Here is a 44,737-nt window from a genome sequence, read left to right as displayed (position 1 = left end):
CCCCTGCCCTCTGCCCCCTGCCCCCTGCCCTCTGCCCCCTGCCTCTTCATCCTCGACCTTTGGCGAATAGGCTTAAACCTTCTGTGCCGATATCTTTGAAGATATCCATGTAACAGCTGTCTAAGTGCCAGATATGGTTTATGGTCGTCAACGAGCCTATTTGGGAACAGGTTGGGCTTATCCACTGCATTTAAGTGTGCAAGGTGGGATACAACTTAGCCATGAAGATCAAAAAGTTAAAGAATCTATTTGGATTATCCTCCGCACGGGTGTCGGTGAGCGGGTTTATCGACCTACGTTTGGTTCACGCTTGTCAGAACTGGCGTTTGCACCTTTAAATAGCGATACCCTACTGCGAATCCGTCTTTATGTCTTGGAAGCTTTAGAAGTTTGGGAACCACGCATTATTATCGATGAAGTTGTCACTGATCCTGACCCTGTGCGTGGCAGAGTAGACATCATCATTAATTATCGACTTAAAGACAGTCCCGATATTTATAGTTTTGTTTATCCTTATTATTTGGTTTCAGCTGGGGAGGAATCGTGATACCAATTCGCAATTCGCAATGACGCTTGAAGACTCGCTAACGCTGCGCTAACGCAATTCGCAATTAAGAAAGCTGAACTTTCTCTGGGTTTCTAGGCTTGTATCTGGCACATTCTTTTTTTAAATTGGTATGAACTTTGACTTTTTACCGAAACTACCTTCTTCTAACTTAGACGATCGCGCCTTTGATGATTTGGTGCAAGAATGTATTATGCGTATTCCTCGCTACTGTCCAGAATGGACAGACCACAATCTCAGCGATCCAGGAATTACGCTAATTGAGTTATTTGCTTGGTTAACTGACCAAATGTTGCTCAGATTTAACCAAGTACCTCGCAAAAATTATGTTGCTTTTCTAGAATTACTCGGTATTCGTCTCCAGCCTCCCGCCCCAGCCCGCACAGAATTAACTTTTTATTTAAGCGCTCCACTACCTGAAGCCTATACTATCCCAGCCGGATTAGAAGCCTCAACTATCCGCACTGAAACTACAGAAGCTATTACCTTCAGCACCGATTCTGCTCTAATTATCGGGAATCCCCGCATCCAACATTTCTTAACTGCCCAAACCACCGAAGATATTCCCCAATCTCTGCGTGAAAGAGTGACAGCTTCATGGACTCGTCAATCTGACGGTTACTGGACAGGTAATGAACAATCGATTTTTGAAGAGGAACCCCAACCTGGTAACTGCTTTTATTTAGCGATCGCTTCTGATGATCCAATAGAAGCTAATGTTTTAGAAATTATTTTTCAAGGAGCTGCGGCTACTCCTACTGGTATTAATCCCAATCAACCACCCCGCAAGTGGGAAGCCTGGGATGGGGAAAATTGGCAACCAGTTTTATTGCAAGAGTCAGATGATAATACTCGCGGGTTCAGTTTTTATGAAATCGCCCAACAAGGTGGGAACCCGTCTCAAGGAGCAGAAGTACGGCTACATCTACCTCAAGTTTGGCCTGTAACTAATTTTACCTCTTACCGAGGTCGTTGGTTGCGCTGTAGTTTTATTAATACAGAAGCCAATGAATCTGGTTACAATCGTCCACCACGAATTTCTGGTTTAGCAGTGCGGTCAATTGGCGGTACTGTTAGGGCTAGTCACAGTACGCTGATTCTAGATGAGCGCTTGGGAATTAGTGATGGTACACCCGGCCAAAGTTTCCAGTTGCAAACAGCACCAATTTTAGAACGTCGAGAAAATGAGTATATTTTAGTTACTCCCAGTGGTGGATTGCCTCAGAAGTGGACTGAGGTGAGAGATTTTGCTGATTCTGGCCCCCATCACTTTCATTACACCATTGATTCACTCACCGGTACAATCCAATTTGGGCCGCTGATTCGGGAACCTAGCCAACTTAAACAGCAAACCCAGGTGCGAGCGCGAATCCAGCAACCGTTACTAGATGACACATCTGTACAAGTTCTTGACAATAACCAGTCGGAACACCAATACGGCGCGATTCCTCCCCGTGGTTCAGAGATTAAAATGGTTGCTTATCGTACAGGCGGTGGTAGAGAAGGCAATGTGCAAACTGGGGCAATTCAGTTTTTGAAGTCTGCATATCCTTATGTTGCTAGTGTGATAAATCGTGTACCAGCAATCAATGGCGCGGACGCTGAATCGCTGGAGCAAGCTGTAATGAAGGCTCCCCGCATCCTCCGCACGCGCGATCGCGCCGTCACTGCTGAAGATTTTGAAGTTTTAACTCAACAGGCGGGTGCTGGTGCGATCGCTCGTGTCCGTTGTTTGCCAGCGAATTCTCGTAGACAGGCTGGTATAGTTACTTTACTGGTAGTTCCATTTGCAAATACAGATGCGATCGCTCAAGGCAATGGCATGACACCAGAAAATTTTGCTCTTAGTAATGCCCTCCAAGAGCAAATTTTGAGTTACTTAGATGAAAGACGTTTATTAGGGGTACAAATAGAATTACAAGAACCAAATTACGTAGGTGTTTCTGTACAGACAGAAGTTGCTTTAGAGCCAGCATACAACAACCCTTTTGCCAGCGAAGAAATTCGTCAGAATTTAAGGCGATCGTTATATAAATATTTAAATCCATTAACTGGAGGAATCGACGGCAAAGGTTGGCCCTTTGGGCGACCCGTTTATACATCGGATATTGTGGCACTATTGCAACAAACCCCTGGTGTGCGTCATTTAGGCCCCGTCCTGCTGTTTCCCATCCGCAAGCAAGGAGAAAATTGGCGACGACAACCATCGCCAGAACAGTTAATTGACCCAGGTTCAGAAGGGTTGATATGTTCTTGGGCTGATACCAATCTGCGTTCAAATCATGACATCCAAATAATTCGTAATTCGTAATTTGTCATTTGTCATTTGTCATTCGTCATTCTCGTCCCCAATCCCCATTCCCCAGTCCCCAATCCTATGGTTCAAAGTCGCTCTAGCCCATCTGTACGTATTCAATTAACGCCAATGCAAATTCCTGAAGCTTTACCTGTGGCAGGTTTAGCATTTGCAAATGCGGATAATATGGATGTGGCTGGGCGTAGTTTACTCTTGCATCCTGGGCATCCCAGCGAGATGATTGTGCAAGTGCAAAACTTAGAACAGCGTTCTTTGCGGGTGAGTTTAAGCGTTGAGGGAAACTTTCCGTCTCAGTGGTGTCAGATTGGCACAGAAGGCAGTGAGATCCCGCCTCGTGGACAAATGGATGCTGTCCTTTACTTTTCAATTCCCGACACATTTTTTGAAGACCAAGAAGCGATTTCTTCTGGAAAAAAAGACAAACTTACGCTCAATTTTCGTAGTTTAGTTACTCTACATATAGACCCAGGCACTGAGAACGAACAAATAGAGAGAAGCGAGTATTTCGATTTATACATTCGTCCCTACACTGCCTACATGGAATTCTTGCCAATTTTGTATCGGGAAGTGGATTTTATTGGTCGCTTCATGAAAATATTTGAGCAAGCTTTTCAACCAATAGTTAATAGTTACAATGTCATGTGGGCAAACCTCGATCCCTTGACAGCACCGCAAGCACTACTACCTTTTATGGCTCATTGGATTGCTTGGCAAGTAGATTCTGTTTGGGATCTCCAGCAACAAAGACGTTTAATTCGCCGGGCTGTAGAACTTTATCGCTGGCGGGGAACTCGTAAAGGATTACGCCTCTATTTACATCTTTATACTGGTTTACCTTTAGACGAACATTTACCTAATGAAGCTGATAAACATATTAGTATTATAGAACCTTTTGGTCCAAGTTTTATTATAGGAGATGCACAATTAGGAAATGCAGTTTTAGCAGGTGGACAACCGTATCACTTTATAGTGCGTTTGCGTTCAAATATTTCTAGTGGCATCATCAACGAACAGCTGATCGAAAGAATCATAGAACAAGAGAAACCTGCCTTCTGCACCTATGAATTATCTATCGAAAATCCCTCTAATTAAATAATTCGTAATTACTAAGTAAAATATAAAATCCAAAATTATTTATGTCCCATCCTTTCCCACCACCACCAATCAAATCTTTTGAACGCCTTCAAGCCGCAGACGGTTTACTAATCAATGCGGAACGCTGGCGTACAGCCCATGATTACCACCGAAATCGGCAAAATGCCCAATATCAAAGTTTAAACCAACCAGGGATTGTCTGCGGTTTAGGTGTTCGAGATGTGGCTGCCCCAAGTCAAGTAGAAGCTAGATATAGAGATGGGCGTTGGGTGCAAATTCAACCTGGTATTGCAATTGATTTAGCAGGTAATCTAATTGTTGTACCGACTTCTTATGATTTTCCTATTGATCTAGAAGTAGCAAGTTCAGAACCACTTATGATCTACTTAGTAGTTAGCTATGTAGATCCTGATGAATTGCGGCGTGGGCAGCAAAGAGATATTGTTCAAGAAACCTATCGAATTGATCAAAGAAACTCCATACCAGCCAGTTCAGAAATAGAGATATGTCGCATACTTCTGCAACCAGGACATACTGAAATTACCCAACCTGCGGATGCTTTCTTTCCTGGATATAACAATGTTGATTTGCGTTATCGCCGTCAGGCACAAATGCGTCCCCAAGCCCTTGTGTGTATGGCGCAAGCGATTCATAGCGATCCTGAATGTGCGCGTAATTTTTTCAGCCTTTCGTACTTGTTGCAAGCAGTAGAACCTCTGTACCCCAGTTTGCGAGGAGCTGATGAACCAGGTCAGGTTTCTTTAGGGGAAAATATTCAAGATTATGATCTACTTTATCTAACAGGTGGACAGGCCATATCTTTCAATAGTCTCGAATTTGAATCCCTTAAAAATTACTTAAATTTAGGTGGTGTGCTTCTAGTTGATGCACCAGCAAATGCTAACCTTTTGATTGAGAGTACTCAAGCATTAGCGCAACAGTTAGAGAGTCCTTTAAGACCTTTAGAAGAATTGCAACGAAGTCATCCTTTAAGGACAAAACCTTTTTTATTTGCTGCTTTGCCAATGGTTAATCAACAGCAAATTAAAATGTTAATGGGTGGAGGGATTATTTTAGTAATTGGTGATTTAGCGACTGCTTGGGGACTGGATAGAGATTTGAGTTTACCCAGATTGACTATTCGTACAGCCCAGGAACTCGGAATTAATATTCTTCACTATGCTTGGAAACGGCGACAGTTAATTGGTTTGCAACAGGAAGATAATTCAGGGCAATGGTAGCAGTAGTAGGGTGGACATTACTTTAAGTAATATTGCATCTATTCCACATTTTTTTGGCAATGCCTACCCGATAATATCGAGCGATCGCTTTCACCTCAATTTAATCTCTATTTTTATCAAAAAGTGAAAGTTCAAAACCTCGCCCCTGGTGTACGGCTTAGTTTAATTGCGAATTGCGAATTGCGAATTGCGAATTGCGAATTGCGAATTGCGAATTGGTTTTATCAATCTTCTGCCCGCAACAACCAAAAGCCGCTATAAGTCATCCCGGAATCATCGGGTTGAACTAACAAAAAATGTAATCCCCGGCTTTGCTGTTTCCGTTGTTCAAATACCTGGGCTGCTGTTGTAACTTCTGGATCTTCAAAAGTGGCAACAATCCACCTGTCTACTAAGCCAGCCTCAAATACTAAGCCGTCTGGTGCGCCAGATATATAGTTCAAGGCTACGGGACGGGCTTGCTGCAACCACCGGGCTAGGCGCATCGATTGCCGTCCACCATAAATTACTACACCAGGGACGGGGGCTGTTGACGCTAAACCCAAATTGATGGGTTTAAGATGTTCTGCGATGTGCAAAATGGGAATAGGGCGATCGCTAAATATCGTTTCCACATCACTAGCAGCTAAACTTGCAAAACGCCATTGTTCTCCCCAGAGGTTTTCTGGTAATGGTGCTGGAGGTGGTTTATCCAGCGTTGAGGGATACTGCTTTTCTTGTAACCACTGCTTTAACGCCAAAGTGTGGCGGGTAGGTTCGACATTTATACTTAAATTGCGTCCCGCCGCCTCAATTAAACTTAGAGACTGAGGACGAAACACCTGAATCACATCTGGCAGTTTTTCACCTGCGGCTAGTTCAAGTTGAGCAACAACCCAACTAGAATTAGCTGCTGACTGAAGACAGGTAGCTTCATACTCAAAACTGCGAGTTCCGTCACAAATCAACAACTCCCATAAAATTTGTCCAGATGCATCTTGTGAGGGACGGCGATAAAAATCAACTTGCCAAATTTTCATAATTTATGTAGGCATGGGGTATGGGGAATGGGGCATTGGGCATGGGAGAGATCGGTGAGACTTAAAACTGAAAGTTTTAAGTTCAAAGGTTCAACGTTTATGCTCAAAGGCTCAACGTTTATGCTCAAAGGTTCAACGCTCATGCTCAAAGGCTCAACGCTCATGCTCAAAGGTTCAACGCTCATGCTCAAAGGTTCAACGCTCATGCTCAAAGGCTCAACGCTCATGCTCAAAGGTTCAACGCTCATGCTCAAAGGCTCAACGCTCATGCTCAAAGGTTCAACGCTCATGCTCAAAGGTTCAACGCTCATGCCCCATGCTCCATGCCCAATAACAATTTAAAAAGCCTGAATCCATTCTTTGACAGAATATTCAGTCCAGATGCCATTTTTCCAGTAGGGGTCATTTTCAATTAACTGCCGTACAGTGGCTTCGTCTTCGGCTTCGTAAATCCCAAAAACTTTTGTAACATCCTTGGTAGGGCCAATAGTAATTAGCACACCGGATTCTTTCTGTTTTGCTAATCCGTCTAAATGAGCTTGACGGTAGGGGGTACGTTTTTCAAGAACGTCTTCGCAGTAAGTTCCCCAGAGTACATATTTAGTCATAACTTTACCAATTTTGGATTTTAGATTTTAGAGCCGATAGATTTAAGAGTGAGGAATTATTAACTCCTAACTCTTAACAAATGACAAATGACTAACTTCTCAGGTTTACGCCGAATTTTTCCACCAAGGCTTCGCGGACTTTATTGTGTACTGGTTCCACTTCTGCCTCAGTAAGAGTGCGATCGCTAGCCCGATAAACTAAGCGAAATGCTAAACTCCTCTGCCCTTGGGGGACATTTTCACCCCGATATTCATCAAATAATTCCACCGATTCGAGCAAATCTTTAGCCGCTTTGGTGATTACTTTTTGAATGTCGGCAACTGAGATTTTCACAGGTGCGAAAAAGGCGATGTCGCGATCGCTAGCTGGATAGGTAGAATAAGGCTGGAATGTTGGAACCAGAATTTCATCTTGCCCTACAGCTTCTAAAAGCACATCTAGATCCAACTGGAAAACATAAACGGAATCTGGTAAACCTTTTTCTCGTCGCAATTGGGGATGAAGTTGCCCAAAAATACCCAGCCTGTTACCCCCAATCCACAGGGAAGCGGTGCGTCCTGGATGTAAGCGATCGTCGCGGCGATCGGGTTGAAATTCTACTTGCAAGGCAAGTTGCCGAAATACACTTTCTAAAATGCCTTTGGCTTCAAACCAAGTGATAGGTTCTTCGCGTCCACTTTTTGACCATTTGCCAAGTGAGCGATCGCCTCCCACGATTCCAGCCAGGGCTTCTGTTTCTTGCAAACCGTCTTCTTCTTGCCAGAAAATTTGCCCGATTTCAAAACCGTTAAGGGCACCATTACCCTGCTCTAAATTGTATTGAAAGGCATCAATTAACCCAGATAGCAAATCGGTTCGCAGTGCTGAATATTCGGCAAATAAAGGGTTTGACAGCACTATCGGTCTGTCTTCTCCTGGTTTGACTAGAGAATAGTGAATTAATTCTGTCAACCCTTCAGCCCGCAGAAAAGCTCGTAACTTGCGAATCAGCTCTTCATCTATGGGCAGATAACCAGCTTCTGCTTTTTCTGGTAAGGTATCACAAAATTTGTTGTAGCCATAAAGCCGGGCGATTTCTTCAATTAAATCAATTTCTCGCTCTAAGTCACGGTAACGATAGGGTGGCACAGAAACTGACCATTTAGGTTGATGCGTAGCGTCTTCTCCTGAAACATCGTCTGAAGGAGTCAACTTACATCCCAATGCAGTCAGGATGCGTTCAACATCTTGTTCTTGGAGTTCACCTGTGTCCTCTCCTAAATCGATTGGCCCCAATATCTGATTAACTCGGTCTAAACGCAGTGCGATAGAACGACTCCAGGTAGAAGGATCGGGGCGAGTGTCGGCAATTTCCTGCTGGACAAGAATTCCACTAGCCAATTCGCTAATTAAAGATAAGGCGCGGCGATTAGCTATTTCCAATTCAGCGCGGTTAACTCCCCGTTCATATCTGCCAGAAGCCTCACTTCTTAAGCCAACACTGCGGGAAGAACGGCGAATTGCCACGGAATCAAATAAAGCTGCTTCTAAAACTAGGCTTTGAGTCCCTTCATGGACTTCCGTTTCTTCTCCACCCATGACTCCCGCCAGTGCAACGGGTCTTTCGTTAGCAGTAATTAACAAATTTTGGGTTGATAGGGTGCGAGTTTGTCCATCCAGGGTTTTGAGGGATTCTCCAGCAGTGGCGAAGCGAACACCAATAGTTAAACTTTCGTTACCTGCAACAGATTTTAGGCGATCGCGGTCAAAAGCGTGCAGTGGTTGTCCCCATTCCAACAAAACGTAGTTAGTAATATCTACGACATTACTTATAGGACGTACCCCAGCAGCCCGTAAACGCTGCTGCAACCATTCGGGTGATGGAGCAATTTTTACCTGTTCAATTACCGTACCAATGTATGCAGGACAAGCTTGGGTATTGGCAATTTTTAAAGCTAAATTTCCGGCACTATTGTTAACAGAGACTTCACCAGGTTCAGGAATACTTAACTTTCCACCAGTTAAAGCTGCTACTTCTCGTGCTACGCCTACCATACTCAGAGCATCAGCGCGATTAGCAGTTGCGGTGAGGTCTAAAATTACATCATCTAGACCCAACAACGGACGCACATCACTACCCAATGGTAAATTTTCCTGAGAAAAAATATGGATTCCGTCTACATCCGTGGGCAAACCGAGTTCTTTTAAAGAACAAATCATGCCTTGAGATGGGACACCACGCAATTTTGCAGGCTTAATTTTTAAATCGATGTTGGGTAAGTAAGTACCTGTAGTTGCTACTGGCACATAGATATCTGCCTTCACATTGGCAGCGCCACAGACAATATTTAAAGTCTCACCTGCGCCGACATCCACTTGGCAAACACTCAATTTATCGGCGTTGGGATGAGGTTGACGCTCAAGCACTTTCCCTACAACCACGCCATTTGCCCAAGTGCGGCGATCTTCAATATCTTCAACCTCAAACCCTGCCATTGTCAGGGTTTCGGCTAATTCTTCTGGACTAAGTTTTATCTCTACTAGTTCGCGCAGCCAATTTAGAGAAATACGCATGGAGTGTGCTTGTTTTAGGAATCGTCTTTTGTTTTTATTTTAGAGTGACTACTAGCGATCGATGGCTACTCATCCCGCAAGGCGTACCCTTTCACTTGAACAATCCTACTACGTTAGACTGACAGAACAATCTTTGATGCTAAACAATATATAAAAATGCAATAATGACAATCCTATCAAACGAAAAATCAATTGTTCTTGTTTGTGCTGCTGATGATAACTACTCTATGCCTATAGCATCGGCTACCCGCTCAGTTATTGCCAATTTCCAAAGTCAGCATAAGTTGGTTCTATATATTATTGATGCTGGAATTAGTAAACTCAACAAACATAGAATTATCAAAAACTTAAAATCTGAGGAAGTCAGTATCAATTGGCTCAAGCCTAAAAAGCAGCACTTCAAAAATGTACAAACTTCATCCACTATTACAATTGCTGCTTACTATCGGCTTTTAATTCCTCAATTGTTACCAAAGCAATTTAATAAGGCAATTTACATTGATAGTGATGTGATTGTCCAAGGAAATATAGAGCAATTATGGAATATTGATATTGGAGAATATTATCTTTTGGCAGCACAGGATATGGGAGCGCCTTATGTATCTTCGCCAAGAGGACTCATCAATTATCAAGAGCTTGGCATTTACCCAGAATCTAAATACTTTAATTCTGGGGTTTTAGTAATGAATCTCAAAAAATGGCGGGAAGATAATATTTTTGAAAAAGTAATTGAGTATGTGAGAATAAATAAACAGTATGTGCGCTGGCATGACCAAGATGGTTTGAATGCTATTCTTGCAGGAAAATGGGGTGAACTTGAACCCAAATGGAATCAAATGCCATATTTATTTCAATATTCATCTTGGCAAGATAGTCCGTTTACAGAAGATGTATTCAATCAGCTAATTAATAATCCTGATATTATTCATTTTTCAACTAGGGATAAGCCTTGGCACAATAGTTGTAACCATCCTTACAAAGATTTATTTTTTAAATACCTTGATAATTCAATTTGGTCTAATTGGTCTGCTGAACAAGTTGTAAAAAAAGAAAGGCAAAAACAGATTGCGTTTTTTATTAACATTTATTATATGGCAAAGCACCGAATTAAGTCACTGTTAAAAGCATAATAAAAAACTAAATCTCTCTTTCAACCGAAAAAAGTAAGTACCGCAAGGCGGAAGTCAAAAATAAAAAGTTAAAAGTCAAAAGTTTTATGGAATAAACTCTTTATGGCTTTTCAATAATCTGTTTATTTCCGCCATGCTGTACTAGATAGACTAGTCCTCTTGTTCGCCACAAGTTTTGAAATTCTAGAAATAAATAAGTTAACAGCATCAGCGATCGCAAAACTTGAATCTTTAAAATTCGATAAAACTTCACAAATAATATTTTGTCATTCAACAGACTACAAAAATCAAGCTTCACTATTTTTGTAGCGTAATTACATTAAATTGTAATGCTCAACAGAGGAAAATTTTTCCTGTTTGAACCGAAAATCACTGCTAAAACTATCTCTAAAGTATTCACCATAAGGATTAGCGACAATTTTACTCAAATCTAATTGGACCATATCGAAAGAATGGACAATCCAAATCGAAAGAATGGACAATCCAATCTATATTTTGTTCATTTGAAATATAAATTTAATTTTGTATAGTTTTGCTAAGGGTAGTAATTGCTGTTTTTATTAGTATTTCTTTATTGAAGATGAAAGTAAAAAAATGCTTTCATTCCCGCCTTTGATCTTCCTTTAGATAGAGGAATTTCAGTTCAAGTAATAGGAGCTTAATTCTAATGGCAACTTCTGACAATAGCAATCAAACTGCTGGATCGCAAGGTACTAGCAACAATTTATCTGGTAACGGAAATTTTTCTTTCAGTGATGGCAAATGGCAGTCCACCGATGGCAGCAGTTTAGATGGTAGCAGTGGCTCCGGTAGCAGTGCCCCTCGTGGCGGTGGCTTCGGTGGCGGTGGCTTCGGTGGCAGTGCCCCCCGTGGCGGTGACTCCGGTGGCAGTGGCTTCGGTGGCGGTGGCTCCGGTAACAGTGGCTCCGGTGGCAGTGGCTTCGGTGGCGGTGGCTCCGGTAACAGTGGCTCCAGTGGCAGTGGCTTCGGTGGCAGTGGCTTCGGTGGCAGTGGCTTCGGTGGCGGTGGCTCCGGTAACAGTGGCTTCGGTGGCGGTGACTCCGGTAACAGTGGCTCCGGTAACGGTGGCTCCGGTAGCAGTGCCTCCGGTGGCAGTGGCTTCGGTGGCGCTGCTAGTGGTAGCGGTGGCTTCGCTTCCTTCATTGGTGGTGGTAACTCATCCACAATCAGCGAAGATGGAAAGTACGCCTACAATTACGAGCGACCACTCGACGAGCGGGCTTTAACTGATACTAATAATCCGTTCAATCAACTGGTCGGAGTCGTTGGCGGTGATCCCAGCGCATTAGGTGGTGGTGGCAACCCTTTTGCTAGTGGTAACGCATCCGGTGGTAACGCATCCGGTGGTAACGCATCCGGTGGTAACGCATCTGGTGGTGGTGGCAACCCCTTGGGTGGTGGTAACGCATCCGGTGGTGGTAGCAACCCCTTGGGTGGTGGTAACGCATCCGGTGGTGGTAGCAATCCCTTGGGTGGTGGTAACAACCCCTTCGGTGGTGGTAGGGGCTCTGGTGGTGGTAGCAACCCCTTCGGTGGTGGTAACGCATCTGGTGATAGTACCTCTAGTACTAACAATGCTCCTGCTAGTGGCAACCTCCCTGGTAACTTACCATTTGGCAGCACTCCCCCCTCCAGCGAGAGTGGTAACAACCTACCTGAAAGTGGCAACGGTCTACCTGTACCTTATAAGAGCGACAACTGGATATCTGATATTCAAAACTTAGATGGTGCAAATGCTACTGGTAACAGTGGTCAAGGTAACGGTAACTGGAGTTTTGGTAGTAACAACACAACCGACGGTAATGGTAACTGGAATTTTGGTGGTAGCAATACAACCGACGGTAACGGTAACTGGAACTACGGTGATGGCGCCAAAACCGAAGGTAATGGCAACTGGGGCTTTGGTAACGAGAATACAACCAACGGTAACGGTAACTGGAACTTAGGCAATAACAACGACATCCTTGGTAATGCCAATACACTACCTGGTAGTAGCAACGACATCCTTGGTAGTGGCAACACTGCCAGTGTAAATAACAGCAATCTCCTTGGAAACCGGATTGAAGCCAGTGGTGATAACAAAACACTCGTTGGTAATGAAGGCTGGAATTTCTCTGTTGGTGGCGAACTGATGTCGCTAGGTAGCACTACACCCAACCAAAATATAGGAACTGATGTCAAGAGTTTACTCAGCAGTTCTGACCTTATAATATCCGCCATGTCAAATCCAGGCTACAACAACCCGAATTATGATTTCTCTACCATATCCTAAAACTTTGTAGCAGACAGGGGCCAGTTTTTGCATCGGTAAGCCTGTCTATCGTAGCAATGAGTCTTTTTGTCAACCTGAGTTGATTACATTTTGAATATAATACTTCTCGGTTAAGCTTTGCAGTTGAAATTGCTCTAATTGATCGCTGCAAGAATCAACCTTCTAGCAGTTCAAAAATTTCAATCTGTAACTAACCCAGAAGTATTACTTTTTGCAATGCAGTAAGCCTTTTTGAACCGCTAAATTTTTTTAGTTAGCTATATAATTCAAAAAAATATTGATTAATTCCAACAAAGAAGGAGCATCTTCAAAAGCTAAAACTGTAGCCATGTTGATTTATCTTCACTAGCTCAATTTTGTTAGGTTTTATAGTGTGTTTACTTTAAGTTAAATTAAGTCAAATGCATAAAGATTATTTTCAGTAGCTCGGCGCGAGTAAAAGGTTTAGTGAGATATCCAGATGCGCCCACTAATTTCGCCTTTACTTTGTCTACAATCCCTTTGCTGCCAGTGACAAAGATGATAGGAGTCTTTTGAAACATTGAATTATTTCGTATAATGCGACACAACTCATAACCATCAATCCCTAGCATATTTAAATCTAGCAAAATTAAGTCTGGTTTGTGTCTTATAATTGACAAGACGGCTTTAACTGGGTCGTTGATCGTCACTACAGAAAAATTTTCATTTTCTAAGAAACGGCTAATTTCTTTGAGAATTGTAGGGCTATCATCTACAGAAACAATTTTGTGGACTTTTTGTGCCGTTACAGTAGCAGCCGTTACTATTTGGGAAGCAGGATTTGTGTTATTTAATATTGTTGGTTCCTGAAAGTTCTCTTTTGGAGGAGGAGAAAGCTGTGGTAATCGCTGAACAGGAGCTACATTCTCTTCAAAAATATCCGGGTAAGAGTTGACGGGAATATTTAGTTTTTCTTTTGTGTCAACTAATGGAACGAATTTTGTCAAAAGCGATTGCTCTTCAAATATCTTTGGTAATTTATCAAATGGTGGATCAGCTTCATGCAAGATAATCGCTCCCTTAACTATATAAGGGTATAAATTGCGAGCCAATTCGATTTCATCTTGATTCAAAATTGTAGCCAAATGACATAGGCTGAAACCCTTCATCCAATTAGTTAAATCTGGCTGAAGTTTTGGTAAATCTTTTTCCTGGATTTTGCTGTTAATCAACAGATATGGACGTTGAAATGCAGAAGAGATTTGGGGAACAAAAGCTTGCCAATTTTCTAATCTTACTTGGCAACGTTGTAGAATCTTTTCGACATCTAGCCTACAAATCCTTGGCATTTTCTCGAGTGGTTGGGCTAATTCATAAGTACCTTGTTTGATTAACAAAAATGATTCAATCACCTCTTTAACTAATTCTTGAATCAGCACTGCTGCTTGTGTAGAATGTAGATATTGCTGACTAAGAAGCCAGGATATAGCCTGATATTCAGGGGGGTGGTTTATCGAATTGTTGTCATTTTCAATTAACTGACTGTGTGAGTCAGGTTCAAACATCAAACGTAGTTGGACACGAACCTCACTTGTCAGCAGTGGAATTTGGTGGCTGAGGCGACGCAAATGACGTTCTAGCCTATCAAATGGTTCCACTGAATGGGTAGCGTAAGTTATTCTTCCCTGTTCTAGGTAAATCGACCAAGAAACTGAGTTACTCAATGCTTGTAAACAAGTACTGTCGGAGCAATTTGATAACTGTCTTAACAAATTTAGAGGACGTAGTTTGGTGAATGCACCAGAATTATTCATATTTTTTAAGTTTTTTTGCGGAATCAACAACCGAACATTTGTAAATTGAAGATATCAGCTATGAAGTATTTTCTTCTTTGTAATATTTCTCTCCGTAGAAATTATGCCTTTTAAAATATGTATATATATTAAAAGGATAAAAGGAATAGACTTAGAGCTTGTTTGTTACATTTAGCACGCTCTACTTATTTTATATTTTCCAAAAAAATTAGGTGGGTATGAATAAACGTAAACACTTATCATAGCTAGACTATTAGTAGATGTCGCTTATTTCTGGATTTTACTCACTACCGACAACCTTGGCTATAGACCTTAACTAATGACGTTTATTCATGCCTACTCACTTAAAGAAGCAAATTTTATCCCAAGTTTCCGCAGTTACACTGGTATAGTTTTACAGCTAATGATCTTAATTATGGTTAATTACTTTTATGTAAAAGAACGATTTTTCTACATAAAATCTTTAAAATTTTATCTAGGAAAGTTTACGTATTTATTGTACTGTAGGGTTAATGGATATAAATTTTGGTAGATACATTACAACAGGGAATGCTGGGTCTTGATAAACTCTTTTTTGCTAAACTAAACTGTTCTCAAGTTCTTCTTAAATATATCGAGAACTTCATGAAAAAAATTTGTTTAATAAAAATTAGAGCATCTACCACTAGATACTATATTCTGTAAGTCGCCTCGGCGGCTGTAATTATATACTCTCAAGAAAGGGAAATAAAGCTTTGAACTTTAACATAACACATAAAGTTATGGATGATACATTAAGACTTGATGAAGTAGTAGAATTTGCTGAGAATCCAGAACCGCGTTGTCCTTGTGTACTGTTGCTAGACACATCTGGCTCGATGCAAGGAGATCCGATTGAGGCTTTAAATCAGGGTTTACTAAGTTTAAAGGATGAATTAGTCAAAAATTCCTTAGCAGCAAGACGCGTGGAAGTGGCGATCGTAACTTTTGATAGTAATATCAATGTAGTACAAGACTTTGTCACTGCTGATCAATTCAATCCGCCAATTTTGACAGCCCAGGGGTTGACTACGATGGGTGCAGGAATTCATAAAGCTTTAGACATAATTCAAGAGCGGAAATCTCAGTATCGTGCCAATGGGATTGCTTACTATCGTCCTTGGGTATTCATGATTACCGATGGAGAACCGCAAGGTGAGTTAGAAAATGTTGTAGAGCAAGCATCCCAACGCCTACAGGGAGATGAGGCAAATAAGCGCGTAGCATTTTTTACAGTAGGTGTGGAGAATGCGAATATGACACGTTTAAATCAAATAGCTGTGCGTACCCCCCTAAAGCTTAAAGGATTAAATTTTATCGAGATGTTTGTCTGGCTGTCAACTAGTATGTCGGCTGTTTCTCATTCACAAGTAGACGAACAGGTAGCACTACCGCCGATTGGTTGGGGAACTGTTTAATTAAAAATTGCAGCTTGATGTTTACACAGCTAGCTGCTGGAAAAAAAATTTATGAACATATCAAAACAGATTGCTCAATGGCGGATTGTGGCTGCGTCTGTATGTGGTACGAGTCACTTAAAAAACAATCAGTTATGTCAGGATGCTCATCACTGGCAGATATTATCAGATAATGTTTTAGTGGCAGCCGCAGCAGATGGCGCGGGTTCTGCATTACTGGGGAAAGTGGGAGCGATGATTGCTGTGGAGACAGCCATAGAAAATCTTTCCACTAAAGGACTCACCCGGAAAATTTTCACTGATGATGCCTATGTGCGATCGCTCTTAAATGATGCCATACTAGCCGCCAAAAAAGCTGTGGAGGATGAGGCGGCTACTTGTGACAAACAGCCTCAAGATTTAGCAACTACCTTAATTGTGATGCTTGCCACACCAGAAGTTGTGGCTGTGGTACAGATAGGTGATGGTTTGGCAGTGGCAAAAGATAGTATGGGCAACTTGTTGGCACTGACTATGCCTGATAGCGGCGAATACATCAATGAAACCACTTTTTTAACTTCTCCTACTGCCTTAGATACAGCGCAGATGAAAATCTGGCGTACAGACATAGTAAATGTTGGCATCATCACCGACGGACTACAAATGCTGGCTTTGAATATGGTTGTTGGCGAACCTCACAAACCCTTCTTTTTTCCGTTATTTGAATTTGTAGCTAATGCTGAGGATAAGACAGAAGCAAAGGAGCAGTTAGTAACATTTTTACGCTCAGAACGGATTACACAACGCACTGATGATGATTTGACACTCATTATAGCTGCATTCAATAATTCATAAGCAATACATCTACAGGTTTCACATCTTACATAACTCCCGTTAGCGGTAATTTCATTATGCAGGTACTACGTTGTTCCCCTAGAAAAGAAATCCTCAGTCTCAATGTCAGTTTGGGACGTGGCGGTGAAGCTTGTGTTTATGCAGTGCCATCCGATAACAACTTGGTGGCAAAGATTTACCACAAGCCAACTACTGCCCATGCTGATAAACTCCAAGCAATGCTTGCCAACCCGCCGGAAAACCCTACGGCGAGTTTAGGGCATATCTCTATCGCTTGGCCAGAGGATTTATTACGGGCACCAGATGGCAAAAATATCATTCTCGGCTTTTTAATGCCACGGATTCAGGGGATGCGTCCAATCATCGACTTTTACAACCCCAGAACCCGCCGCCAACACTGCCCCCTCTTCAACTATCAGTACCTGCTCCGCACGGCTCGTAACTTGGCGGCGGCTTTTGCAGCTTTACACGCTAGTGGATATTGCATTGGTGATGTAAATGAGTCAAATATCCTCGTCAGTGACACAGCACTGGTGACTTTGATAGACACAGACTCCTTCCAAGTACTCGACCCAAGCAACAACGTTGTTTATCGCTGCCCAGTTGGTAAACCAGAGTTTACCCCACCAGAACTACAGAATAAAACTTTTGCCCAGCACGATCGCGAAATTTCTCACGATTTATTTGGGTTAGCGGTGCTGGTATTCCAACTCTTAATGGAAGGCACTCACCCATTTTCGGGGATTTTTCAAGGCGCTATTGAGCCACCGCCCTATGAAGCCCGTATTGCATCGGGTCATTTCACTTACAGCCAAAAGCGCTACGTACCCTACCTTCCTACGCCCATTGCACCCCCTTGGGAAATTCTACATCCCAGCTTACAAGAACTATTTGTCCGTTGTTTTGAAGAGGGTCACAACAACCCACTGCTGCGCCCCAGTGCCCAGACTTGGCTCTCAGCAATATCTGAAGCCGAAGATTCTTTGATTACCTGCACGACAAATCCGCAGCATCGCTACAACAACCACATGCGTAGCTGTCCCTGGTGTGAACGTACCGTTCGATTAGGCGGACGCGACCCCTTCCCATCACATCGGGCTATAGAAGCTAGAGAACATCTCCAACCGCGAATCAAAGCGAAAAAGCGCTACACCCAAACACCGCATTTTCCACAGCGAAGCCGAGCCATGTCTCCGCAGTTAAATTATTGGCAGCCAATAATTACCCCAAGCGGTGCATCTTATAAACCTTCCAAGAAGTCAAAGTTGTACCCGATTATTTGTTGCTTGCTGGGTTTTGGTTTATTGGGATATGCGGACGTAATGATTAAATTTACTCAGCCGTTGGTTTCTCAAAATGCTTATACCCAACAAACATTGAAGTCTCGCCAGGCAAATCAAAAACTCAGCTTCGCTGATTACTATCAGCAAGGTTATGTTGCTTACAAAGACCGAGATTATGAAAAAGCAATTGCCAGCTTTACCGAAGCAATTGAACAAGAACCGACACACGCTAGAGCTATTGTAAATCGTGGCAATGCCCGCTATAACCTCAAAGACTACGAAGGAGCAGTTGTAGATTATAGCCAAGCTCTCAAAATCAATCCCAATCAAATCAAAGCTCTTGTGAATCGGGGTAATGCCCGCTATATGCTTGCCGAATATAGTAACGATCCTGATCTAGAGTATAACCTAGCGATCGCCGACTATAATCGGGCAATTGGCCTCGATAATAATGAAATTGAAGCTTATATCAGACGGGGCATTGTCCGCACCCAAATGGCTAAATATAGCGGTGAATCTCAACAAGCTTACAAAAGAGCGATCGCAGATTTTACTCACGTAATACAACTTAATGTATCCAAAGCAGAAGCTTACTTTCACCGTGGTGTCGTCTATTATCAAATTGCTCAATATAGCAGCAATTATGAGCAAGAATATAATCAAGCGATCGCCGACTTTAACCAAGCATTAAGTATCAGCCCGAAACTAGCAAAAGTATATCTCAAACGAGGTATGGTTCGCTATGAACTGGCACAATATGGCGGTAGTGAATCTAACAAAAATCAGACGAAAGCTATCGAAGATATACAAGCGTCTGCCAAAATATTTCTTGAGCAAGATGATATGGATAATTATCAACAAGCACTCAGTAATATGTGTATAGTCATAGAAAACAAATGTGACCCTTTATTCCAAAGCTCAAGTAATTTGGAAAAAACTAACTAAAAACAAGTAAGTTTTTTTACTGGCAGATTATTGGTTTAAATTTCATAAGTCAAGCCTAACTAGGGTTAGCTTACGCTAACCCTAGTTATTTATTGGGTAGCATTTTTTATTTAAAAAAATAATTTATTTTCCTATTTTTATATATTCATATAGCTTTTATATAGAAAAGATTTTAATTTATGTTTCCTTCATAATTTTGCCGAAAATTATAGTTAGATTATTGACGGAGAAAAAGAAAACAGAAATCAGTTTTTTTCTATCTAAAGTGCATCCTCTTCATGTCGATAAAGTCAAATAATAATATCCCTACAAATCTCCGAGGTAATTGCATGAAAGCGGTGATTTTGGCTGGAGGACTTGGTACACGCCTCAGTGAAGAAACTAGTATCAGACCCAAGCCGATGGTTGAAATTGGTGGTAAGCCAATTCTCTGGCACATAATGAAAACTTACTCTGCTCACGGCATTAACGACTTCATTATTTGTTGCGGTTACAAAGGTTACATAATTAAGGAGTATTTTGCTAACTACTTCTTACACATGTCAGATGTTACCTTTGATATGCGATTTAACCAAATGAACGTGCATTCTGGTTATGCTGAACCCTGGCGTGTCACCTTAGTAAATACAGGTGATAATACAATGACAGGCGGACGTTTAAAGCGAATCAGCGAACATCTTGGTAATGAGACTTTTTGCTTTACTTATGGTGATGGTGTAAGTAATATTAATATCACCGAGCTAGTTAAGTTTCATAAAGAACAGAAGACATTAGGAACACTCACAGCTGTTCAACCAGCTGGGCGTTTTGGTGCCATTTCCTTAGGATATGAGCAAACTAAAATTACCAGTTTTCGGGAAAAACCCGAAGGTGATGGAGCTTGGATTAATGGCGGTTATTTTGTGCTAGAACCAGAAGTAATTAACTTAATTGCTGATGACTCTACCGTGTGGGAGCAAGAGCCATTAGAAAAGCTAGCTGATATGGAACAGCTATCTGCTTTTAAACATGATGGTTTTTGGCAACCGATGGATACTTTACGCGATAAAAACTACCTAGAGGGGCTATGGAAAAGCAATCAGGCCCCTTGGAAGGTATGGTAGAAAGAGCTGGGATGAGGGAGACAGGGGGACAAGGGGACAAGGGGAGTAACTTCTCACTCAACACTCCCAATGCCCACTTGCCCTGAGCGTATCGCTAAAGCGAAAGCTCCGCTAACGCGTAGCGTCTCGAAGAGAAACCGAAGGGATGCTCAATGACTTTATAGATTTACTGTAATTTCAAGTACAATAATACTAATGTATGATTTTGCAATTATAGGTGGGGGAATAGTTGGACTCTCTACAGCGTTGGCTTTAGGAAAACGCTATCCCAATGCTCGGATATTAGTAGTAGAAAAAGAGAGCCAATGGGCATTTCACCAAACCGGCAATAATAGTGGTGTGATTCATTCTGGTATTTATTACAAACCAGGGAGTTTTAAAGCTAAATTTTGTCGTGACGGTTCTCGCTCTATGGTAGAATTTTGCCAAGAGCATGGAATAGAGCATGAAGTTTGTGGTAAAGTAATTGTCGCAACTGAAGAACAAGAGCTACCACGCTTAGAAAATCTCTACAAACGTGGCTTAGAAAATGGCATAGAAGTTAAGAGAATAAGCCCCGAAGAAGTCAGGGAAATTGAACCTCACGTAAAATGTGTAGGTGGACTTCGGGTATTCTCAACTGGTATTGTTAATTACAAGCAAGTTTGTTTGAAATATGCCCAGCTAATTCAACAGCAGGGCGGGGATTTGCACCTCAATACAAAAGTTCTGAAAATCTCCCCAAGTGGTAAAAATCAGGTACTCCAAACAAACAAGTGTAGCTTTGAAACCCGCTTTGTAATTAATTGTACTGGATTGCATAGCGATCGCACCGCCAAACTAGGTCAAGTTGAACCCCAAGCAAAAATCGTCCCATTCCGGGGAGAATACTACGAACTCACCCCAGAAAAACGCTATCTGGTCAAGACACTAATTTACCCAGTTCCCAATCCAGATTTTCCCTTCCTCGGTGTTCACTTTACCCGGATGATTGATGGTAGCGTCCATGCAGGGCCAAACGCTGTTTTGTCGTTCAAACGCGAAGGTTACAAAAAAACCGACTTTGACCTGCGCGATTTTCTTGAAGTCATCACCTATCCTGGTTTCTGGAAATTGGCAACCAAACACGCTGATGAAGGCATCCAAGAAATCATTCGTTCCTTTAGCAAAGCAGCCTTTACCAGAAGTTTGCAAAAACTAATTCCCGAAGTCCAAGCAGAAGATTTAGTCCCTACCCATGCAGGAGTCCGCGCTCAAGCATTAATGAACGATGGCAAGCTTGTAGACGACTTTTTGATTGTTTCCGGTCAAAACTCCATCCATGTTTGCAATGCTCCTTCTCCTGCGGCTACATCTTCTTTAGAAATCGGCAAAGCACTGGTGGCAGAAATTCCTCAACTTTTGCATCTAGATATTGCAGTAACTGCATAGATAGCATACATAGTTAAGCTGATGCGCGCTAAAAAAGTATAAACACTCTTTACGGTCGTTAACTGTTGACGGTTAACGGTTATCAGTCATCACCCTTCATGTAAATGTTCAAGTTAAATGCGTAACAGCTTATTACTTCCGGGATGCTGAATAAAAGGATGAATCTTGTATAGTGGATATCTTTTCCAGCCTGGAAATATTAAGAGACGTGTAAGATACCCATCTCACAACATAAAAAGTGTAGTGCATCAATTAAGAACCGCTATAGAGTGCTGCTACCCAATGGGTTACTCGGCAAACTATGTAATGACTGTTAGTCGAGTCGAGTTATATATAGCCCTTCTGGGTTGAGTCCAATGACCGTAACCCCCAACCCCTTCCCTGCATTCGCGCAGCGTCTCGTTGGCGTTCGCGTTCGCGTCTCTGAAAGAGAAGCCTCTCGTAGAGAAGAGAGGGAAGGGGAGCAAGATTTAAAGCCTCTCTCCTAAGAGGAGACAGGTTTGGAGAGAGGTCAAGTTATTTGCATACAAACGAAAAATATAGCGGTTCCCTCTTGGATGCAACACCCTTTAGGGCGTAAATCTGTGCGCCCCTACTAAACGAAAATTTAACTCATCAATACAAAGGCATTAACCACAATGAAAATATTAGTAACTGGAACAGAAGGCTATCTTGGTTCATTATTACCCCCTCTGCTAATTGAACGGGGACATGAAGTTATCGGTTTAGATACCGGTTTCTATAAAGTTGGTTGGCTGTACAACGCTAATGGCGTAACACCCAAAACCCTCAACAAAGATATCCGTAACATCACCCCTGATGATTTGGAAGGTGTTGAAGCAATAGTTCACATGGCGGAACTCTCCAACGACCCAGCCGGACAATTAGCGCCTAACATTACTTACGAAATTAATCATGTAGGTTCAGTTCGTCTCGCTAGCCTAGCTAAAGCTATGGGTGTGCGCCGCTTTGTATATATGTCTTCGTGTAGCGTCTACGGTGTTGCTACCGCAGGTGATGTCACAGAAGAATCTCCAGTTAATCCCCAAACAGCCTACGCAGAATGCAAAACTCTTGTAGAAAGAGATGTCAAACCACTCGCTGACGATGATTTCTCTCCCACTTTTATGCGAAATGCCACTGCCTTTGGTGCTTCTCCCAGAATGCGCTTTGATATTGTTTTAAACAACTTAGCAGGGTTGGCATGGACTAGCAAACAAATCAAAATGACCAGTGATGGTACACCCTGGCGTCCATTAGTCCACGCACTAGATATTTGCAAAGCAATAGTCTGCGCTTTAGAAGCACCACGAGACATTGTACATAACCAAATCTTCAACGTGGGAGATACAGCAAACAACTATCGCGTCAGAGAAATCGCGGAAATTATTGCTGATATTTTCCCAGATTGCAAATTGTCTTTTGGTGACAACGGCTCAGATAACCGCAGCTATCGGGTATCCTTCGAGAAAATCAACACAATCCTACCTGGATTTAAGTGTGATTGGAATGCCCAACTTGGTGTCCAGCAGTTATTTGATTTATTCAGTCAAATACATATGGCTGAAGATACTTTCTTATTTAGAGGATTTACCCGCTTAAAGCAATTAGAATATCTAATTCGTACTGAACAAATTGACAAAGATTTTTTCTGGAATAAAAAGTAGTTAGAGTTTCCTAGCATTAGTGGACAAATAATCCAAGCTTCCGAATCAATAATATTTGATTCGGACTTGTTTACCTATCAAATTATTTGCAATTAGTGAGTTGAAGTTTATGGCGATCGCAAAATGCCGTTTCAGTGGTCAACCTCTGCACCAAACCTTTATTGATCTAGGAATGTCACCCTTAGCCAATGCTTATCTTAAAGCAGAACAGCTAAATAAGGCCGAGAAATTTTATCCTCTTCACGCTTATGTTTCCGAAGACACTCTTTTAGTTCAATTAGAACAGTTTGAAACTCCAGATCATATTTTTAGCGACTATGCTTATTTTTCTTCCTACTCGGTAAGTTGGCTAAAACACGCCAAAGCTTACACCGAAATGATGGTAGAAAAGTTTGGTTTTAATCATCATAATCAAATTATTGAAATCGCCAGTAATGATGGCTATTTGCTGCAATGTTTTTTAGAAAAGGGAATCCCGGTCTTAGGAATAGAACCAGCAGCAAATATAGCCAAAATAGCTCAAGGTAAAGGCATTCCTAGTATCAACAAGTTTTTTGGAGTTGAAACTGCTAAAGAACTTGTCATACAAGGAAAACTAGCTGACCTTTTGATAGGCAATAATGTTTTAGCTCATGTACCGGATCTAAACAATTTCATTGCTGGGATGAAACTCATCCTCAAGCCGGATGGCATTTTGACGATGGAATTTCCTCACATTTTGCAACTTATTCAACAAAATCAGTTTGATACTATTTATCACGAGCATTTCTCTTATTTCTCATTTATAACTATCGAAAAAATTTTTGCAGCACACAAATTGCAACTTTTTGACGTAGAAGAATTATCAACTCATGGCGGTTCATTAAGAATTTATGCTAAACATGACAATGCTGATAATCACCGTATTAGTGAACGAGTTAGCCATCTGAAAGCAAAAGAAATGGCTGCTGGACTACATCAGATAGAGACTTACATTACATTTGCAGAAAAAGTTAAAGAAACAAAGCACAAGCTATTAAATTTTATTTTGACGGCTAAAGCAGAGGGTAAATCAATCGCTGGTTATGGCGCACCTGCTAAAGGCAATACATTGCTCAATTACTGTGGGATTGGTAAAGATTTTATCGATTATACAGTAGATTGCAGTCCCTATAAACAAGGCTTATTTTTACCTGGAACTCATATTCCCATCTTTGAACCAGACAAAATCCGTGAAACTAAACCAAATTATGTTCTAATTTTGCCTTGGAATCTCAAGGAAGAAATTATGGAACAAATGGCATTTATTGGCGAGTGGGGTGGACAGTTTGTAGTGCCAATACCTGAAGTAAAGATTTATCCATGTTCTATTCCGGATAGGGTTTTAATAGCATCGTAATTACTAATTATAAATCAAAAAATTGCCTGTTATTAATATATTTTTTCTAGTTGCGATAATGGGCAATATTTAAGCACTTTTCAAATAGAAAACACCAAATAATTCGTTTTTAAAACCGTTAAAAACACAAAGAATTAGACTGAAAAATAGCTTATTAGTTACTAAGCTTGCTGTTAATAACTTCTTAACTACAGATTGGAGCTTAATATGAAACTGCTGACTATTGCTATTCCCACCTTTAATCGCGCCCAACTTTTAGATAAACAACTTACTTGGTTATCTCAAGCTATTAAAGGTTTTGAAGACTCCTGTGAAATTTTAGTTTCTGATAATTGTTCAACAGACAATACTCAAGAGGTAATTAAAAAATGGCAAGCAACACTTAGCAATCTCACATTTAAATCAAATAAAAATTTAAAGAACTTAGGCGTAGTGAAAAATATTATGTATTGCCTAAATTCTGCAACAACAAAATATGTTTGGACAATTGGTGATGATGATCCAATTCAAAATAGAGCCATTGCTTATGTGATTAGCAAACTCAAGCAACATGAAAATTTATCATTATTGTTCCTCAACTTTTCTGGCCGGAACCAAATTACTGGTGAACCAGTTCACCCACCAACAATTGTTGGTAATCGCTGGTTTGATATAGATAGTGAAGATGGTGATGGCGATGGTAAAGCTATATTTGAACATTGTTTCTCAAAAAGTGTTGGTGCAGTCATTTTTTTAACTGCTACAGTCTACCGCGCTGACCTAGTAAAACGCGCTCTACAAAATTGGCAAGATGCTGAAAATAACTGGATATCTTTAGCATATTTAGCCGGATATTGTGCTGCCAATGGTAGCGTAATCGTCACTAAAGAAACTTATTTAGAATGTATTGTTGGTGTGAGCTATTGGCAGAAGGAACCAAAATCTGCGCTGTTAATGCAATACAAACACATACCCGAAGTGATTTTGAAATTGGAGAAAAGTGGATATTCTAAGCAGTTTTGTAGACGGATGCTTTTGCAGAACGGTAAAGAAGTTAATTTGAAAGTTTTTTTAGGTGCTTTAAGAAGATGGCCTATGTCTGCCATCAAAACAGTAGTTCCATTTTTGGCTTTAGTCAGTTTGTGCGCTTTTGATGTGATGGTTTCTAAAGAATTCGGGTTAACAGAATCAAGTGAAACCCCTACTCAAGAAATACGTAACTATAAATCATAAACTACTAAATTCGTGTCAAATAAACATCGTGATTAAAAGGTATTTACGCTATGCTTGCTGCTATTAAACGTAAAATAAGTACGCTGCATTCTGATTTTAAATATTACGTAGCCCGTTGGAAGCATAGCAGAAATTTGCCAGCATTAGAAGGAAGCGATGTCTACGACGGGCTACGCCTACGCAACATCGTTAATGCTCTCAAAAAAGACGGTGTTTGCGTCACAACACTGGCAGATTTAGGGTTAAATTCTACCTCAGAACTGCTTAAAGCTGCTTACCATCAATTGTCTCAGATGGAAAATCCCAACAACGACCATCTAGATGAAAGGTTGCCACAAATTTACACAGTTACAGGTTTACCAGAATTTTATGCCTGGGGGATAGAGAAAAGACTGCTAAACATCATCGAAAATTACATTGGTCTTCCTGTTGCTTTTCATGGTGTACATTTACGCAAAGATTTCAAGAGTAAACATCAGTTTGGGACGCTCCTATGGCATAGCGATGCCGAAGACCGCCGCATTATCAAAATTTTCATCTACTTGAATGATGTAGAAGAAAAAACTGGGCCTTTTGAATATATTCCCCGCTCTTTAACTTCCTTATTTAGTTGGAATTATATTCAACTTTACTACAAACTTTGGAAGTCAAGCTATATGGGTATCGACGATGAACAAGTAAAATCAGTCATCCCTAAATCAGCTTGGAAATCCTGCCCAGGCCGAGCAGGTACAGTGATTATTGTAGATACGAAAAATGTTTTGCATCACGGCACAGTCCGCACAGAAGACAGGTCATCACTGTTCTTTTGTTACACCGCCAATCCCCCTGAACGTCCAGACCTCTGTACCCAATACTGGGATGATACTTATCCCAGAGTAGAGTTACCTTCTACATCAGATGGAGTTAAAGTTCCGACTTAGTTACCTTTTATAGGTTATTAAATCTCCATTCATTGCTGTTATTTTCTGTACTCAATATTCATCTTAAATAAATCACATGATTTTCACCGAAACCGCACTCCAAGACGCATTCATTATTGATTTAGAAGAAAAACCAGACCACCGTGGTTTTTTTGCTCGGTCTTTCTGCGCTCAAGAATTTGAAGCACACGGATTGAAGCCAACAGTAGCCCAATGTAACCTGTCTTTTAATTACAAAAAGGGCACTATCAGAGGAATGCACTATCAAATTTTGCCAGCAGCAGAAACGAAATTAATTCGCTGTACGAAAGGCGCAATTTATGACGTAATTATTGATATGCGTCCTGAATCCCCCACTTTTCTATCACATATCGGTGTAGAACTAACTCCAGAAAACCGCCGCGCCTTGTATGTTCCAGAAATGTTTGCTCATGGCTATCAAGCACTTACAGATGAAACCGAGGTTGTATATCAAGTGGGTGAATTTTACACGCCAGGATATGAGAGAGGGCTACGTTATGATGACCCATTTTTTGACATTAATTGGCCTCTAGATGTGACTGAAATTTCCGAGAAAGATTTAAATTGGCCTTTGTTGAGAATGATGACTGTTGGAGCAAAATAGCTGTTTTAAGCTAGTAACTACTCTCTGTTTAAATTCACAATTACAAGAGGTATATAATGCCAAATAATACTCTAACCCATCTAAGCAATTCTATCAATTCGTTGTTCAAAAAAGTAGCAACTCGCATTGATTATATCAAAGGCTTAAAAGTTGTTTCACTCAAACCAAATCAGCCTTCTAGAGGTAATGTACTTTTTTCTTATCGGATTGAGCCATTCCTGTTAAAAGCTGGTCAGCCTATACCCCATGACCACACTTCTTATTGGGAAGTTTGGCGGATGGTGCAAACATTTTTGAATCTTGGTTATAACGTTGATGCTATCCAGTTCTACAATGATGAATTCGTTCCTGAAAAAGATTACGCATTTTTCGTTGATGTTCGTCATCGGATGCAAGAATTAGCACCAAAACTCAATAAAGATTGTGTGAAAATTTTTCACGTTGACATTGCTAATATGGTGTTTCGGAATGCGGCTGAATGCAATAGACATTTAGAATTACAACAAAGGCGGGGTATTACTCTCTGTCCGCAGCGATATGAAGTGCCTAACTTGGGAATTGAATATGCAGACTATGGCATCGTTTTAGGCAATGAATTTACTATCAATACCTTCAAATACGCTAATAAACCGATTTATCGCGTACCCCTTTCTAATCCTACCGTCTATCCTTGGCCAGAACAAAAGGATTTTGAAGCCGTAAGAAAGAATTTCTTATGGTTTGCTAGTCATGGCTTTGTTCATAAAGGACTTGATTTAGTTCTAGAAGCCTTCGCACAAATGCCAGATTTCAATTTAACAGTTTGTGGGCCAATTAATAAAGAACCAGAATTTGAAAAAGCTTTTCATCAAGAGCTTTACGAAACACCCAACATACATACTTATGGTTGGATTGATGTTATGAGTCCTGAGTTTATAGAAGTTACCAATAATTGTATTGGTACTGTGTTTGTTTCAGCAGCAGAAGGTGGAGCAGGCAGCGTTATTACTTGTATGCATACAGGGTTAATCCCAATAGTCAATTACGAATCTAGTGTTGATGTACATCAGAAGTTTGGTGTGCTATTAAACAATTCTTCGATTGCAGAAATCCAATTGGCAGTTAGAAGAATTTCTAATTTGCCTGTAGAAGACCTGAAAAGTATGTCTCGCGAAGCATGGGAACATGTCAGAGCAAATCATACTAAAGAGAACTTTGCTAAAGTTTACCGAAATACTATAGAGCAAATTATCGAGAATCACAGCCAGAAAAAGCAGACATCTAGCAAACAACTGGTTAGTAGCGATCGCTAAACCAATTTACTATGAAAATGTACTTAGTATTTAGCTTTAAAAAACTATTAAGTGCAAGTTTATAGAAAATTTGTATCACAACCAACAGTTCCAAAAAGGAGTTTAGTTCATGATTATTATCGATCGCGCCTTACAAGCTCGTGCAGCAGCAGGAAATCCTATTAAAGTGGGAATGATCGGTGCTGGTTTCATGGGTCGAGGAATTGCCAACCAAATTGTTAATTCCGTGCCAGGAATGGAGTTAGTTGCTATCTCCAATCGCAAGATTGATGCAGCTAAACAAGCTTATTCGGAAGCCGGAATTGAAGATATTCAAGTTGTTGCAACTGTCAGCGAATTAGAAGATGCGATCGCAAACGGTAACTATGCAGTCACAGAAGACGCTAAGTTACTGTGTCGAGCTGAGGGCATCGAGGCCATAATCGAAGTCACAGGGGCAGTGGAATTTGGCGCTCACATAGTTATGGAAGCGATCGCCCATTGCAAACATGTGATTATGATGAATGCCGAACTCGACGGCACTATTGGCCCCATCCTAAAAGTCTATGCTGACAAAGCAGGTGTGATTCTCAGCGCCTGTGATGGCGATCAGCCAGGGGTGCAAATGAACCTCTACCGCTTTGTAAAAAGCATTGGTTTAACTCCGTTATTATGCGGTAACATTAAAGGACTCCAAGACCCCTATCGCAATCCCACCACCCAGGAAGGATTTGCTAAACGTTGGGGTCAAAAGCCCCACATGGTGGCTAGCTTCGCAGACGGAACCAAGATTTCCTTTGAACAAGCGATCGTTGCCAATGCCACAGGGATGAAAGTCGCCAAACGGGGAATGCTGGGATATGACTTCAACGGTTCTGTCGATGAAATGACCCAGTTATATGATGTTGAACAACTCAAAGAACTGGGCGGCATTGTCGATTATGTAGTTGGAGCAAAACCAGGCCCAGGCGTATATGTATTTGCCACTCACGACGACCCCAAGCAACAGCACTATCTCAACTTATACAAATTAGGCGAAGGCCCACTTTACAGCTTCTATACTCCTTATCACCTCTGTCATTTTGAAGTTCCCCTGTCTGTAGCGCGTGCTGTCCTGTTCGGTGATGCCGTTATGTCTCCACTAGCAGGCCCCCTAGTAGATGTTGTTACCACTGCCAAAATTGACCTGAAAGCTGGAGAAACACTAGATGGCATCGGTTACTACATGACCTACGGACAATGTGATAATTCCAATATCGTCCAACAGCAAAATCTTCTACCAATTGGTTTAGCCGAAGGATGTCGCCTGAAACGGGATATTTCTAAGGATCAAGTCCTCACTTATGAGGATGTAGAATTACCCGAAGGCAGACTTTGCGACCAACTAAGAACTGAGCAAAACACTTATTTCGCCCCAGAAAAAATCTTGGTAGCAGTTGGGTAATAGCGACAAATGAATTGGCTGTAGGGGCGTACAGCTGTACGCCCCTTACGTTTCGGAAAGATCCCCCCGCCTGTGGCGACCCCCTTAAAAAGGGGGTGAAAATTAAAAAAGCCCCCCTTTTTAAGGGGGGGTTGGGGGGATCTCCGAGGCCCCTACCAACGTATGTATTTGTCGCAAGAATTTCGTAAAGAGGATAGGAAGCTATACTGCGGGACACTAAAGTTGTTGATATTGACTTGCTGGGCAGCGTTGAAACAAACCTGATCGAAACTTTAGGTCAAATTCATGAAAATTGCTCTAGTCCACGATTATCTAACCCAGCGAGGTGGGGCAGAGCGTGTATTTGAACTGCTTTGTAAGCGTTATCCTGAAGCAGACATTTTCACATCTCTGTACGATCCACAAAAAACTATTGATCTAGGCGATCGCATAGTCAACACAACATTCTTGCAAAAAATTCCTGGTGCAGCAAAACATTTCAGGTCAATGGCTCCTCTATATTTTCCTGCCTTTCGTGCCTTGGATTTGCAAGATTACGATCTAATTATTAGCAGTAGCACCAGCTTCGCCAAAGCAGTGCGAAAAAAGCCAAATGCCCGCCACATTTGCTTTTGCCATAACGTCACCCGTTTCTTATGGGATACAGCAACTTATTTAAGAGAATACGGAGATTATAGATATTTTGCTCCTTTAATCGAACAGGTATTTCAACTAATGAGAAAGGTAGACCTGAAATATGCACAGGAACCTGATCTTTACATTGCTAATTCTAGTGTTGTTGCCCGCCGTATTGAAAGTATTTATGGCAAAAAGGCAATGATGGTAAACTATCCAATTGATACTAGTAAATTTCTTTTTTCTGATATAAAAGATGAATATTATCTGGCTTCAGCCCGGATGATCAGCTATAAACGCCTTGATATCATAGTCGAAGCTTTTAATTGGCTGGGATGGCGTTTATTAATATCAGGCGACGGGCCAGAACAAGCACGGTTAAAATCTAAAGCATTACAAAATATTGAATTCTTGGGACACGTAAGTGATAGAACTCGCAAAGACTTGTTTTCCAAAGCCAAGTCTATTATTGTCGCAGCCCTAGAAGATTACGGATTAGTTCCAGTAGAGGCTAATGCTAGCGGCACACCAGTCATCGCCTATGGAGCAGGTGGAGTTTTAGATACTCAAATACCAGGTGAAACAGGAGTCTTTTTCAAAAGACAAACACCCGAATCTCTACAAATTGCATTACTAGAAGCCAATGGCATCTCTTGGGATTACGATCGCATCCGTCATCATGCAGTAGCAAACTTTTCGGAGAATGCATTCTTTGGGAAAGTTGAGCAAATTATTAACCAAGCTTGTGGTCTGCATCAAATATTCATTTGATTTCTGAATCTCTTCCCACTATAAGATTACCTATTTATTTTTCTCTCCTGCTCGTTGGCGGAAGCCTCTGTCTGCGATACGCTACGCGAACGCAGAGAAGGCGGTTCGGAAAAAGAATAGGTATCGGAGAATCTCTTAGCGTAAGTCTTGAAGACAAGGATAATAAAAGTGGTTCAAACTAGTCTAAATACTCACATAACTACAGCTTCTGAAAACGAACCAAGCTACGGACAATTATTTGCCGTATTTGTGCGAAGATTTCCTTGGTTCCTAACAGTATTAATTACTTCTATTGCTATTGCAGGTATGGTAACTTTTAAAACCAAACCTACTTATAAAAGTTCAATGCAACTGTTAGTAGAACCTAACTATCAAGGTAAAAAAGAAGGTGCGGGCATAGACAACCAGTTTACTGACTCTGATGTTGTGATAGATACTGCCACCCAGCTTAACTTGATGCAGAGTTCAGGACTTATCCAAAAAGCAGTTGATAAACTTCAGTCTGATTATCCAGATATAAGTGCAGCTGAGATTAAAACTTCTTTGGTCTTAACTCAATTAAGGAGCAAAGAAGATAATGTTGCTACTAAAATATTTCAAGTTGAATACACTGCTGGAGATCCAGAAAAGACACAAAAAGTTCTGGATGCGATTCGACAAGTTTATGTTGAATATAACAAACAACAGCAGACTTCGCGGTTACAAAAAGGTCTGCAAATTATCAGAGAACAGTTAAGTAAAGCCAGTGAAGAAGTAAACGCGGCTGAGACTAATTTGCAAAGGTTTCGCAGAAATCAAAACTTAATTGATCCAGAGTCACAGGCCAAAGCGATTGAGACAGCTTTGAACAATATTGCTCAAGAACGTCAAACAACTCGCGCTCAGTATGGAGAAGCTTTGGCACGCCAAAAATCTTTGGAAGAACAACTTAACCGTTCTCCTCAAAATGCTTTAGTTGCTTCTCGCCTGAGTCAGTCTACTCGCTACCAAAGCTTACTCAACGAAATCCAAAAAACTGAACTGGCACTAGGACAGGAACGTTTACGCTTTACAGATCAAACTCCAAGTGTGCAAAAGCTCAAAGAACAGCTTCAGAACCAAAAGGAATTATTGCAACAAGAGGTAGGAAGAACTTTAGGCGGAAAGTCTGCTGGTGCATTCACGAATGGAGACTCTCTTCTCGAAAAAGGACAACTTGGTGAAATTGATCTTAACCTTGCTGGTCAGCTAGTAGAAACACAAACAACTATAGTTGCTTTAACTGCTCGCGATCAAACTTTGGCAAAGAAAGAAAACGAGCTACGTTTTGAAATTAAACGCTTCCCGCCTCTGTTGGCTTATTACAATCGGATGCTACCACAGTTGCAATTTAGTCGTGAAAGATTAGAGCAACTTTTAAGAGCAGAACAGCAATTGCGGCAAGAACTTTCTAAGGGTGGATTTAATTGGGAAGTTGTGGAAGATCCCCAAAAAGGCGCACAATTAGGCCCCAATCTCCAACAGAACTTGCTGTTAGGTGCTGTGGTTGGGTTTATGTTAGGAGGCATTGCTGCCTTTATCCGAGAATCGGCTGATGATGCAGTTCACACCACCGCTGAGTTAGAGAAGCAAATGGCCATGCCGTTGTTGGGAACAACTCCCAAATTACCGCCAGCCAAACCCAGAGAATCAATGATCAAGTTGCCCTTTGGTAAGCCAGAAGTTCTCGCTCCTTGGACAATTCAGGTATTGCAATCTCCACCACGTTGGGAATCGCTGGATCTGATTTACAAAAACATTGAACTTTTGAATACTGTTGCTAACTTAAAATCTTTGATGATTACCTCAGCTTTACCTGATGAGGGTAAGTCAGCTTTGGCGTTGGGTTTAGCGATGAGTGCTGCCCGTTTACACAAAAGGGTTTTACTAATTGATGCCAATTTACGCGATCCCAGTTTGCATCACCAACTGAATCTTCCTAATGAACAAGGGCTTTCAACTCTATTAGCTAGTGATGCAAATCTACCCAACCAGATTAGTCTTCAATATTCAGGTTCCGCTTACATTGATATTTTGACGGCTGGCCCGAAACCTGCTGATCCAGCTAATCTCTTGAGTTCCCCTCGGATGATGCAATTAATGGCAGCATTTGAAGAAAACTATGATTTGGTACTCATAGATGCTTCCCCAGTTCTCGGTTTGGTGGATGCCATGCTTACCGCATCATCTTGTCGTAGCGTGGTCATGGTGGCAAGCATTGGTATTGTGACGCGGAGTCAGCTTAATCAAGCGACAGCCATGCTGAGTAAGTTAAATCTGATTGGAGTTGTAGCTAACGGAGTATCAAATAGCAGTAATTACGTCCCTTATGTAAAAGAACACCAATTAGCTCTGCGTCAAGCTGTGGAAAAGTAGTTAAGTATCGCCCATCTAAGTTGCACATTTTTCTGTGTTGACTGTTGACCGTTGACTGTTAACTGTCAGCAGTCAACAAACCTGATGAGTTATTGTGTAATTTAAAGGCATAATAGCTTATTAGCGGTTATAGGTTGAAAGAACCCCACCCCCAACCCCCTCCCCGCAAGCGATGAGGGGGCTATGATGCAATGCGTTTAAATAGATAGAACAGGCAGTAGGGGCGCACAGCTTGTGCGCCCTTTGTTTTTGATGAACCAAATTTAATTTTGTTGCTATCAGGAAAATCTCAGTATATTTATGCTAACTTTATGGGTTATCAGAGAAATCACTGGCTATTTAAAGAGTAAATAAAGAATTTATTTGAGCGATCGCTATTTCTAAATACTCTTATATTCTAGAAATTAAAGCACCTTCATAAAGGCTAGAAGACAAGAGTGGACTGGTTTTTTTAAATCTATCGACACAATAAACACCTCAGTACAATTAAACTTAGATATAGATTTATGGGTAATTTCCCTCTACATATTTCTACTTTCAGTAGTTACCGGAAAATACCGATTGCCCATGAATATTGATAGTAAGGTTGATTTGTACACCTCTACACCAGCAGGGTTCTGGATGATATGTGCTTGGCTGAGTGGCAAATAGCAATAACATATTTTTGCCCTCAATTCTCTCCAATTTGGACTGACAACAAGATTCGGATTTGGGTCTTTGGCATTGATAGCCTTTGATAACGCCTCAGTAATTCACTCCTGTATAAACCCAAAGACATTATGACAACTTCAATAATTCCAACTCTAGAGAATTTATATGATGTAACCCAGTCACACCAAGATAATCGTGGGGACTGCACACTCCAATGGCGACGGGGTAAGCTGTTGGTGAAGCCGCCTGGACAAGTTAAACAACCATATCTGCCTGCATTAAATAGTAAGCGATCGCTAGTAGAATGCTTACAACATTCTCCTGTAAGTTTGGTAAGCATAGATCCAAAATTGGGTGAAGCTTTGCTCAGGTTTTGGGCAGATGCGTGTGAAGAAGCTCAAAAACCAATATTCCTAAGCATACCCGCTAGCAAAAAACTGCCTAATCAACCCTTCAGACAATTACAGCGACTAATTGATTGGATTGTTGCTTTTGTGCTGCTGTTATTAGTAAGTCCAGTCATGTTGGGATTGATTGTGTTAATGCAGGTTTACTCGCCAGGATCACTTTTTTGTCATGAATGGCGTGTCGGAGAACGGGGTAAACTGTTTCGGGTAATGAGGTTTCACACCCAAAACACCACACCGCTAGAACGTTGGATGGGTAAATACAGTCTCGACAATTTACCACAGTTATTTAACGTGCTGCGAGGTGACATGAGTTTAACCGGATTTCGTTGTTGGACTTTAGAAGATGCAGTACAGATAAATAAACTACCAGAAATTACAGCTTTATGGGAAGCAGACGCACAGTCTCACCTGTTACATCTAGATAGCCAAACCCTGTAATTTATCTGTGCGGTAATTGATGTTTTCATCTACCGCACTGAAGCTAAAGCAAAAATTGCTTAAATCGCATTTATAACGGTCTATCTACCTTGCCAAACTATTATTATAAAATCCATGCATTCCCAATTTCCTCAACAACTCCGTAGTTTGCTCAAAGCTACTAGCTTTTGGCAAGACAACTATTTAATATTGCGAGAATTTAAACATTTTCGTAAAATTGCAATTTTAGCTCTGATCTTCTCAATTTTGGCGGCAACTTTTGAAGGTGTGAGTATTGGTTTCTTACTTTCCTTCTTGCAAAGCTTAACTAGTCCTAATGCTCAACCTGTTCAAACAGGAATAGGCTGGTTTGATATTTGGATTTTGGGAGCCAAGTCATCAGCAATTAATCGCCTCTACCGCGTATCTTTGCTAATTTTATTAAGTACTTGGTTACGTGCAACCTTTAACTATTTTTCTCAAGTTTACACTGAATTATCTCAACTCCATCTTGCCGATCGCTTACGTAAGCAAATTTTTGAACAGTTACAATCCTTATCGTTAAGTTACTTTGCCAAAACTCGTTCTGGTGAACTAATTAACACAATTACCACAGAAATCGAAAAAATAAGACAGGGTTTTAGTGGTGGAGCCTTTTTAGTAACTAGAGGATTAACAACTCTTGTCTACTTAATATCAATGTTTTTGATATCATGGCAACTAACGCTGATTTCAGCATTACTATTTACACTTTTAGGTGTGGGGTTGTCTAATCTGAATGCTAGAGTCAGAGAATCAAGTTTTGGCATGACAACTGCTAACGCGAATTTTACATCAACAGCCATAGAATTTATTAATGGCATTCGTACTGTTCACACCTGTGGTACTCAAGAATTTGAGCGTCAGCGTTACTATAAAGCTAGCGATAAGGTAATAAGTACTACAACTAAAGTTGTTTTTACTTGGACACTTGTGAAGCCTATTGCTGAAGGGGTAGCGACTACGGTATTGGTCGGAATGATTATTTTAGCGTTCACTAGCCTTGTTACCAATGGAACACTACAAGTTGCTTCTTTACTAACCTTTTTCTTTGTGCTATTTCGCTTTATTCCCTTCGTTCAAGATATTAATGGCACAAGAGCATATCTCAGTACTTTACATGGTTCGGCAGATAATATTAAAAATTTGTTGAAAACCGATGAAAAATATTACTTTCAAAATGGCAAAATTGAGTTCAAAGGTTTAAAAAGGTCAATAGATTTAGTATCTGTAGATTTTGGCTATGATGATGAAAATCTGGTGCTGCATAATATTACCCTGACTATTGAAAAGGGAAAAATGACAGCATTAGTTGGAGCTTCGGGTGCTGGTAAAACAACCCTTGCTGACTTAATTCCTCGATTTTATAATGCTACAGATGGATATCTTTACATTGATGAAGTTGATGTACGACATTTTGAAATTAACTCTCTACGTCGCAAAATAGCTGTTGTCAGTCAGGATACTTTTATTTTCAATACTAATGTTTGGCAAAATATTTCTTACGGTACTCCAGAACCGACTAATGATGAAATTAAAGCAGCTGCTAAACTGGCGAATGCACTAGAATTTATTTTAGAAATGCCCGAAGGTTTTGATACCCAATTAGGCGATCGCGGTGTTAGGTTATCTGGAGGACAAAGACAACGAATTGCTATTGCGCGTGCTTTACTGCGGAATCCAGAAATTTTGATTTTGGATGAAGCCACTAGTGCCTTAGATTCGCTATCTGAGCGCTTAATTCAAGATTCATTAGAAAAGCTATCTGTTGGTAAAACAGTAATTGCGATCGCTCACCGTCTTTCTACTATTTCTAAAGCAGATAAAGTTGTGGTATTAGAACAGGGACGGATAGTCGAGCAAGGTAACTATAAAGAACTACTTGATCTCAAAGGTAAGCTTTGGAAATACCATCAAATGCAGTATGAAGTAAGGCAATCAGATTAGGAATAATATCCAAAATCTCGTTAAATTTAAGCTGTAGGGGTGTACAGCTATGCATCCCTACTCGAATCAAGTATATGTTGAAATGGTAACATTAACATAAAAATAGTATCTTAATTCTCTTTATTTATCCAAAAAGTAGTTAGGAACTAATTAAATTAAAACTATATGCTAAATGCTAACAGATAATATGTCCGATAAAATATTTAACAAAGACCTAATTTATCAATGCTCAAACTTCGATGTAGGTGAAGGCGGAGGTGTTGAAACTTATTTAGCTTCTCTATTTGAACATCGACCACATGAAGTTAGCGATCGCGTGATAAAATCGCTTAATAATGTAGATCAAAGCCAGTTTAAATTGCTGCACATTCATAGCCCAGATTTGCTATTGCAGCTTACAGGCGAATGCCCTGCCATCTTCAGCGTTCATAATCACTCATTCTACTGTCCTAGCGGTACAAAATATTTAGCAGGGCAACGGACAATCTGCGATCGCAACTTTTCTTATTTAGGATGTACTTGGGGTAAACTAGTAGATAAGTGTGGTAGCCGTAGACCTTTCAAAAGTTTGAAAGAATTTCAAACTACTAATCAGTTATTAGATATCTTAAAAAAGATAAAAGTTACTTTTATTGCTAATAGCGAATATGTGCGGCAACAATTGATCCAAAATGGTGTACCCCCAGAACAAACTTTAACGCTACACTGTGGGATATCTGTACCGCAAACACCAACTGCACCCTTGAGTTTAGAAGTCCATCAAAATCATAGAATTTTGTTTGCAGGACGAATTGTTTCTGATAAAGGTCTAGAATGGTTACTCAAAACCTTAATACATACAGACCCGCAAATTAAACTTGATATCGCAGGTGAAGGATGGGAACGGCCCCGCTTAGAAAGATTAGCAAACACCCTCAAATTAAATAACCGGATCACTTGGCATGGGTGGTGCGATCGCGATAAAATAAATCAACTTTATCAACAGTGTTTTGCAGTCATTTTTCCTAGCGTTTGGCCTGAACCTGCTGGTCTTGTAACTCTGGAAGCATACTCTCGTTATCGACCTGTAATTGGTAGTGCAGTCGGAGGTATTCCAGAACATTTACGAGATGGAGAAACGGGTATTCTTGTTCCAGGTAATGATATCAAAAAGCTGGCTGATGCCATCCATGAGTTGTATAGAGATCATCAAAAAAGCCGATACATGGGGCAACAAGGCCATGCTTTATTGATGAAAGAATTTACAATGGCTACTCATGTAAATAATCTACGAACAATTTATGCAAAAACAATAGCTGAATTCCCTTCTAGAGCAAAAAAGCTATATAGCATCCCTCAAGCTAAGTAAGCTTAGTTTGCTAAAAACATCAATTAGTGCAATCTTCTACTTAGAAAAAACCAAGGGAGAAAAATATGTCATTACATAAAGAAGGCGAAGCACCTTTAGTTAGTGTTATTATCCCCACTTATAATCGACCAGAGTATCTCAAGCAAGCGATCGCTAGTGCTATAAAACAAACTTATCGAAATATCGAAATTATTATTTCTGATAATTGTAGTCCAGAAAATCCCCAAGTACTTGTCGAATCTTTTGGTGATTCACGCATCAGATTTTGGCGGCATCAGCAGAATGTGGGTATGATTGCTAATCAGCAGCATGGCTTCAAGATGGCGCGAGGTAAATATGTTGCTAGTCTCCATGACGATGATATTTGGAATGAAGATTTTTTAGCAAAGCTAGTACCACCACTTGAAGCAAACTCTGAGTTAGTTATCGCTTTTTGCGACCAATATATTATAGATGCAGATGGAAAAATTAATAATATTGGAACTGAAGAAAATACACGCGGTTACAAACGGGATAAACTAGCAAAAGGAATTCATAAACCTTTTTATAAAATTGGATTGGTAGATAAAAGCATACCTACTGCTGCATCTTGTGTGATTCGCAATAATTTTATTGACTGGGATAGTATTCCCTCAGAGGTTGGTGGAATGTGGGATTTATATTTAACTTACCTCTGCTGTATATCTGGTGGTAGCGCTTATTACTATCCAGAAAGATTGACGCGATATCGTGCCCATGAGCAAACTGATACTATGCTCAGTGGTAGTCGAGATGTACAGGCAAAAATTCGCAAAGCTAAAAGCGAAATGTTTTGTTATCAAGTCTTTATAGAAGACGCTCGCCTACAGCAATTTAAAACTTACTTTCAACAAAAATGGTTAGAAGCTAATACCACTTTAGGAATTGGTTTGCTACGAAGTGAACAGATAGCCGCAGCACGTCCTTATTTTTGGCAGGCACTGAATCAACAAAAATTTAATGTGCGAACTATAGCGGCACTTACTCTTAGTTTCACTCCGCAACTTTTAGCAAGTAAGTTAATGAAAATACCTAAATAAGAAAGTAATAGTGAACGCAGAGGCAAGAAAATAAGTTTATTTAAAATTCTTTATCTGCGGTTATGGGTGGGCTTTTATCATTAAGGAAGATAATGCATGAAACTTTGTATTGTTACTCATAAAATCAAAAAAGGTGATGGTCAGGGACGGGTAAACTATGAGGTTGCCAATGAAGCAATTCGCCGTGGTCATCAACTGACATTATTAGCTAGTGAAGTCGCACCAGAGCTAGAAGACAATAGCCAAGTTAATTGGATTCAAATCCCAGTCAAAGGCTATCCGACAGAATTTGTGCGGAATTTCATATTTGCCCAAAAAAGTGCAGATTGGTTGCGTCAACATCGCTCTGAGATTGATTTAGTTAAAGTCAATGGAGCAATTAACCTGGCTGCGGCTGATGTAAATGCTGTACATTTTGTCCACAGTTCATGGTTGCGATCGCCTGTTCATATTTCCCGCAATCGCCGAGACTTATATGGTTTGTACCAATGGCTGTTTACGGCTTTTAATGCCCGTTGGGAAAAACAGGCTTTTCAAAAAGCGCAGGTTGTCGTAGCTGTATCAGAAAAGGTAGCGCAGGAATTAGTCAATATTGGTGTATCGCGTTCTCGCATTCGCGTAATAGTCAACGGTGTTGATTTAGAAGAGTTTGCTCCTGGTGAAAGCAATCGCCAAAAGTTAGGTTTACCGGGAAATGTCACCCTAGCACTGTTCGCTGGAGATATCCGCACACCCAGAAAGAACTTAGATACAGTACTGCACGCCTTGGTGAAAGTTCCCGATTTACATCTGGTGGTAGTGGGACACACCCAAAATAGCCCTTTCCCAGAACTAGCAGCATCGTTAGGGTTAAGCGATCGCGTGCATTTTGTCGGATATCGCCGTGATATCCCTCAAATTATGCAAGCAGTAGATTTATTTGTTTTTCCTTCCCGATACGAAGCTTGCAGCCTCGTATTGTTAGAAGCACTTTCTTCAGGACTGCCAGTAATTACTGCCACAGCCACCGGGGGCGGAGAGTTGGTGACACCAGAATGTGGCATCGTTTTACCCGACTCAGATGATATTAATGCTTTGGCTGTGGCGCTGATATCCTTGGTGAGCAGTCCCACCCTCGTAAAGCAAATGGGCAAAGCAGCTCGCTCTGTGGCAGAACGACATAGCTGGACTACTATGGCAAAAACTTATGTGGATCTATTCGAGGAGTTAAGCAAGAATGCGGAACACCGTTCTGATACCGACTTATCGCCGTCCACAAGACCTATCACGCTGCCTTTTGGCGCTACAGGAGCAAACTAAACCAGTTGATCAGGTGATAGTGGTTGTCCGCGATACGGATGCAGAAACTTGGGAATTTCTGGCGCAATTTAAAGCGCCCAACTTGCCACTGCATACTGTGAAAGTTACACAACCGGGGGTAGTAGCAGCCCTGAATGCCGGACTAGCAGCAGTGGAGGGCGATATTGTCTCCATTACGGATGATGATGCTGCACCCCACCCAGATTGGTTAGAGCGCATCGCCACTTACTTTACCTCAGATAGTCGTCTCGGCGGTCTAGGAGGGCGTGATTGGATACACCACGGCAGCAAATTAGAAGACGAATCCCGCCCCGTAGTGGGACAGTTGCAGTGGTTTGGGCGAGTGATTGGCAACCATCACCTGGGAGTGGGAGAACCCCGTGAAGTCGATATTCTCAAGGGCGTAAACATGAGTTTTCGTAAAGAGGCAATCGGACAATTGCGCTTTGACGAACGGATGCGCGGTACAGGAGCGCAAGTACATTTTGAAATGGCATTCACTCTGACATTAAAACGAGCTGGTTGGAAGATAATTTATGATCCTAACGTTGCTGTAGATCACTATCCAGCACAACGTTTTGATGAAGATCAGCGAAATAACTTTAATGAAGTTGCCTTTATTAATTTAGTCCATAATGAAACCTTAGTTTTATTAGAGCATTTGCCATTTATCCGCCGGATTGTATTTTCATTCTGGGCAGTATTTGTGGGTACATGCGATAGTTTAGGTTTCGTACAATGGTTGAGATTTTTACCTAGCCAAGGGCAGTTGGCAGGGAAAAAATTGCTGGCATCCTGGCGTGGGCGTTGGCAGGGATATAAAGAATTCAAAATTCAAAATTCAAAACCGATTCATTAATTTTGAATTTATTTATGTAAAAATCTAAACTCTAAAATTGAATGAATTCTAAGCAGATACTTTTCAATAGTTTTTCACAAGAAAACTATTCTCCCCAAGAGCGATCGCTACAGGGTTGGATGGCGATCGCAGGCTTTATATTACTGACTGTAGTTTGCTATTTTGCTGGTGCTACCGCCGCATTGCGCCTAATTTACCCGGTGATAGCTTTAGTAGTAGCCGTGTTTTTATACTTGCGGCATCCCATTCTCTACATCAGCTTTACCTGGTGGATCTGGTTTCTCACACCCTTAGCTACGCGCTTGGTTGACTATCGAGTAGGCTGGGACGCTACCCGCCAGATGCTCATAGCACCATACTTTGTAGTATTTGTAACTATTGCAACATTCTTGCGACACTTTCCCCGCGCCCTACGTCAAGGGGGCTTGCCGTTTGTTTTGGCTTTTGTCGGAGTCTTCTATGGCTTTCTCATCGGTCTAATTTATAACCCACCAATCCCTGTAGCACGCGGACTGTTGGATTGGCTCAGTCCAGTCATCTTCGCTTTTCACTTATTTATAAACTGGCGAGATTATCCCAGTTATCGCCAGAACATTCAGCGAACATTTCTTTGGTGTGTGTTGATTTTAGGAGCTTATGGCGTATATCAATTTGTTGTGGCTCCTGAGTGGGACAGATATTGGCTCATAGAATCAAAACTATTCATGAGTTCTGGAAACCCTGTACCTTTCGGGATGCGTGTCTGGAGTACATTGCACTCAGTCGGCCCCTTTGGTTCAGTCATGCAAGCTGGGTTGCTGTTGTTATTTACCAGTTCTGGAAATTTAATTTTTCCTGCTTCAGCTGTTGGTTATTTGTCCTTCCTCTTAACACAAGCACGGACTAACTGGGGCGGCTGGCTATTGGGAATAATTATGATCATGGGTTCAGTCAAAACCCGGATTCAAATGCGCTTAATCATCATAATTGTAGTGATGGCAATTTGTGTTGTGCCGTTGACAACTATCGAGCCAATTGCTGGGGTTGTAGCAGCACGTTTGGAAACGTTTTCTAATCTTGAAGAAGATAATAGCTTTAAAGATAGATCGGGAACTTATGACAAAAACCTTGGTTTAGCCCTTTCTAATGCTTTAGGGAATGGGTTAGGAAATATTTGGAAGGTCAACGAAAAAACTGGTCAAATAGAAGTAGTGGTGATTGATAGTGGCATTTTAGATATATTTTTCACCCTCGGTTGGTTTGGAGCCATCTTTTATATGGGTGGATTAATTTTTTTAATTATTAGTGTTAGCAGCTATGGTGAAGGTCGTTTTGATAGTTTTATCAGTGCTGCCCGCGCCATTGGTATCAGTTCTGCTGCACAGCTAGTTATTGGTAGCGGTATGTTAAGTGTGGCTGGGATGATTCTTTGGGGATTTTTAGCTATGGCTATGGCAGGACACAAGTACTATCAACATCAAAAAAATTATCAATTATGAATTAATCCGAGAATATTTGACTGGATGCAAATTGTTTTTTGTGGTTAGTTAAACAACAAAATCTTACAACTTAAATAGGACTGGTATCAATTATGAAAGCAATTATTGTAATGCCACTAGCCGAACAACGAGGTGGCGGTGAAATGATGCTCTGGGATTTGGTGCAACAGGGACGTAATGCTGGTGTTGATTGGCTGGTGATATTTTTAGAAGACGGCCCGATGGTCGAACAAGTAAAGTCCCTTGGTATTGATGCACGAGTTGTAAAAAGTGGACGTTTACGCCAAATCCACCGTTTTATTGCCGCAGTTTTTCGGATAGCTGCGATCGCACGCCGCGAACGTGCAGATATAATTGTCAATTGGATGTGGATTACACATATATCTGGAGGTTTGGCAGCGATGCTGGCAGGGTTACCAGCTGTGTGGTATCAGCTAGAAGTGCCTAGTGATAAGACTTGGTTGGTGCGAATTGCTACTTTAATCCCAGCTCGTGCGATTATCACTCTCTCCCAAGATGGCAAGCAAGCACAGGCAGAGATTTGGCCTCACAGGCCAACACCCTTGGTTTATCCTGGTGTCGCACTAGACCGATTTGAACCTGATGCTTTACCAACTCCTGAAGAAGCACGGCGAAAACTGGGCTTACCTTCGCACGGGCCGTTGATTGGAATTGTTGGGCGATTGCAACGATGGAAGGGAATGCACGTATTAGTGCAAGCAATGCCTAAAATTTTACAGAAGTATCCTGATGCTCATTGTGTAGTGGTTGGCGGTAAGCACGATTTAGAACCTGACTATGAGGACTTCTTAAAAGCGGAAATTGCCGCCTTGGGCTTGAAAGAGCAAGTAATTATGGCTGGGCTACAGCGTAATATCCCGGAGTGGGTGCAAGCGATGGATGTATTCGTTCATGCATCAGATAAAGAGCCGTTTGGAATTGTGATTATTGAGGCGATGGCGCTGGGTAAACCTGTGATTGCTGGCGATGCTGGCGGGCCGACAGAGATTATTACCGATGGCATGAATGGATTATTAACACCTTACGGTGATGCAGAGAAATTAGCGATCGCAATTCTCCGCTATCTTGACGAACAAGAATTTGCCCAGAGTACCGGAGTAGCCGCCAGGCAACGCGCCCTCGATTTCTCAACGCAGAATTATGCTCAAAACTTTATTAGTGCAATTCGTGCTGCTAAGGCTTGAGCGTCTGAAGTACATCAAACCCACATTCCGCACTTCAATTTGAAGTATGAATTAATTTCAGTTAATGACAACGCAAAAAATTAGGATAATTAAGAAAATAATACTCAACGAATTTAAT

Annotated in this window: 34 protein-coding genes; 28 read left to right on the top strand and 6 right to left on the bottom strand. The window is 41.1% G+C overall.

All coding sequences use genetic code 11. The annotated features are described in order from the left end of the window. The first annotated feature begins 133 nt into the window (after window positions 1–133). The 4 genes from H6G26_RS24810 (at window position 134) to H6G26_RS24795 (ending at window position 5,218) form a co-directional block, all read left to right on the top strand. Entirely contained in the window at window positions 134–547 is a 414-nt protein-coding gene (locus H6G26_RS24810; protein WP_190732158.1) for a GPW/gp25 family protein, read from the top strand. A 130-nt stretch (window positions 548–677) separates the two neighbouring features. Next, a complete protein-coding gene (locus H6G26_RS24805; protein WP_190732156.1) occupies window positions 678–2,876 on the top strand; it encodes a putative baseplate assembly protein in 2,199 nt (732 codons plus the stop codon). A gap of 66 nt (window positions 2,877–2,942) precedes the next feature. Next, on the top strand, window positions 2,943–3,974 hold the full coding sequence (locus H6G26_RS24800) for a phage tail protein (protein ID WP_190732155.1): 1,032 nt from the start codon (window positions 2,943–2,945) through the stop codon (window positions 3,972–3,974). Window positions 3,975–4,018: 44 nt separating this feature from the next. Next, window positions 4,019–5,218: a DUF4159 domain-containing protein gene (locus H6G26_RS24795; protein ID WP_190732154.1), complete on the top strand. Its 1,200-nt coding sequence runs from the start codon at window positions 4,019–4,021 to the stop codon at window positions 5,216–5,218. A 224-nt stretch (window positions 5,219–5,442) separates the two neighbouring features. Here the strand turns inward: H6G26_RS24795 and H6G26_RS24790 are convergent, their stop codons facing one another. From H6G26_RS24790 to pheT, 4 genes are all read right to left on the bottom strand, one after another. Beyond that, a complete protein-coding gene (locus tag H6G26_RS24790) occupies window positions 5,443–6,237 on the bottom strand; it encodes a Tab2/Atab2 family RNA-binding protein (protein ID WP_190732152.1) in 795 nt (264 codons plus the stop codon). Continuing rightward, window positions 6,234–6,548 carry a hypothetical protein gene (locus H6G26_RS24785; RefSeq protein WP_190732149.1) on the bottom strand — a complete coding sequence of 105 codons (315 nt, stop codon included), beginning with the start codon at window positions 6,546–6,548 and terminating at the stop codon, window positions 6,234–6,236. Before H6G26_RS24785 ends, H6G26_RS24790 begins: the two co-directional genes overlap by 4 nt. A gap of 27 nt (window positions 6,549–6,575) precedes the next feature. Next, complete coding sequence (locus tag H6G26_RS24780; protein WP_190732147.1) at window positions 6,576–6,845, bottom strand: YciI family protein; 270 nt, start codon at window positions 6,843–6,845, stop codon at window positions 6,576–6,578. A 91-nt stretch (window positions 6,846–6,936) separates the two neighbouring features. After that, entirely contained in the window at window positions 6,937–9,399 is a 2,463-nt protein-coding gene (gene pheT, locus H6G26_RS24775; RefSeq protein WP_190732146.1) for a phenylalanine--tRNA ligase subunit beta, read from the bottom strand. A gap of 164 nt (window positions 9,400–9,563) precedes the next feature. On the opposite strand from pheT, the gene H6G26_RS24770 reads away from it, so the two are divergent. Beyond that, the gene (locus H6G26_RS24770; RefSeq protein WP_190732144.1) at window positions 9,564–10,529 is read left to right on the top strand and encodes a glycosyltransferase family 8 protein; all 966 of its coding nucleotides are present in this window, start codon (window positions 9,564–9,566) and stop codon (window positions 10,527–10,529) included. Between the two features lie 100 nt (window positions 10,530–10,629). On the opposite strand, the gene H6G26_RS24765 is transcribed toward H6G26_RS24770, so the two are convergent. Next, entirely contained in the window at window positions 10,630–10,782 is a 153-nt protein-coding gene (locus tag H6G26_RS24765; RefSeq protein ID WP_190732142.1) for a hypothetical protein, read from the bottom strand. A 414-nt stretch (window positions 10,783–11,196) separates the two neighbouring features. Between H6G26_RS24765 and H6G26_RS24760 the strand changes: the two genes are divergently transcribed. Next, on the top strand, window positions 11,197–12,822 hold the full coding sequence (locus tag H6G26_RS24760; protein WP_190732141.1) for a hypothetical protein: 1,626 nt from the start codon (window positions 11,197–11,199) through the stop codon (window positions 12,820–12,822). A 392-nt stretch (window positions 12,823–13,214) separates the two neighbouring features. Here H6G26_RS24760 and H6G26_RS24755 read toward each other — a convergent pair whose 3' ends face one another. Further along, the gene (locus H6G26_RS24755) at window positions 13,215–14,597 is read right to left on the bottom strand and encodes a response regulator (RefSeq protein WP_190732138.1); all 1,383 of its coding nucleotides are present in this window, start codon (window positions 14,595–14,597) and stop codon (window positions 13,215–13,217) included. 761 nt (window positions 14,598–15,358) lie between these two features. Here H6G26_RS24755 and H6G26_RS24750 point away from each other — a divergent pair. The 22 genes from H6G26_RS24750 (at window position 15,359) to H6G26_RS24645 (ending at window position 44,619) form a co-directional block, all read left to right on the top strand. Beyond that, entirely contained in the window at window positions 15,359–16,033 is a 675-nt protein-coding gene (locus H6G26_RS24750) for a VWA domain-containing protein (RefSeq protein ID WP_100898244.1), read from the top strand. Between the two features lie 51 nt (window positions 16,034–16,084). Beyond that, the gene (locus H6G26_RS24745; RefSeq protein WP_190732136.1) at window positions 16,085–16,867 is read left to right on the top strand and encodes a PP2C family serine/threonine-protein phosphatase; all 783 of its coding nucleotides are present in this window, start codon (window positions 16,085–16,087) and stop codon (window positions 16,865–16,867) included. Window positions 16,868–16,923: 56 nt separating this feature from the next. Beyond that, window positions 16,924–19,095, top strand: a complete 2,172-nt coding sequence (locus tag H6G26_RS24740) for a tetratricopeptide repeat protein (RefSeq protein WP_190732134.1) — start codon at window positions 16,924–16,926, stop codon at window positions 19,093–19,095. 329 nt (window positions 19,096–19,424) lie between these two features. Then, window positions 19,425–20,198: a glucose-1-phosphate cytidylyltransferase gene (gene rfbF / locus H6G26_RS24735; protein ID WP_190732132.1), complete on the top strand. Its 774-nt coding sequence runs from the start codon at window positions 19,425–19,427 to the stop codon at window positions 20,196–20,198. Between the two features lie 195 nt (window positions 20,199–20,393). Further along, the gene (gene lhgO, locus H6G26_RS24730; RefSeq protein ID WP_190732130.1) at window positions 20,394–21,608 is read left to right on the top strand and encodes an L-2-hydroxyglutarate oxidase; all 1,215 of its coding nucleotides are present in this window, start codon (window positions 20,394–20,396) and stop codon (window positions 21,606–21,608) included. Window positions 21,609–22,246: 638 nt separating this feature from the next. Continuing rightward, window positions 22,247–23,275 carry an SDR family oxidoreductase gene (locus H6G26_RS24725; protein ID WP_190732128.1) on the top strand — a complete coding sequence of 343 codons (1,029 nt, stop codon included), beginning with the start codon at window positions 22,247–22,249 and terminating at the stop codon, window positions 23,273–23,275. Between the two features lie 109 nt (window positions 23,276–23,384). Then, on the top strand, window positions 23,385–24,653 hold the full coding sequence (locus tag H6G26_RS24720) for a class I SAM-dependent methyltransferase (RefSeq protein ID WP_190732125.1): 1,269 nt from the start codon (window positions 23,385–23,387) through the stop codon (window positions 24,651–24,653). A 207-nt stretch (window positions 24,654–24,860) separates the two neighbouring features. Next, window positions 24,861–25,865, top strand: a complete 1,005-nt coding sequence (locus H6G26_RS24715) for a glycosyltransferase family 2 protein (protein WP_190732123.1) — start codon at window positions 24,861–24,863, stop codon at window positions 25,863–25,865. A gap of 50 nt (window positions 25,866–25,915) precedes the next feature. Next, window positions 25,916–26,788, top strand: a complete 873-nt coding sequence (locus tag H6G26_RS24710; protein WP_190732121.1) for a phytanoyl-CoA dioxygenase — start codon at window positions 25,916–25,918, stop codon at window positions 26,786–26,788. A 76-nt stretch (window positions 26,789–26,864) separates the two neighbouring features. Continuing rightward, on the top strand, window positions 26,865–27,413 hold the full coding sequence (gene rfbC, locus H6G26_RS24705) for a dTDP-4-dehydrorhamnose 3,5-epimerase (protein WP_190732120.1): 549 nt from the start codon (window positions 26,865–26,867) through the stop codon (window positions 27,411–27,413). Between the two features lie 56 nt (window positions 27,414–27,469). After that, on the top strand, window positions 27,470–28,705 hold the full coding sequence (locus H6G26_RS24700; protein WP_190732118.1) for a glycosyltransferase: 1,236 nt from the start codon (window positions 27,470–27,472) through the stop codon (window positions 28,703–28,705). 109 nt (window positions 28,706–28,814) lie between these two features. Beyond that, window positions 28,815–30,128, top strand: a complete 1,314-nt coding sequence (locus H6G26_RS24695; RefSeq protein WP_190732116.1) for a Gfo/Idh/MocA family oxidoreductase — start codon at window positions 28,815–28,817, stop codon at window positions 30,126–30,128. Between the two features lie 285 nt (window positions 30,129–30,413). Further along, window positions 30,414–31,514 carry a glycosyltransferase gene (locus tag H6G26_RS24690; RefSeq protein ID WP_190732114.1) on the top strand — a complete coding sequence of 367 codons (1,101 nt, stop codon included), beginning with the start codon at window positions 30,414–30,416 and terminating at the stop codon, window positions 31,512–31,514. A 168-nt stretch (window positions 31,515–31,682) separates the two neighbouring features. Continuing rightward, complete coding sequence (locus H6G26_RS24685) at window positions 31,683–33,908, top strand: polysaccharide biosynthesis tyrosine autokinase (protein ID WP_190732112.1); 2,226 nt, start codon at window positions 31,683–31,685, stop codon at window positions 33,906–33,908. A gap of 779 nt (window positions 33,909–34,687) precedes the next feature. Next, on the top strand, window positions 34,688–35,407 hold the full coding sequence (hepC, locus tag H6G26_RS24680; RefSeq protein WP_190732109.1) for a heterocyst development glycosyltransferase HepC: 720 nt from the start codon (window positions 34,688–34,690) through the stop codon (window positions 35,405–35,407). Window positions 35,408–35,521: 114 nt separating this feature from the next. Next, window positions 35,522–37,372 carry a heterocyst formation ABC transporter subunit HepA gene (gene hepA, locus H6G26_RS24675; RefSeq protein ID WP_190732107.1) on the top strand — a complete coding sequence of 617 codons (1,851 nt, stop codon included), beginning with the start codon at window positions 35,522–35,524 and terminating at the stop codon, window positions 37,370–37,372. A 187-nt stretch (window positions 37,373–37,559) separates the two neighbouring features. Next, entirely contained in the window at window positions 37,560–38,720 is a 1,161-nt protein-coding gene (locus tag H6G26_RS24670; RefSeq protein ID WP_190732105.1) for a glycosyltransferase family 4 protein, read from the top strand. A gap of 65 nt (window positions 38,721–38,785) precedes the next feature. Then, window positions 38,786–39,778 (top strand): glycosyltransferase family 2 protein, encoded by a 993-nt coding sequence (locus H6G26_RS24665; protein ID WP_190732103.1) that lies wholly within the window; start codon window positions 38,786–38,788, stop codon window positions 39,776–39,778. Window positions 39,779–39,874: 96 nt separating this feature from the next. Further along, window positions 39,875–41,077, top strand: coding sequence for a glycosyltransferase family 4 protein (locus H6G26_RS24660; protein WP_190732101.1), 1,203 nt, complete (start codon window positions 39,875–39,877; stop codon window positions 41,075–41,077). After that, window positions 40,995–41,936, top strand: a complete 942-nt coding sequence (locus H6G26_RS24655) for a glycosyltransferase family 2 protein (protein ID WP_190732099.1) — start codon at window positions 40,995–40,997, stop codon at window positions 41,934–41,936. Before H6G26_RS24660 ends, H6G26_RS24655 begins: the two co-directional genes overlap by 83 nt. A 41-nt stretch (window positions 41,937–41,977) precedes the next feature. Continuing rightward, a complete protein-coding gene (locus H6G26_RS24650; protein ID WP_190732097.1) occupies window positions 41,978–43,414 on the top strand; it encodes an O-antigen ligase domain-containing protein in 1,437 nt (478 codons plus the stop codon). A 92-nt stretch (window positions 43,415–43,506) separates the two neighbouring features. Continuing rightward, on the top strand, window positions 43,507–44,619 hold the full coding sequence (locus tag H6G26_RS24645) for a glycosyltransferase family 4 protein (protein ID WP_190732095.1): 1,113 nt from the start codon (window positions 43,507–43,509) through the stop codon (window positions 44,617–44,619). Window positions 44,620–44,737: the final 118 nt, after the last annotated feature.

Source organism: Nostoc sp. FACHB-888 (assembly GCF_014696655.1).
Lineage (GTDB): Bacteria > Cyanobacteriota > Cyanobacteriia > Cyanobacteriales > Nostocaceae > Nostoc.
This window is presented reverse-complemented; position numbering and strand designations above follow the sequence as displayed.

Excerpts from the sequence above, each read along its gene's own strand:
- H6G26_RS24810 (WP_190732158.1), top strand. The coding sequence starts at position 134 with ATGGTTTATGGTCGTCAACGAGCCTATTTGGGAACAGGTTGGGCTTAT.
- H6G26_RS24805 (WP_190732156.1), top strand. The coding sequence starts at position 678 with ATGAACTTTGACTTTTTACCGAAACTACCTTCTTCTAACTTAGACGAT.
- H6G26_RS24800 (WP_190732155.1), top strand. The coding sequence starts at position 2,943 with ATGGTTCAAAGTCGCTCTAGCCCATCTGTACGTATTCAATTAACGCCA.
- H6G26_RS24795 (WP_190732154.1), top strand. The coding sequence starts at position 4,019 with ATGTCCCATCCTTTCCCACCACCACCAATCAAATCTTTTGAACGCCTT.
- H6G26_RS24790 (WP_190732152.1), bottom strand. The coding sequence starts at position 6,237 with ATGAAAATTTGGCAAGTTGATTTTTATCGCCGTCCCTCACAAGATGCA.
- H6G26_RS24785 (WP_190732149.1), bottom strand. The coding sequence starts at position 6,548 with ATGAGCGTTGAACCTTTGAGCATGAGCGTTGAACCTTTGAGCATGAGC.
- H6G26_RS24780 (WP_190732147.1), bottom strand. The coding sequence starts at position 6,845 with ATGACTAAATATGTACTCTGGGGAACTTACTGCGAAGACGTTCTTGAA.
- pheT (WP_190732146.1), bottom strand. The coding sequence starts at position 9,399 with ATGCGTATTTCTCTAAATTGGCTGCGCGAACTAGTAGAGATAAAACTT.
- H6G26_RS24770 (WP_190732144.1), top strand. The coding sequence starts at position 9,564 with ATGACAATCCTATCAAACGAAAAATCAATTGTTCTTGTTTGTGCTGCT.
- H6G26_RS24760 (WP_190732141.1), top strand. The coding sequence starts at position 11,197 with ATGGCAACTTCTGACAATAGCAATCAAACTGCTGGATCGCAAGGTACT.
- H6G26_RS24755 (WP_190732138.1), bottom strand. The coding sequence starts at position 14,597 with ATGAATAATTCTGGTGCATTCACCAAACTACGTCCTCTAAATTTGTTA.
- H6G26_RS24750 (WP_100898244.1), top strand. The coding sequence starts at position 15,359 with ATGGATGATACATTAAGACTTGATGAAGTAGTAGAATTTGCTGAGAAT.
- H6G26_RS24745 (WP_190732136.1), top strand. The coding sequence starts at position 16,085 with ATGAACATATCAAAACAGATTGCTCAATGGCGGATTGTGGCTGCGTCT.
- H6G26_RS24740 (WP_190732134.1), top strand. The coding sequence starts at position 16,924 with ATGCAGGTACTACGTTGTTCCCCTAGAAAAGAAATCCTCAGTCTCAAT.
- rfbF (WP_190732132.1), top strand. The coding sequence starts at position 19,425 with ATGAAAGCGGTGATTTTGGCTGGAGGACTTGGTACACGCCTCAGTGAA.
- lhgO (WP_190732130.1), top strand. The coding sequence starts at position 20,394 with ATGTATGATTTTGCAATTATAGGTGGGGGAATAGTTGGACTCTCTACA.
- H6G26_RS24725 (WP_190732128.1), top strand. The coding sequence starts at position 22,247 with ATGAAAATATTAGTAACTGGAACAGAAGGCTATCTTGGTTCATTATTA.
- H6G26_RS24720 (WP_190732125.1), top strand. The coding sequence starts at position 23,385 with ATGGCGATCGCAAAATGCCGTTTCAGTGGTCAACCTCTGCACCAAACC.
- H6G26_RS24715 (WP_190732123.1), top strand. The coding sequence starts at position 24,861 with ATGAAACTGCTGACTATTGCTATTCCCACCTTTAATCGCGCCCAACTT.
- H6G26_RS24710 (WP_190732121.1), top strand. The coding sequence starts at position 25,916 with ATGCTTGCTGCTATTAAACGTAAAATAAGTACGCTGCATTCTGATTTT.
- rfbC (WP_190732120.1), top strand. The coding sequence starts at position 26,865 with ATGATTTTCACCGAAACCGCACTCCAAGACGCATTCATTATTGATTTA.
- H6G26_RS24700 (WP_190732118.1), top strand. The coding sequence starts at position 27,470 with ATGCCAAATAATACTCTAACCCATCTAAGCAATTCTATCAATTCGTTG.
- H6G26_RS24695 (WP_190732116.1), top strand. The coding sequence starts at position 28,815 with ATGATTATTATCGATCGCGCCTTACAAGCTCGTGCAGCAGCAGGAAAT.
- H6G26_RS24690 (WP_190732114.1), top strand. The coding sequence starts at position 30,414 with ATGAAAATTGCTCTAGTCCACGATTATCTAACCCAGCGAGGTGGGGCA.
- hepC (WP_190732109.1), top strand. The coding sequence starts at position 34,688 with ATGACAACTTCAATAATTCCAACTCTAGAGAATTTATATGATGTAACC.
- hepA (WP_190732107.1), top strand. The coding sequence starts at position 35,522 with ATGCATTCCCAATTTCCTCAACAACTCCGTAGTTTGCTCAAAGCTACT.
- H6G26_RS24670 (WP_190732105.1), top strand. The coding sequence starts at position 37,560 with ATGTCCGATAAAATATTTAACAAAGACCTAATTTATCAATGCTCAAAC.
- H6G26_RS24665 (WP_190732103.1), top strand. The coding sequence starts at position 38,786 with ATGTCATTACATAAAGAAGGCGAAGCACCTTTAGTTAGTGTTATTATC.
- H6G26_RS24660 (WP_190732101.1), top strand. The coding sequence starts at position 39,875 with ATGAAACTTTGTATTGTTACTCATAAAATCAAAAAAGGTGATGGTCAG.
- H6G26_RS24655 (WP_190732099.1), top strand. The coding sequence starts at position 40,995 with ATGCGGAACACCGTTCTGATACCGACTTATCGCCGTCCACAAGACCTA.
- H6G26_RS24650 (WP_190732097.1), top strand. The coding sequence starts at position 41,978 with ATGAATTCTAAGCAGATACTTTTCAATAGTTTTTCACAAGAAAACTAT.
- H6G26_RS24645 (WP_190732095.1), top strand. The coding sequence starts at position 43,507 with ATGAAAGCAATTATTGTAATGCCACTAGCCGAACAACGAGGTGGCGGT.